Origin of the sequence: Pseudomonas sp. ICBG1301 (assembly GCF_016918385.1) — a bacterium.
GTDB classification, from domain to species: domain Bacteria; phylum Pseudomonadota; class Gammaproteobacteria; order Pseudomonadales; family Pseudomonadaceae; genus Aquipseudomonas; species Aquipseudomonas palleroniana.
This window is the reverse complement of sequence record NZ_JAEKGB010000009.1, coordinates 170691-223640: the sequence shown is the minus strand read 5'-3', so window position 1 is coordinate 223640 and position 52950 is coordinate 170691. Positions and strand designations below refer to the sequence as shown.

Below are 52950 nucleotides of genomic sequence, written 5' to 3'. Positions count from 1 at the left end.
CTTGCCCCGCGCTGGGTGGCGCAGCCGCCCCAACAAGGACGCCGTGGTGTTTCAGGAAGATCGCGGTGACTGGATTTGGGGCGGCTTTGCCACCCAGCGCGGGGCAAGCCCGCTCACTACAGATGATGTGTTCTACACCCACCATTTAACTGACTGGCATTAGGGCTTGCCCCCGACTGCTGACTGATCCACCGCTATCGGGAGCAAATCGAATCGTCGCACCGCCCCACATGTTTTTCCCTGTCCGCTCGTTGAATCAGCGGCGGCTGCTGACTTCGGCCGGTACGTCGTCACCGGCCATGCGCTTGCGGAACAGCGCGGTGCGGGCCAGTAACAGCGTGGTCACGGGCACCGTGATCGACAGCAGGATCGGGATCAACCAGCCATGCAGCACCGGCCCGGACTTGAGCACCGAAAAGTAGATAATCGATGCCAGCGCCACACACCACGCGCCCAGCGTCGAAGCCAGTGCCGGCGGGTGCATGCGTTGGAAAAAGTCCTTCAGCCGCAACAAGCCGACTGCACCGATCAACGCAAACAGACTGCTGAGCACCAGCAGCCCCGCGACAATCACTTCCACCCATAACGGCATCATTCAATCACCTCCCCACGCAGCAGGAATTTCGCCAGGGCAAACGAACCGACAAAGCCGAACAGCGCGATCAGCAGCGCGGCTTCAAAGTAGGTGTCGCTGGCATACCGAATACCCAGCACCAGCATCATCAGCATCGCCAGGATGTACAGGTAGTCCAGCGCCAGTACCCGGTCCTGGGCCGACGGGCCTTTGAACAGGCGGATCAGCGTCAGCACCATGGCCAGCGAGAACAGGAACAGGCTGAACAGGATCGCATTGGAGAGCAGGGCGCTCATTCGAAGATCTCCATCAGGGGCCGTTCGTAAGTGGTCTTGAAGTGCTCGATAAACGGCGCTTCATCCTCCAGGTCGAATACATGCAGCAGCAGGATGCTGCGGTCCAGCGCCAGTTCCGACCAGATCGTGCCGGGCACCACGGTGGTGATCATCGACAGCGCGGCCAGGCCGTTCGGGTCGCGCAGGTCCAGCGGGATCTTGATAAAGCGCGAACGTGGCGGGCGTGAGCCGCAGGTCAGCACGCCCCAGGCCACTTGCAGGTTGGAGATGACCACATCGCGGCCGACCAGGAAGAACAGGCGAATGATCACCCCGGGGCGGCGGATCCGCACCGGCAGCGGGCGCAACGGCGCCATCATCAGCGGCGCCAGGAAGCCCAGCAGTGCGCCCAGCAGCAGGTTGCCGGGGCTGACCGACAGGTTCAGCACCAGCCACAACAGCCACAGTGCCAGCGACAGCCACGGGGCGGGGAACAGGCGCTTCATGGTTGCACCTCCAGCGCGGCAGCCTTGGTTTCAGGGCTTGGCACCGGGCGTGTGGCCAGCACCGCCATCACGTAATGTTCCGGGTTGTTCAGGCTGACGGCCGTGTCCTGGGTGTAGTGCAGCAAGGGTTCGGCCTTGAATGTCAGCAGGATGCTCAAGCCGAGCAGCAGGAAGATCGGCACGCACTCGTAGCGACGCAGGAGCGGCGATGGGCGCTCTTCCGGGGTCCAGAAGCGTTGGATGCCCAGGCGTGCGAAGGCGATCAACGAAGCCAGGCCCGAGAGGATCAGCAGCGCTACAAGGCCCCAGGCCGCCGGGCGGGTCGGTTGGTCAACGCTGACGCCCAACCCGAGTGGATTGACCAGTGCACTGAGCAGGCTCAGCTTGCCGATAAACCCGGACAGTGGCGGCATGCCGATGATCAGCAGCGCACAGGCAATAAAGCTGAGGCCGAGGAACGCCATGGTCCAGGGAATCACCTGGCCGACCACCGCCTGTTGCTCATCGTCAAGGTTCACACCCGGACGCGGGTGCAAGGACTCCATGGGTTTGGGCAGCGCATCAATCTCTTCATCCAGCGGCAGGTCGTTGGCCGAACGCGAACGCTCGATCAATTCAGCCAGCAGGAACAGCGCGCTCAACGCCAGCGTCGAGCTGACCAGGTAGAACAGCGCACCCGCAATCAGGCTCGGCTGGGCAAAACCGACCGCCGACAGCAAAATCCCCGCCGACACCAGGATGCTCAAGCTCGCCATGCGCTCCAGCCGCTGCGCCGCCACCATCGCCAGTGCCGCGCCGATGATGGTCGCCATACCGCCGTACACCAGCCAATCTCCGCCAAACAAGGCCGAGGCACCGGCCTGCCCGGAAAACAGCAGCGTCCACAGGCGCAGCACGGTGTACACGCCGACCTTGGTCATGATCGCAAACATCGCCGCCACCGGCGCACTGGCCGAGGAGTAGGCGGGCGCCAGCCAGAAATTCAGCGGCCACATGCCGGCCTTGGCCAGGAACGCCGTGGCGAGGATCGCCGCACCGGCATGCAGCAGGCCGCGATCGGCTTCGGGCACCAGCGGGATTTTCAACGCCAGGTCGGCAAAATTCAGGGTGCCGGTGACGCCGTAGATCATCGCCGCGCCGATCAGGAACAGTGACGACGCCACCAGGTTGATCGAGATGTAATGCAGCCCCGCCGACACTCGCGCCCGGCCCGAGCCGTGCAGCATCAAGCCATAGGAGGCCGCCAGCAGCACCTCGAAAAACACGAACAGGTTAAACAGGTCGGCGGTGAGGAAGGCGCCGTAGAGGCCCATCATCTGGATCTGGAACAGCGCGTGGAAACTGGTGCCCGCGCGATCCCAACGCGCCATCGCGAACAACAGCGCACTGACGCCGATGATGCCGGTGAGCACCAGCATCAAGGCCGACAGTTGATCCACCACCAGCACGATACCGAACGGCACCTGCCAGTTGCCCGGCAGGTACACGCCAATCGAGCCGGGGCCGCCTTTTTGTGTCCAGTACAGCAGCAGGATCGCAATGCCCAGGCCGATCATGCTGGAGACCAGATTGATCCTGGCCTTCAGCGGGCGGCGTTTTTCACCGAGCATCAGCATCAGTGCGGCGGTCAGCAACGGCAGCAGGATCGGTGCGATGATCAGTTGGTTCATCCACATCATTGCTTGGGCTCCCGGCCGTCCACATGGTCGGTTCCGGTCAGGCCCCGGGACGCCAGCAACACCACCAGGAACAACGCCGTCATGGCGAAGCTGATCACGATTGCCGTCAGCACCAGGGCCTGGGGCAGGGGGTCGGTATAGTGGAGCAGGTCTTGCGGTACGCCGTCCTTGATGATCGGCTCCTTGCCGATAAACAGGCTGCCCATGCTGAAAATGAACAGGTTCACCCCGTACGACAACAGGCACAGGCCCATCACCACCTGGAACGTCCGTGGCCGCAGGATCAACCACACACCGGAGGCCGCCAGGACCCCAATGGCGATTGCGATGACTTCTTCCATCAGGCGGCTCCTTCTGTTGCGGCAACCACTTTGGCCTGGTTGCTCGGTTTATGCGCGCGTACCGACTGGTGGCCGAGGGCGGTGAGCATCAGCAGCGTGGAGCCAACGACCATGGCGTAAACGCCGACGTCGAAGAACAGCGCACTGGCTACGTGAATATCGCCCAGCAACGGCAGGCTGAAATGCCAGGTATGCGTGGTCAGGAACGGGTAACCGACCAACAGCGCACCGAGCCCGGTGAGTGTCGCCGAGAGCAGGCCGAAGCCCATCCAGCGCATCGGCCGCAGGCTCATCTGCGCCTCGACCCACTGGGTGCCGGCCACCATGTATTGCAGAATGAACGCCACCGACATCACCAGGCCGGCGACAAAACCACCGCCGGGCTGGTTGTGGCCGCGCATGAACAGGTAGAACGACACCACCAGCGCAATCGGCAGCAGCAGGCGTACCAGTACTGCGGGCACCATCATGAAGCCCAGGGCGGTATCGCTGGCTTGGCGCGGGTTGACCAGGTCGGTGGCCACGTCCGGTGCCAGTTGGCGCTGTTGCGGTGGCAACTCCATGCTTTCTTTCGACGGCCGGAAGCGGCGCAGCAGGGCATACACGGTCAATGCCACGGCGCCGAGCACAGTGATTTCACCGAGGGTGTCGAAGCCGCGGAAGTCGACGAGCATCACGTTCACCACATTGCTGCCGCCGCCTTCGGGCAAGGCACGACTGAGGTAGAACGAGGAAATATCGTTGGGCGTCTGGCGTGTCAGCATCGCATACGACAACAGCGCCATGCCGCCACCGACCACGCTGGACAACAGCAAGTCCCGCACGCGGCGGATGCGGGCCTTGCGCAACGAGCTGGGCAGTGGCGAGACCTCTTCGATCCGCCGTGGCAGCCAGCGCAGGCCCAGCAGGATCAGCACCGTAGTGACCACCTCGACCGCCAGTTGCGTCAGCGCCAGGTCCGGCGCCGAGAACCACACGAACGTGACGCAGGTGACCATGCCGCACACGCTGACCATGGTCAGGGCGGCCAGCCGGTGGTACTTGGCTTGCCAGGCGGCGCCCAGGGCGCAGGCGATCGCCAGCAACCACAGGGTGACGAACACGATGGAGCCCGGGATCTTCGGCCGGTCACCCCAGCTGAGGCCGCTGTTGAGCATCGGGATCATGCCGCCGATCACCGCCACCAGTACCAACAGGAACAGCTGGGTCTGCAGGCGCTTGGTGCTGATGCGTTTCTCGATCTTGCGCACGCCGCGCATCATCACCACCAGGCTGCGTTCGAACATGCGCTTGCCATTGAAGTAGCTGATGATCGGCGGGTACGCGAAGCGGCCGCGCTTGAGCTGTTTGCGCAGCAGCAGGTACAGCACCACGCCGCCGCTCATGGCCACCAGGCTCATGATCATCGGTGCGTTCCAGCCGTGCCAGATGGCCAGGCTGTATTGCGGCAGCACGCCGCCGACCACCGGCAAGGCGGCCGCGGCCAGGATCGAACCGACCACTTGAGCCGGGAAAATCCCCACCAGCAGGCAGGTAAACACCAGCAACTCCACCGGTGCACGCATCCAGCGCGGTGGCTCGTGGGGCGTGTGGGGCAGGTCCGTCGCGGGCGGGCCAAAGAACACATCGACGGTAAAACGCAGGGCGTAGGCCACGCTGAAGGTGCCGGCAATGGTCGCGATCGCTGGCAGGGCGATCTCCACCCATTGGGTCGCCGAGATAAACACCGTTTCGGCGAAGAACATCTCTTTGGACAGGAAGCCGTTAAGCAACGGTACGCCGGCCATGGAGGCGCTGGCCACCATGGCCAGGGTCGCGGTAAACGGGATCAGACGGACCAGGCCACTGAGCTTGCGAATGTCACGGGTGCCGCTTTCGTGGTCGATGATCCCCGCCGCCATGAACAACGAAGCCTTGAACGTCGCATGGTTGAGGATATGGAAGACCGCGGCGACCGCCGCCAACGGGCTGTTGAGGCCCAGCAGCAGGGTGATCAGCCCGAGGTGGCTGATGGTGGAGTAGGCCAGCAGGCCCTTGAGGTCATTCTGGAACATGGCGCAGTACGCGCCGAGGAGGAGGGTGAGAGCGCCGGCACCGCCGACGATCCAGAACCATTCTTCGCTGCCGGACAGCGACGGCCACAGGCGGGCCAGCAGGAACACGCCGGCCTTCACCATCGTCGCCGAGTGCAGGTAGGCCGATACCGGCGTGGGGGCCGCCATTGCGTGGGGCAGCCAGAAATGGAAGGGGAATTGCGCGCTTTTGCTCAGCGCGCCGACCAGCACCAGCGCCAGCATGACCGGGTAGAGCGAATGCGCACGGATCTGATCGCCCGCCGCCAATACCTGGTCCAGGTCATAGCTGCCGACGATATGCCCCAGCAGCATCACACCCGCCAACAGGCACAGGCCACCGGCGCCGGTGACCATCAAGGCCATATAGGCGCCACGGCGCGCATCCGCCCGATGGTGCCAGTAGCCGATCAGCAGGAACGAGAACAGGCTGGTCAGTTCCCAGAAGAACACGATCTGGATCAGGTTGCCGGAAATCACCAGCCCGAGCATGGCGCCCATGAACGCCAGGAAAAACGCGAAGAAGCGCGGTACCGGGTCATCCGGCGACATGTAATAGCGCGCATACAGCGACACCAGCGTGCCGATGCCCAGCACTAGCATCGAGAACAGCCAGGCAAATCCGTCCATGCGCAAGACGAAGTTCAGCCCGAGGCTGGGCAACCACATGAATTCTTCGTGAATCACGCCACCATGGGCGATCAGGGGGTAGAGCAGGGCTACTTGAACAGTGCCGACCAGCGCCACCAGGCCGGCCAGCAAGGATTCGGTGTTACGTGCATTGTGCGGCAGCAAGGCCGCCAGACAGCTGCCAAGGAACGGCAGAAGCAGTAGAACTATCAGGGACATAGGCTTCTAATCTGCGGGAGTTTGAGATGCATCATACGTGCCGCTTTCGTGATCACCAAACGGCAACATGTGGCAGGATCCTACAAGGTAGGCCGAAAACTCCCATTTGGCATTGTGTCGGACCCTAGCTCTGCTGCTCCTGTTCCCTTTCATCCGCCAGGTCGATGGCCTTTTGCCCCTTGGTCTTTAACTCACTGACGATCACCGCCACCACAATCAATGCCGCCCCCAACATGGCAATCGGCGGAAAGCGCTCCCCGGCGATGCGCCCGATCACGCCGGCCCACACCGGCTCACCGGCATAGATCAAGGTGGCGCGGGTTGGCGAAACACTCTGTTGCGCCCAGTTCATCGCCACCTGGATGATCGCACTGGTCAAGCCCAGGCCGACGGCACTGAACAGCAGCAGCCACGAGAACTCGGGCAGCGCTTCACCCATCGGCACCACCATCAGAAACGACAACAATGACGCCGTAGCCAGTTGCACGACGGTGACGCGACGCACATCCACCTGCCCGGCATAGGCGCCGATGAGGATGATTTCCGCCGCCACCGCAATTGCACAGATCAGCGTGGCGATCTCACCGGGGCTGAAGTTGAGCGAGGCGCCGCTGGGGCCTGTCAGCAGCATCAACCCGGTAAACGCCAGCATGATGCCGATGCTCGGCATCAGCCCTGGGCGCCGGCCGAGCACCAGCCACTGCAACAATGGCACGCAGGGCACATACAGCGCCGTGATAAAGGCCGACTGGCTGCTGGGGATTGTCTGCAAACCGATGGTCTGCATGCCATAGCCGAACATGATCGAGGTGCCGATGAAGGCGCCGGCCTTCAATTCAAACAGGGTCAGCTCGCTCAGCGTACGCAATGAGAAGAAACCGACCACGAGCGCCGCCGCCGCAAATCGCAACCCCACGAAAAACATCGGGCCGCTGACGGTCATGGCATGCTGCACCAGCAAAAAGGTGCCGCCCCAGATCATGGTGATCAGCACCAGGATGCATTCGGCTTTGCTGAAACGGTTGAAACGCGGGGAAACGTTCGAGGAGGTCATGGCGGCTCGGTCTTGCAAGGGAAAGGCACGGACCGCACAATGCGCCGCACGCTGGGCAGTATACTGCGCACACCTACCAATTGAGCAATATAGTGCACAAAGAAAATCCGCAACGGGCTTCGGTCCTGCAACACGTCAGCCAAAACGTTCGTCGCCTGCGCCACGCCGCCGACCTGAGCCAGACCGCGCTCGCGGAAAAGTCCGGGGTCAGCCGGCGCATGCTGGTGGCCATCGAGGCGGGGGAGAAGAATGTCAGCCTGTCGACCCTGGACCGTGTCGCCGAAGCGCTGGAGGTGGCGTTCAGCGACCTGATCCAGGCGCCGGATGCGGGCGACCACAGCCGCATCAACGAGTTGGCCTGGGCCGGCGATATCCCCGGCAGCAAGGCCGTGCTGCTGGCCAGGGCCAACGCCCGGCGCGAAGTCGAGTTGTGGGAGATGCGCCTGGAGCCCGGTGATCGCTACAGCCCCGAACCGGACCCGGAAGGCTGGAGCGTGCAATTGTTTGTGTATGAAGGGGCCCTGACCCTGATTCTGGATGACGAAGAAAAGCACGTTGCCGCAGGCGAGTTCTACATGTTCGCCAGCCGCCAGTTCCACCACTATCGCAATGAGGGTGATGTGGCCGTGTGCTTCGTTCGGACCGTGGTGATCTAACTGTTCGCCAGGCAACAGCGCCTGGGCACTTTGCTGGTTTGAAACACGCCCCACAGCGCTGACTTACCAGCAAGCCGCTGATTTTATTGACGATTAAATTCAGGCACGACTCCTGCAATTGCACAGGTCATCCCATCGGAGCCTGGAGTCGGCCCATGTCAGCCCACCCTCAACACCCTGCCCATATCATTCGTTCGGACGCCGAAGCCATTGAAGTGGCGACGCGCCTGGCCGCACGTTTTGCCGTTGATGCCAGCGCGCGCGACCGTGAGCGTCGCTTGCCGGTGGCCGAACTCGACGAGTTCTCTGCCAGCGGCCTGTGGGGCATCACCGTGCCTAAAGCCTACGGTGGGGCCGAAGTGTCCTATGTGACCGTGGCCGAGGTGATCAAGTTGATCTCCGCCGCCGACCCGTCACTGGGGCAGATCCCGCAGAACCACCTGGGCGTGGTGGATATCCTGGTGCAAACGGCGACAGAGGAGCAAAAGCGGCATTACTTCGGCAAGGTCCTGGCGGGCTACCGCTTCGGCAATGCTTTCTCCGAAGCCAAGAGCAAAAATGCCGGCACTTTCGATACCCAGATCCGTTTCCACGGCGACCGCGCGCAAATCAATGGCGAGAAGTTCTATTGCACCGGCGCACTGTTTGCGCACCTGGTGCCCACCGTCGGCAATGACGAAAACGGCCAGGCGTTTATTGCGCTTATCGAACGTGATGCACCGGGCCTGAGCGTCATCGACAATTGGGACGGCTTTGGCCAGCGCACCACCGCCAGCGGCGGCGTGACCCTCGATGGCGTGAGTGTGCCCTTGAGCGCGGTGATCCCCGCACACCGGGCGTTCGACCAACCCACCGCCAGCGGCCCGATCTCGCAGATCATCCAGGCCGCCGTCGACACCGGCATTGCCCTGGGCGCCCTTGAGCAAGCCAAAATCTACGCGCGCCAGGCGCGCCCATGGATCGACAGCCAGCAGGATCACGGCTGGCAAGACCCGTTCACCATCGCCGCCATCGGCGACCTGCAGTGGCGCGTGCATGGCACCGAAGCCATCCTCGCCAAGGCCGGTATCGCGGTCGACCTGGCCCTGGCCGAACCGAATGAAGACACCGTGGCCAATGCCTCGCTGGTGGTTGCCCAGGCCAAGGTCCTGTCCGCCGAAACCGCATTGCTCGCCAGCAGCAAACTTTTCGAACTGGCCGGCACCCGCTCGGTCACCGCCAAGTACAACCTCGACCGCTTCTGGCGCAATGCACGCACCCATACCCTGCACGACCCGGCCCGCTGGAAATACCACCTGATCGGCAATTTTGTGCTTAACGGCGTGAAGCCTGCCCGCCACGCCTGGAACTGAGGAGCCTACCCATGACTGCACCGAACCCCGTTCTGAATCAAGCGCGCCAATTGCTCGAAAGCACCCGACGCCATGTCGAGAAAAGCGATGACCCTTACGTGATCAGCCGTTTCGGTGATTTGCAGATCCGCGTCGATGTCGCCGCGGCCTTGCTTGAACGCGCCGAAACCCATCCCAGCCCGGTCGCGTTGACCGAAGCGCAAATCGCCGCCGCCGAAGCCCTGATTGCCGCTAGCAACGCCGAATTCGAACTGACCGGCCAGCGCACCGCCTTGCCGTCGACCCTGGATGACCCGCTGCGCTGGAAATATCAGGTGGTCGGCAATTTCCATCTCAACGGAGTGCATTGATGGCCCGGCAAATCCGCTTGAATGCCTTCGACATGAACTGCGTGGGTCACCAGTCCCCCGGCCTGTGGGCGCACCCTCGGGACCGCTCGTGGCAGTACAAGGACCTGGAGTACTGGACCGACCTTGCGAAAATCCTCGAGCGTGGCAAGTTCGACGGCCTGTTTATCGCCGACGTGCTGGGTATCTACGATGTTTACAACGGCAACGGCGACGCGGCGATCCGCCAGGCGGCGCAGGTGCCGGTCAACGACCCGTTGTCGCTGATCGCGCCGATGGCGCTGGTCACCGAACACCTGGGTTTTGGCCTGACCGCTTCGCTGTCGTTCGAGCACCCGTATCCGTTTGCTCGCCGGCTTTCGACCCTCGATCATCTGACCAAGGGCCGTATCGGCTGGAACATCGTCACCTCGTATCTGGAGAGCGGTGCCAAGAACCTCGGCCAGAACGCCCAGACCGAACACGATGCGCGCTACGACTACGCCGAAGAATACCTGCAGGTTTGCTACAAACTCTGGGAAGGCAGTTGGGAGGAGGGCGCCGTACTGCGTGACCGCGAGCGGCGGATTTTCAGCGACCCGAGCAAAATCCACGAGATCCGCCATGTCGGCAAGCACTTCCAGGTGCCCGGCATTCACCTGTGCGAACCCTCGCCACAGCGCACGCCTGTGCTCTACCAGGCCGGTGCATCCAGCCGTGGCAAGCAGTTCGCCGCCGAGCAGGCCGAATGCGTGTTCGTGGCCGCGCCGTCCAAGGTGCTGCTGAAAAAGACCGTCGCCGACATCCGCCGCCGCGCCGCCGAGGCCGGGCGTGACCCCAGGAAAATCCTGATTTTCAATCTGCAGACGGTGATCGTCGGTGAGACCGATGCGAAGGCCAAAGCCAAGTTCGATGAATACAAAACCTATGTCAGCTACGAAGGCGCGATGGCGCTGATCTCCGGTTGGACCGGTATCGATTTCAGCCAATTCAAACCGGATGAGCCGCTCAAGCATGTGCACACCAACGCCATTCAATCGGCGGTGGAAGCGTTCTCCACGGCCGATCCGAACAAGGTCTGGACCCCCCATGAACTGGCGGACTGGGTCGGCATCGGCGGTTTTGGCCCGCTGTTCGTCGGCGGCCCGCAAACCGTCGCCGACCTGCTGCAGGAATGGGTCGAAGAGACCGACGTAGACGGTTTCAACCTGGCCTATGCGCTGACCCACGAAACCTTTATCGACGCTGTCGACGTGCTCGTGCCGGAGTTGCAGAAGCGCGGCGTGTACAAGACCGAATATGCCCAGGGCACCTTGCGCGAGAAGTTGTTTGGCGAAGGCGCGCGGTTGGCGCCGAGCCATCCCGGCGCCGGCTACCGCGATCTCAAGGCGACTTCGGTTTGATGGTCGCACCCACGCAGCGCGTGGGTGCGAGCAACAGGCTAAGGGCGGATGTCCAAATGTCCGGCGCTGACTTCGACGGTTTCACGTTTTGTTCCATCGGCACCTTTGAAATGGAAGGTTGCCTTCATACCGCCTTTTGTTGTGCCAGGCGTCGGTATGGCGACGATATTTACCTCGCCTTCATAGCCCCAATACGGCACAAACCTGCCGTTCATGTCGAACAGTACAATTTCAACCTCCTGGCTTTGCGTGCTCACCTGATACGTGCCGGGGCGAAGATTGTCTGCAACGCGCAATGCCATGATGAATTCGCGTACGTCAGGTCGAGGCTGGTAATGACGTGACCAACCCAGAAAAGAAGCTGGGAATGTGCGGGATGCCGGTTGATGGGTGAGGCTGACCTCAGTGGATTTGTATTGGGTATTTATCGCACCCCTCACATCGGCTGTTACTGAGCCGATATCGTGACTATAGCCAGTGACTTTTAATTGGCCATGCGAGACTTCAACGGTGGTGTTGCCGTCGCCTGCAATGAATTCGAACTCCACACTGGTTTTTCGTGACTTTTCATCGATCGTAACCTTCGCGTGGCCGTGAGTGCTTATATATTGGAATAATTCGCCCCCTCGAAGTTTTTCCCAAATGATGGTCATTTCAGAGTCATTGTCAGGGCTTGTCACAAGTTTGTACTTCTTGTTTTTTACATTACCTGACAGTGGAATAAAGAATCTCAGGCCAGAGGTTATATGTGAGCCGGCAGCCTGTGCATAGATCATCCAGCGCCGATTTACCTCATCGCGCATGACTGTAAAAGTTGCTGCCTGAAAATCAGTGATGTCAGGGTCATTGATGATTTTGGCGCTACAGGTCCCCGTTGCATTACGTGGGCTCATCATTTCCAAAGTGTTCATTTGGTGCCTCCGCGTGCCTTGTTCGATGCCGTGGTGAGTAGGTGATTCAAAGTTAGTAACCGTTGGTGAAGGTGTCTACTGTCAGAATTAACAGGTTTGCCCGGTTTTTTTATATCCAATAAATACATTGCATTGAACCAGGGGAGTTTCTGGTTCTGTTGCTTGCGCAACAGTGGATAAACACTTTGTTCGTTCCAGTCTCTTTGAATCGTGGGGTTCTCTAATGAAAGGCCCGTTTTAGAGGGGGGCAGGTTCAGGCATGAGTTCTGCAATGCACTGAGGCATCCCCCCGACAGCCAGCGGACCACCGCACGCTTAACACTTCAATAGGAGAAAATCCCTATGAGCGTGCACGAACTCAAACGCCCGCTGGCCCTGGAATGGCCTGCCGAATGGCTCGGTCATTTGCCCCACGCCCTGGAACAACTGCAGCACTGGGCGCAGGTCAATCCGCTGCAAACCGCCCTGCGTCACAAGCGCCAGGGCCAGTGGTATGCCTGGCGCTGGATCGATGCCTTGCGCGATGTCGAGCGCCTGGCCGACGGCTTGCGCCAACAGGGTTTCGGTGAGCAGTCGCGACTGGCTCTCAGCGGTGCTTTTGAGCCCAACCTGTTGCTGCTGGCGTTGGCGGCCCAGTCTGTCGGCGCGTCGGTGCTGTCCATCGCCGATGACCTGGCTCCCGAGGTGTTGCAGCAACAACTGTGGCGCATCCGTCCTACCCATGCCTATGTGCACAGTCGTCGGCAGGCGCGACATTGGTCGTCCACCCAACGCTTGGATTTCGCCCAATTGCTCGGCCCGGTCGACCCGGCGCAACACGTGCAGCGCTGGTGGCAACCGACGAGTGAAACCGTGCTGTGGAGCGAGGAGGGCACCGACTGGCCAGGGGGGCTCGCCGTGGTGCTGGAACACTGGCTAAGCAGCGGCCATGGCCTGGCCTTCCCGGAGAGCCCGGCTTCGGCCCGCCGTGATCGCCGCGAAGTGGCGCCCACCGGCTTGCTGCTGTCGCCTGCGCGTTTGCAACACTTGGCCGAGGAGATCGAAAGCCGTCTGGCTCCCCTCGGCACCTGGCGTCGGCGCCTGTGCGAGTGGGCGATCGCGCACCCGCACAGCGGCCTGCGCCGTGTGTTGAAAAAACGCGTGCGCAGGCTACTTGGTTTTCAGCGCCTGGCCTATATCTGGCAACCCCTCAAAACCAGCGTCGAGCCGACATGGCTGGCTGAATTCAAGCGGGAGATTGCATGAGCCAGGCCATATTGCAGGTACGCGATGTCTCGCTGTCGTTCAAAGGCGTCAAGGCCATCAACGCCTTGTCCTTTGCTGTGCAACGCGGCGAGATCTGTGCGCTGATCGGGCCCAACGGTGCCGGTAAAAGCTCGCTGCTCAATGTGCTCAACGGCGTGTATCGCTTCGATGCCGGTGAGATCGTCTTTGAGCAACACGCCTTTCACCGTATCAATCCCCTGGATGCAGCCCGCCGGGGCATTGGTCGCACCTTCCAGAACAACGCGCTGTTCAAGAAGATGAGTGTGCTCGACAACCTGCTCACCGGCCTGTCGCGGCACATGCGCAGTACCTTTATCGAACAAGCCCTGGGCCTGCCCCGCGCACGACGCGAGGCCGAGGCGTTCCGGCTGCGCGCCCAGGGCATCCTCGACTTCCTGGACCTGCAAGCCCATCGCGAGGTGCTGGTGGGCAACCTCTCCTACGGCCTGCAAAAACGCGTGGAACTGGGCCGGGCGTTGATCGCCGGGCCTAGCCTGCTGCTGCTCGACGAACCCATGGCCGGCATGAACTCCGAGGAAAAACGCGAGATGGCGCGCTTCGTTGCCGATGTGAACCGCGACCTCGGCACCACCGTGGTGTTGATCGAACATGACATCGGTGTGGTCATGGGCCTGTCTGACCATGTGGTGGTGCTCGACTACGGCCGCAAGGTCGGCGACGGCACACCGGCCCAGGTGCAGGCGGACCCTGACGTGATCGCGGCCTACCTGGGAGTTGCACACTGATGACGTTCTTCTTCGAAACTCTGCTCGGCGGCCTGCTCGCCGGCACGATGTACTCGCTGGTCGCCATTGGCTTTGTGCTGATCTACAAGGCCAGCGGCGTGTTCAACTTCGCCCAGGGCGCGATGCTGCTGTTTGCCGCGCTGACCTTCGTCAGCCTGCACGACCAGGGCGTGCCGTTTGCCCTGGCACTCCTGTTGACGGTGCTGGTGATGGTCATCGGCGCCTGGCTGATCGAGCGCCTGGTGCTGCGACCGCTGGTGAACCGTTCGCAGATCACGCTGTTCATGGCCACCTTGGGCCTGTCGTTCATTATCGAGGGCCTGGCCCAGGGTTTGATGGGCTCGCAGGTGCGCGCGCTCGACCTGGGTATCGACGACGTGCCGCTGTTCGTCGGGCCGCTGATGCTCAGCCAGTTCGACCTGGTCGCGGCGGCCGCTGCCGTCGTGCTGGTGACGGTGCTGGCGCTGCTGTTCAACAAAACCCGCATGGGCGTGTCGCTGCGCGCGGTGGCGGATGACACCACGGCGGCGCTGTCCATCGGCATCAACCTCAACCGGATCTGGCAGATCGTCTGGGCGGTGGCGGGCATTGTCGGGCTGGTCGCCGGGTTGCTCTGGGGTGCCCGGCAGGGCGTGCAGTTTTCCTTGTCGCTGGTGGTGCTCAAGGCGCTGCCGGTACTGATCATCGGCGGCTTCACCTCGATCGGTGGGGCAATTGTCGGCGGGTTGATTGTCGGCGCGGCGGAGAACCTGGCCGAGGTGTACATCGGCCCCTGGATCGGTGGCGGTATCACGCCGTGGTTTGCCTACGTACTGGCCTTGGCCTTCCTGTATATCCGCCCCGCCGGCCTGTTCGGCGAGCGCGCCATCGAGCGAGTCTGAACCCATGTCGATACCCGTTGTTCAAGAAACCGCGCCGCTATTGCTGACTGAGCGGCGCCTCCCGTGGGGCTGGATCGGCCTGTGGGTACTGGCCTTTGTGGTGGTGCCGCTGTGGGGCAATGACTATTGGCTCAATGCGATCCTGATTCCCTTTCTGGTGCTGTCGCTGGCCGGGCTGGGCCTGAACCTGTTGACCGGCTACACCGGGCAAACCTCGGTCGGCGCAGCCGGGTTCATGGCCGTCGGTGCATTTGCCACCTACGGTTTTCTGCTGCGCCTGCCCGAGTTGGGCTTGCCGGTGGCACTGTTCGGCGGTGGGATTATCAGCGCGTTGGTCGGCCTGCTGTTCGGTCTGCCCAGCTCGCGAATCAAGGGCTTCTACCTGATGGTCACCACCTTGGCCGCGCAGTTTTTCCTGGAGTGGCTGTTCGTCAAATTCCCCTGGTTCTACAACTACGGCTCCTCCGGGACTATTTCCGCGCCCAGGCTGGCGCTGTTCGGCCACGACCTCAATACGCCGCTGGGCCGCTACCTGCTGACGCTGGTGACGGTGCTGCTGTTGACCTGGGCCGCCGTCAACCTGGTGCGTAGCCAAATTGGCCGCAACTGGATGGCGATCCGCGACATGGACACCGCCGCTGCCGTGGTCGGCATTGCGGTGGCGCGCTACAAGCGCCTGGCGTTCGCCGTCAGCTCGTTCTACCTGGGCATCGCCGGGGCATTGTGGGCCTTTGCCTACCTGGGCACGGCCAGTGCCGGCAGCTTCGATATCAACCGTTCGTTCCAGATCCTGTTCATCATCATTATCGGTGGCATGGGCAGCATCGCCGGCAATTTCGTCGGGGCGGCCTTTATCAGCCTGCTGCCGATTTTCCTCAGCCATGCCGGGCAGGCGCTGTTCGGTGGGGCGGTGGATGCGGGGCAGTTGCAGAACCTGCAGAAAATCATCTTTGGCGTGTTGATCATCGTGTTCCTGATCAAGGAACCCGAGGGCTTGATTCGCCTGCTGGGCAACCTGCGCGACCGGCTGCGTCAGTGGCCTTTACGTTTCTGAACCGATAAGAGAATCCCCATGCGTGCAACCTTCAAACGTTCCCTGGCCGGCGCTGCCTTTGCGCTTGCCACATTGACTGGCGCCATCCCCCAGGCCCTGGCCTCGGCGGACCAGCAATTCATTCCTCTGGCCACCTATCGCGTCGGTGCCTATGCCTCCAGCGGCGTGCAGGTATGGGCCGGGATGATCGATTACCTGCGCTATATCAACGAGGTCGAAGGCGGTATCAACGGGGTGAAACTGGTGTGGCAGGAGTGCGAGACCGAATGGACGGCGGAGAAGGGCATCGAGTGCTACGAGCGCTTCAAGCATGGCCTGGACGGTGCGCCGGTCGCGGTGTACCAGCCCAACGGCGCACCCGCGGCGTATGCCCTGAGCGAGCGCGCCGAGGTGGACAAGATCCCGCTGATCACCCTCGGCTACGGCCGCACCGAAGCCACTGACGGCACGGTGTTCCCCTACAACTTCCCGGTGATGCTGACCTTCTACAGTGAGGCGTCGACCCTGGTGAACTACATCGCCCAGCGCGAAGGCGGCTTCGACAAACTCAAGGGCAAGAAGATTGCCACGGTCTATCACGACTCGGCCTATGGGCGCGAAACCCTCGGCCCGTTGAAGCTGCTCGCCGACAAGTATGGCTTTGAAAACATCCAGATCCCGGTCGCCGACCCGGGCAATGAACAATCGGCGCAATGGCGCCAGGTGCGCCAGGCCAACCCGGACTGGGTGTTCCTGCGCACCTGGGGCGTGTCCACGCCGGTGGCGGTCAAGACGGCGGCGCGGTTCGGCTTTCCTGTCGACCATATCATCGGCGATATCTGGGCCAGTTCCAGCGAAGATGTGCTGCCCGCAGGCGCTGCCGCCAAGGGTTACCTGGCCCTCACGCCGTATCCGGCCGGGGCGGATTTCGACATCCACAAACGCCTCAAGCAGTTCATCCTCGACAAGGGCCACAGCGACCTCAAGGACCTGAACAACTTCGGCAGCGTCTACTACAACTCCGGCCTGGTGAACGCCGCCGTGGCCGTGGAAGCGATCCGCACCGCCCAGGCCAGGTTCGGCAAGCGCCCGCTCACTGGCGAAGAAGGCCGTTGGGGGCTGGAGCACCTGAACATCGACGATGCCCGCTTGAAAGACATGGGCTACCTGGGCCTGATGCAGAACCTCAAGCTGTCGTGCCGCGACCACGAAGGCGGCGGCTCGGCGCGGGTGCAGCAATGGGACGGCGCGCATTGGACGCTGATCAGCGACTGGATCGCCGCCGACCGTGCGTTGCTGCGCCCGCTGATCGATGAAAAATCCGCCGCGTTCGCCAAGGAAAAAGGCCTGACACCACGCACCTGCGCCGGGGATGAATAAACCATGAGCCAGCCCGCCGCTGCACCCGCGAGCCCGTCACTGTTAAGCGTCAAGGACATCGAGGTGATCTACGACGGCGCGATCCTGGCGGTGGCCGGGGTGTCGCTGCAGGTGCCCCGAGGCGCCATCGTGGCCTTGCTCGGTGCCAATGGCGCGGGCAAGAGCACCACGCTCAAGGCCATCTCCGGCCTGGTGCGGGCCGAGCGCGCCGAGGTCAGCCGTGGGGCCATCGAGTATGCCGGGCAGGACCTGGCCGGCATCGACCCCAGCCGGCGCGTGCGCCAGGGCATGGTGCATGTACTGGAAGGTCGCCATGTGTTCGGCCAACTGACGGTGGAAGACAACCTGCGCAGCGGCAGCTTCGTGCGGCGCTTGAGCCGGCGGGACCTGGAGCACGACCTGGAGCGCATCTACACCTGGTTCCCACGGCTCAAGACCAAGCGCTACACCCGCGCCGGCCTCACTTCGGGCGGCGAGCAGCAGATGGTCGCCATCGGCCGGGCGTTGATGACCCGTCCTACTTTGGTACTGCTTGACGAGCCGTCGATGGGTTTGGCGCCTATGATCGTACAAGAGATCTTCGAGATCATCGCGCAGCTCAATCGCGAGCAGCAGGTGAGTTTTTTGATCGCCGAGCAGAACATCAATGTCGCGCTCAACTATGCGTCCCAGGGTTACGTACTGGAGACTGGGCGGGTAGCCTTGAGTGGCAGCGCCGCCGAGTTGCTGGCGCGGGGTGATCTGCAGGCTATCTATCTGGGCAAACAATAAGGGCCTATGGGCATGAGTGAATCCTTGCGCGACGCCGATGTACTGATCGTCGGCGGCGGCTTGAGCGGTACGATGCTGGCGGTGCAACTGTTGCGCCTGCCTGGGCAGCGACAGATACGGGTGATCGAGCCGCGTGCCGAACTGGGCCGGGGTGAGGCCTACAGCGCGGTCGAGCTGGGCCATACCCTGAACGGCAACGCCGCACGCATGAGCGTCGACCCGGACAATCCCGATGACCTGACCGAGTGGCTCACCGACTATATCGGCGCCGGTGGCTGGCCGGAGTCGGCCGAGCAAGCGGTGCCGATCAGCGAGCTATTTCCGCCACGGGGTATTTTCGGCGTGTACGCGCAGCAGCGGTTGGCCGAAGCCAAGGCGCGCTCCGCGTCCACCGTGGAGCATGTGCGTGCCGAAGTGGTCGACCTGCAAGTCGATGACGCAGCGACGGTGGTCACCCTCGATAACGGCCGGCAACTGCGCGGTGCGTTCGCAGTCCTCGCCACCGGCATGTTCCCGGCGGCGCGCACGCCACAGACCGAGTCCAGCGGCTTGAACGCGGCGGCGGTCGACCCTTGGGATGTGCGGGCCATGAGCCACATCGATCCGCACGCACCGGTGCTGATCATCGGTTCCGGGCTGACCATGGTGGATGCGGTGGTGTCTTTGGAGCAGGCCGGCCATCGTGGGCCGATCGAGATTTTCTCGCGCCATGGGCTGCTACCCCATGTTCGCCGGCAGCCGCCGAGTTGGGTCGACTTCCTGGCGGCCGACCCCGGCCTGCGCAGCCCTCGGCAGTTGCTGCGCGAGGTGCGTCGCCAATGCCGGATCGCACTGCACGAGGGCATCGATTGGCAAGCCCCGTTGGACACGGTGCGAGCGCATATCGGTCGGTTGTGGAGCCAGGCCAGCGAGCGCGAGAAACGGCAGTTCGTGCGGCATGTGCGGCCTTGGTGGGAAAGCCATCACCACCGCTCGCCGCCATTGAGCGCGCAGTTGGTGGCGCGCTTGCAAGGCGAGGGGCGGTTGCGCATTCAGGCTGCGTCGTTCAAGGGCTTGGTGACTGTGGATGAGCGCGTGACCATTGCGGTACGCCGCCGGGGCGAGCAGGGGATCACCCAGGTCTCGGGCGCTGCGTTGATCAACTCCAGCGGCATCGAATACGACTGGCGCCGCGTGGCCCGGCCGCTGCCCCAGCAGTTGCTCAAGCGCGGATTGATTCGCCCCGGGCCGCTGGCCTTGGGGATTGCGGCGGATGCGTCGGGCGCGGTGCTGGATGCCCAGGGCCACGTCAGCCGGCGCTTGTTCGCCATGGGGCCACCGTTACGCGGCATGTGGTGGGAAAGCACGGCGGTGACGGATGTGGCGATTCAGGCTAAAGCCTTGGCTTATAAATTGGCACAGCTCTAAAAGTGTGGGAGGGGGCTTGCTCCCGATAACGGTGGTTCAGATTCAACTCTGTGACTGACACACCGCTATCGGGAGCAAGCCCCCTCCCACAGTAGATCCTCATTTATTTTGAGATCTTCACGAATCCAGGCTTGAGTCCGAACACCTCCACACCTTGCGGTGTCGATTGCCCCGTCTTCACCGTCACCCGCTCCACCGGCTTATCCATCGCCGCTCGATACGCCACCGTCATGTCCGGCTCGATCGCCTGGCTTGGAATTACCATCGCCTGGTCATTGTTGTAAGTCACGATGGTCAACCGCGCGCTCATCCCCAAGCGCACACGCTGCAGTTGCTGCGGCGTCAGCTTGGGAATCGACAAGGTCACCGGAAACTGCGCGCTGCCCTGGTTATCACTGGCAATCGCCAACCCGCTGACCACGCTGACGGACCCCGTCAACCGCTCGCCATCGAAGCCGTCTCCCATCACTTCCACCGCCTGGCCCTGGTGCAGTTGGTTGATGTCCAGCTCGGAGACCTTGGCGACGATTTTCAGTCGCTCGATATTGGCCAGGCCGAACAGCACCTGGCCCTGGCTGACCTTGCTGCCCGCCTGCACCGGGGTATTGTTGGTGTTGCCACCCTGGGGTGAACTGTTGTTGCCCGGCGCCGGCACCACGATGCCGGAGAACGGTGCCCTGACCTCCTGGCCGTCGAGCAACGTGTGCAGGGCCTCGTATTTCACCGTGGCGTTGGTCAACTCCATGTCCGCGATCTGGCGGTAGGCGCCTTTGCCCTGGTCCAGCGCTTGTTGCAATTCGCTGCGCGCGGCGACCAGGTCCAACTGCTGCTGTTGAGCCTGTTGCTTGAGGTCATCGAGCTCGTTGCGCGGGATGATGCCGCGCTTGAACAGGTTCTCGCTTTCCGTGAGTTTGCGCTGGGTGTTGCCGGCCGTCATTTCGGCGGTGCGCAGGCTGCGACGGGCACGGCTGACGGTGGGGCTGCTGTCCCAGTCCTGCATTTCCTGCACGGTGCGCCGCGCCTTGAGTTGGAGGGAGAGGGCATCGCGCAGTTGCACTTCGAGGGTGGCCGGGTCCATGCGCAGCAGCACCTGGCCCGCTTCGACGCGCTGGCCTTGCTCAACCAGGTTGGCCAGGACATTGCCGTCGAAGGGCGCTGTCAGGGTGATGGTGGTGTCAGGCTCGATCTTGCCCACCAGGCCGATCTGGTGCACCAACGGGTCCGGCTTTACCGCCAGCCACTGCTCGGTGGGCGCGGGCGAGTCGGCGCCCGGACTGCGCAGCGCCACCCCGGCACCGGCCAGGAGCAGCACCAACACGGCGCCGATCAGGTACTTCTTGTTAGTAGTCATTGAGGGCGATTTCCCAACTTTCCAGCGTCATGCCCAGGGTCAAGTCGAGCTGGGTCTGGGCGTTCAAATAAGCGATCAGGGCGTTGAGCTGCGCATTTTCGGCGTTGCGCAGGTCGGTCTCGAAACTCAGCACCTGGAAGTTGGTGGAGCGCCCGGCGCTGAGTTTTTCCCGCTCGATCTCGATCTTGCGTCGTGACAGTTCCACGGCGCGCTGGGAGATTTCATATTGGCGCCAGCGGGTACCGAGGTCGCGCACCACGTCGTTGACGCTGCGCTCCAGTTCCTGGCGGGCGTCGGCGATACGAATCTCCTGGTCTTCCACGTTCACCCGCGCCCGCACTTCGGCCTGGCGCGTGCTGATATCGCCGATAGGGATCTGCACCTGCACTCCGGCGTAGCTGTCCCAGGTACGCTGGTTGGTATTGCCGTTGTCACTATTATTGTAGGCGTCGCGTATCTGGTTGGCCCCGGCGACCAGGTCGACCTGCCAGCGCCCGGAGTCCTTGGCGATGACCAGGTTCAAGTCCGCCTGCTGGCTGCCCAGCAAGGCGGCGAGGTATTCCGGTTGCTGGGTTTGCGCCAGGTTGAACGCCTGGCGCCGGTCGATGCTCATCGGTTTGGCTTCCAGGGCTTCACTGGCACGGATCGGCGTGGACAGGTCCAGGGCCAGTAGGCGCAGCAAGGCGAGGCGGCTGGTGTCGAGCTGGTTTTGCGCCTCTTCCACGCCCAGTTGTTGGGTGGCGATATCGGCTTCGGTCTGCACGATTTCGAATTCGGCCATGCGCCCGGCGCTGATCAACGCCTTGTTCACCTCCAGCAGCGTGCCGGAACGCTTGAGCGCGTCCTGCACGATGCTCAATTGCTCCTGGGCGCGCAGCAGGTCGCGGTAAGTGGCGATGATCTGGCTGATGGTCTGCGCCACGGTGGCCTTGAGGTTCAGGCGGTTGGCCTGTTCCGCCAGGCGCGACAGGCGCAACGGTGCGGTGGTGGCGTCCCAGCCGGCGCCGCGCATCAGCGGCTGGATGATCGACAGGTCCAGGCCGTCACGGCGGTAGCGGCCGGCGCGATCGGCGTTGTTCAGTTGTTGGGTCCAGTTCATGCTCAACCGGGTGCCGTACTCACCGAGCAAGGTTGCATTGGGGGCCAGGTTGGCGTTGCGTGCGTTGTCCGCCGAACCCCGGGTGGCGCGGTAATAGCTGTTGAGCGTGAGCTTGGGGTTGAAGGTGTCTTCGGCCACGCGCAAGTCGAACTTCTGCGCCACCCGTTGCAGGTAGGCGCTGCGGATTGCCGGGTTATTGCGCAGGCCCAGGTACACGGCGTCGCCCAGGGTGATGTCGGTGACCTGGGCCTTGAGTGACACACCGCGATCGTAACCGCTGCGGGTGGTGCTGGGCGCCGAGGGGTTGATCACCACGTCGGCGGCCATGACCGGCAGGCTCACCAGTGCCAGTAGCCCCAGCCATTGACATAGCCATTTACTCATCGCGCAAGGCCTCCACTGGCTGCAGCCGTGAGGCCGAGACCGCCGGGTAGATGCCAAAGAACAACCCCACCAGCAAGGTGCTGCCGACCCCCAGGGGCAGGGCGGCGACCGCCAGGGAAAACGCCCAGCCTGACAGCCAGGCGTAGAGCCAGGCGGCAGTCATGCCCAGCACCGCACCGCAGAGTGCGCCGACGGCCGTCAGAGTCACGGCTTCCAGCAGGAACAGGTTGCGGATATCTCGCTGCCGTGCGCCCAAGGCCATGCGGATGCCGATCTCGCGGCGGCGCTCCGACACATTCATCAGCATCACGTTCATCACGCCCACGCCGCCGCCCACCAGGGAGATAGCCCCCAACGCCAGCAACAGATAAGCAAAGGTGCGGCTTTGCCGGGTCATGCCATCGATCATTTGCTGGGGCACCTGGATGTCGACGTCGTGGTCGACCAGTTGGCGTTGCAAGGCGGTGGCGGCGTCGTGCGCAATGCGCTCCATATCCTGGCCGGCGGCGGCGCGGATGATCACGCTGCCGATTTGCGGGGTGGCATAGATGCGGCGCATGCCTTCGGCGGGGATGAACAGCGATTCATTGGCCTGAACCGGGATCAGCATGGCGCGAGGCTGGCTGTGCAAAATGCCGACGATCAGGAACAGGTAGTCGTTTATGCGTACGCGGTCGCCCAGTTTCAACGGGCTGCCGGGTTGGCTGAGGGCCTGGGCCAACGAGTCGCCGATCACGGCGTAGGTTTCATTGGTGTCGAAACTCGACAGGAAGCGCCCGTCACGCACGGCCAGGCGCATGGCGTCCTGAATGTCGGGGGTAATGCCGACGAAGTTGGCGTTCACGGCGTGCCCCTGGAACACAAGCAGCCCGCTGAACAAGGTGAGCGCGCCGATATGGGCAATGCCTGGCACTGCCTGGCGCACCGCCTCGAGGTCGAGGCTGGCGCGCATGGCTGCGTTGCTGTTGCCTTTGGGCGGGAACTGGGCGACCAGGGTGTCGGTGCCCATGTCCTTGAAAATCATCGCCGCGTCGGTGGCGGCGTTATGGCCGATGTTGATCAGCGCCACCACCGACGAGCTGCCGATAACGATGCCCAGCAAGGCCAGGATCGAGCGTTTGCCCAAGGTGCGCAGGCTGACGAAGGCTTCATGCAGCAGTTGGCTCACGCTCTGTTCGACCCGCAGGCTCATAGGCGCCCGGCCTCATGCACCGTACCGTTGCGCACCAGGATCTTGCGCTCCAGGCGTTCGGCGATGTGGGCGTCGTGGGTGACGATGATCAGCGTCACTTGTTGTTGGCGGTTGAGCGCCAGGAGCAGGTCCATGATCTCCTGGGCCGTGGTGCTGTCGAGGTTGCCGGTGGGTTCGTCCGCAAGAATCACTGAGGGTTTGCCGACCAGCGCCCGCGCAATCGCCACCCGTTGGCGCTGGCCGCCGGAGAGGTCGGCGGGGCGATGGTGAGCGCGTTCGGCCAGGCCGACTTGTTCGAGCATGTGCACGGCGCGTTCCAGCGACTCATGACGTGATATGCCCCGGTAACTCAGGGGCAGGGCGACGTTGTCGACGGCGCTGAGGCGTGGCAGCAGGTTGAAGCTCTGGAACACGAAACCGATTTGCCGGTTGCGCAGGGCGGCCAGCTCATCGGGCGTGGCGCTGAAAATATCGTGGCCGGCAAAGTGGTATTGGCCGCCGTTGGGCAAGTCGAGCAGGCCCAGGATATTGAGCAGGGTGCTTTTGCCGGAGCCGGAAGCACCGAGGATGCCGCAGCTGTCACCGCTGGCGATGGACAGGCACACATCATTGAGAATGGACAGTTCCTGCCCGGCGAGCTGATAGCGTTTGCCGATGCCTTGCAGGGAAATCAAGCCTGGGTGCGCGGGGGTCTGTGTCATCATGACTACGCCTGCAGTCTCGACGGTGCCGCCATGCGCCCGTAAATCTTTGTAACAAGTTCGGGAGCTGTCTGGTACGCGTCACGGACTGGTTTTATTTCTTGTTTTTAAAATATTGTTTGAATAGTAACCGCCTTCCTGCGGCTCCGCCAGCCATGGATATAGAGCGGTTTAACGCTTTGAAATGACTTGTTGGTGGGCTGGTCCAGCCTTTTGAAAATACCTTGGACTCGCCCCGATAGCCCCATTTATACAGGCTTTTGATAGCATTACGCAGTGTCGCTGCTTGCATTCGATTGGCCGCCCCGGTATAAAAAATCAAATTATTTTTTAAAACAATATTTCCCCCGTGGAACTCTTATGGTCGCGAAGAAACTCAGCGCTCCAAACGTTACCAAGACTCGACTGCTGGATGCGACAGAGGCTCTCTTCATCAAATACGGTTATGACGCGGTCTTGTTGCGGCAGATTACCGAGCGTGCCCAGGTCAACCTGGCTGCCGTGAACTACCACTTCGGGGACAAGGATTCCCTGATGCAGACCCTGCTCAAGCAACGCCTGGAGCCGCTCAACGAGCAGCGCCTGGAATTGCTGGCGCGCTGTGAGGCTGAAGCCGACGGGCCGCTGGACTGCGACACCTTGCTCGGCGTGCTGTTCGCGCCGGCCATGGGCCTGGAGCGCAGCGATCCGGCCAGCGGGGAAGGGCGCTCGTTCATTCGTTTCCTGGGCCGGGTCTACAGCGATACTTCGCCGTTTATCCAGGAATACCTCAAGGTGCATTACCAGCCGGTGTTCCAGCGCTTCTTCGAAGCCTTTGCCCTGGCCTTGCCGGACCTGCCGCGCAACGAACTGGGCGTGCGCCTGCAATTTGCGCTCAAGGCGATTTCCGGGGTGATGGCCGGCACTGAACTGCGCCTGCTGATGAACTCCATGAGCCTGGGTCGCCCGGCCACGGATGCGGAAGTGATGGCTAAGTTGATCACGCTGGTGTCGGCGGCGATTCGGGTACCGCAGCAGAGCCCGGAAGCGGAAACCGCGCTGGCCAAGGTACTGGATACCCAGCGGGCCATCCGCGAACAAGCGGCAACCCCCGCCGCCAAGGCATCGGGCTAGGTCAAATCCGAGGCAAAAAAAGCCCGCTGGGGCGGCGGGCTTGATATGCAACATTTGTAACGGATGAGGCTTCACACTACGGGCCGAGATGTGAATAAAACGTGAAAAACATGTGAGGGAAAGCGTTAAAGTTCTGACCTGCATAAACTTGTCAACGGGCGCTTTCTTATATTCTCCAATCGCCCGCACTTTTTGCCAGGCGTTGGCGCATGGCGTCCACGTTGGTCGCCAGTTGCACGGTCAACAAACGGTAACCATCCAGAGCGCTGTAGACCGGTGCGTCCATAGTGGGTTCGCTGCCGCTGATATGGCTTGGCCGCTCCAACCGCTCCGTCACCCCGGATTTCAACGCCCGCGCCATCCCCACCAACTGCACGCGGATCTGCCGGTGTTCGGCCTTCAACATCATTTGCATCCGCGCCATCGCCTGTTCATCCCGTGGGTCCGGCCGCGTATTGCCCAAGATTTCCAAGGTGCTGATGCACATGCGCAGATGCCGCTGGATCGCGTCCAGCTCGGTCATGGAAATCCGCACTTCCTTGGACACCGACGGCATCAGCGAGCGCAGTTGCACCATCGCGGCGTTCAAGCGATTGAGCAGTTTGAGGTGTTCATCATCGGTGACCGATTGGCCATTGATGATCCGGCTGTAAATAGCCGCGCAGTCGCGCAACGCACTGGCCAGGTTGTAGCGCCAGGAATACACGGCATACAGCGGCAGGGCGAAGGAGAACGCCAGCGCCAATACAATCCCGATCAGGATATCCACGGTGCGCCACAAACCATCGGAGATCGGGTTGTCGCCGTGGCCGGCGACGATGAATACCGTGATCGCCGACAGCAGCGCGATATAACCACCCTTGCCGATGGCGTGATAGGAAAAGAACCCGCACACCACCGACATCAGCAGGTAGGTCAGCAGCGGCTGGCCCAGCCAAGCCTGTTGCACCACCAAGGCCAGGCCGACACTCGCGCCGATCAAGGTGCCATAGGCCCGCTCCACGGCTTTTTTGCCGATATTGCCGTGGTGCTGCAACCCGCCGATCACGATCAGCATGGTCACCGACGCCCACTCACCGTGGGGCAGGTTGATGCCCGTAGTAAGCAGGATGGTTGCCAGCAGGCCGATGGACACGCGCACGGCGTGGATCAGCTTGGCATGGCGATAGCGCCGATACGGGTCGAGCAACGGGCGCAGCAGGCGCCGGGCGAACAGGGGCAGGTTCATCGGTACTAAAGTGGCCTCAAAAGTCAGGGCGTACGCGGTTCAAGTGTGGGAGGGGGCTTGCCCCCTCCCACATTTAAATCAGCATGCTTCTTAGAAGATGTAGTCGGTTGTCAGGAAGCTTGAGTCACGATTACGCAAGATGTCACTGACCAGCGCCTTGTTGCTTTCCTGGAACTTGGTCGCCACCAGGGTACGGATCGAGAACACGCGTAACGCGTCATGCACCGACAGCGTGCCCTCGGCCGAGTTCTTGCGCCCGTTGAACGGGAAGGTGTCCGGCCCACGCTGGCATTGGGCATTGATGTTGATGCGTCCAACCTGGTTGGCGAAGGTGTCCACCAGCGTGCCAACGGCCTCGGGGTTGGTGCCGAAGAGGCTCAGTTGCTGGCCGAAATCCGAATCCAGCACATAGTCGATCACGGTTTCCAGATCACGGTAAGGCACGATCGGCACCACGGGGCCGAACTGTTCCTCGTGGTACACGCGCATCTGCGGGTTCACCGGGTAGAGCACTGCGGGGTAGAAGAACGAGCCGCGACTGACACCGCCGTTGGGGTTCACCACGTGGGCGCCGTGCGCTGCGGCATCGGCCACCAGGCCGTTGAGGTAATCCACCTTGCCCACTTCGGGCAAGGGTGTCAGCGCAACCCCGTCTTCCCAGGGCATGCCGGGCTTGAGGGTGGCGAGTTTCTGGTTGAATTTCTCGATAAAGCGCTCGACCACATCCTCATGCACAAACAGGATTTTCAGTGCGGTGCAGCGCTGGCCGTTGAACGACAGCGAACCGGTCACGGCTTCGCTCACCGCATTGTCCAGGTCGACCTCGGGCAACACGATACCGGGGTTTTTCGCATCCAGGCCCAGCGCTGCGCGCAGACGGTGGGGCTTGGGGTGCAGCTTTTTCAGGTCACTGGCGGCCTTGTTGGTGCCGATAAATGCAAAGATATCGATCTTGCCGCTGGCCATCAGCGCGCTGACGGTTTCGCGGCCACTGCCGTAGATCACGTTGATCACCCCGGCCGGGAAGCTGTCGCGGAAGGCTTCCAGCAATGGGCGGATCAACAGCACGCCGAGCTTGGCCGGCTTGAACACCACGGTGTTGCCCATGATCAACGCCGGGATCAGCGTGGTGAAGGTTTCGTTCAGCGGGTAGTTATACGGCCCCATGCACAGCGCTACGCCCAGCGGTACGCGGCGGATCTGGCCGAGGGTGTCCTGCTCCAGTTCGAAGCGGCTGGAGCGGCGGTCGAGTTCCTTGAGCGCATTGATGGTGTCGGTGATGTAGTCGCAGGTGCGGTCGAACTCTTTCTGCGAGTCCTTGAGGTTCTTGCCGATCTCCCACATCAGCAGCTTGACCACCGCGTCGCGCTGTTCGCGCATACGGCGTAAAAAGGCTTCGACGTGCCTGATGCGATCAACCACGCGCATCGTCGGCCATTCGCCCTGGCCACGGTCGTAGGCGCGCACGGCGGCGTCGAGGGCGGTGAGGGCGGTGTCGGCGTCGAGCAGCGGGGTGCTGCCGATATGCACGCGTTCTTCGCCGAACTGCACCGGGCTCTGCACCTTGGCGAGCGGGCCGTTCCACACGTGCAACCGGCCGTCTACCAGGTAGTCACGCTGTTCAATGGGCGCGCCCAGGCGGAAGGCTTCGGGAATCTCGGTGGCGGAGGCGGGAAACAGCTCGGCGAGCAGGTTGCTGGTGGTCATATCGCTACCCCTGGAAAAGTTACAAAACATGACTGGGACATGACTAGAGAGTCACCCAACAGAGGGCTCTATGGCAAGGCTTGCGCGCTTTCTTGTACGCATGGCAGTGCGCGGCGGTTAAACTGCGCGACTTTCTGGAAGGAGTTCACATGAGTCAGTACCAGCCGGGCATTCTTGCCGCACCGGTGCCATTGCAGGCACGCCATCTGTTTTTTGCCGTGGACTCCCTGGGCGGCGTACCGGCCGCGCTGGACGCACTGGTGCAATTGGCCGATTCGGCGGCGGTGGTCGGCTTGGGTGAACCGCTGGTCGCGGCATTGGGCACGCATATCGACGGGCTGCGTGCATTCCCCGCCGTCAGCGGCCCGGGCGCACACAACCCCTCGACTCAACAGGCGCTGTGGGTATGGTTGCATGGGGTGGATCGGGGGGAGTTGCTGTTACGCAGCCGCGCCTTCGAAAAAGCCCTGGCCCCAGCCTTTCGCCTGGTGCAGATGACCGAAGGGTTCCGCTACAAGACCGGCTTCGACCTCACCGATTATGAAGACGGCACCGAAAACCCCCACGATGATGCTGCGGTCGAAGCCGCACTGACCGACAGCGGCGCCAGCTTCGCCGCCCTCCAGCAATGGCAACATGACCTCGACGGCTTCGCCGCCTTGCCGGCCCTGGAGCGCGACCACATCATCGGTCGCCGGCATGGCGACAACGAAGAGCTGGACGATGCCCCCGCGTCCGCCCACACCAAGCGCACCGCGCAGGAAAGCTTCACCCCGGAAGCCTTCGTGGTACGCCGCTCGATGCCATGGGCCGAGAACGGCCAGGCCGGGTTGATGTTCCTCGCGTTTGGCCACTCCTTCGACGCGTTCGAGGCGCAACTGCGGCGCATGAGCGGCCTGGAAGATGGAATTGTCGATGGGCTGTACCGCATCAGCACGCCGTTGACCGGCGGTTACTACTGGTGCCCGCCGATCCAGGACGGACGTCTGGACCTGAGCGCGCTGGCACGCTGATCGACTGCGCGAACCGCTGCCTGAAAAGCGCCCTGACCCGAACGGTCAGGGCGCTTTTTTTTGTGGCTGTGTATCACGCTGTATCTGAGCACCCTCCTGATACACCGGCATGACGTTCTATCGCGTTCGCGACACAGAGCGGATACACGCCTGGCTTTAACTCTGTTCACCAGCTGGCGCAGGCGGTCATCGACCCCAAGGCGCCCTGGCCACACTCAGTCAAGCCAGGAGATTCACCCATGAAGCGTTCTTACGCAGCCCTTGCGGCAACCCTCGCCCTGTCCCTCAGTGCCTTCGCGGCCGTGGCCCATGCCGATGAGCCCAAGCCCCAGGAGAAATGCTTCGGCGTGGCCCTCGCGGGTGCCAACGATTGCGCCGCAGGCAAAGGCACCTCATGTGCCGGCACCGCCACCACCGACTACCAGGGCAACGCCTGGGTGTTGGTGGACAAAGGCACCTGCACCCAGATCAAGACCCCCAAAGGCTACGGCAGCCTCACGGAGCAACCATGAGCCGAGCGGCCCCGGCGGTGGTGATCCAGCGCCTGCTGCCCCAGGCCCTGCTGTTGCTGGTGGCCCGTGTGGGCATCGCGGCGGTGTTCTTCCTGTCGGGGCGTACCAAGGTCACCGGTGTGCTTGAACTCAAGCCGTCGACCTACACGCTGTTTCGCTCGGAATACGCCTTACCGCTGATCCCGCCGGACTGGGCCGCGCACCTGGCGACCTACGCCGAGCACCTGTTCCCGCTGTTGTTGGTGTTGGGCCTGCTGACCCGTCCGGCTGCTGCCGCACTGTTGGGCATGACCCTGGTGATCGAGGTGTTTGTGTACCCCGATGCCTGGCCGGTGCACCTGACCTGGGCGGGCCTGTTGCTGCCGCTGCTGGCGTATGGCGGTGGAGCCTGGTCGCTGGACCGCCTGCTGGCGGCTAGACGTGGCTGACTTTCTACAACCTGAATGGAGCTTTCCCATGCGTATGCTTTCTTCTCTGGCCATTGCCATGGCCTTGACCGTTCCCATGCTGGCCCAGGCGGCGCAGGCCCCACAGCCTCCACAGCCCGGCACCGGTAAGAACGTGGTGATCGTGCCCGGATCATTTGTTGACGGTTCCGGTTGGCGGGTGGTGCACGACATCCTGATTCATAAGGGCTACAAGGTCACGGTGGTGCATCAGGGCCACGAAAACCTCGCAGCCGATGTGGCCGAAGCCCGTGAAGTGCTGGAGCAACAGGTCGGCCCGGTGGTGCTGGTGGGCCACAGTTCCGGGGGTGGCGTGATCTCGATTGCCGGTGACCGCGACAAGGTCAAGGCACTGGTCTACGTCTCGGCTTTGCAGCCGGAGGTGGGCGAGAACATGGCCCAGTTGATCGGCTCCATGCCGGCGCCCAGCGATGACATCCAACAGAAGCGCGACGGTCATCTGTTCTTTGACCGCGCCAAGTTCAACGCGGACTTTGCCGCCGACCTGAGCACCAACCGCACTGATTTCATGGCCGCCTCCCAAGTGCCGGCCACCACCGCACTGTTTGGCGGCACGGTGTGGGCTGCGGCTTGGCACAAGAAGCCGACCTACGCGGTGGTGTCCACCGAAGACCGCGCCCTGAGCCCCGACCTGCAACGTTGGATGTACCAGCGCGCCGGTTCCAAGGTCACCGAAATCAAAGCCAGCCACGCGGTGTACATCTCCCAGCCCGAGGCTGTGGCGAAGGTCATCGAAGACGCTGCATCCGTTATCCAATAACCCACGACACCCTGGAGAAACACCCATGAACACTGCACTCAAATCCCGCTTGAGCCTGGCTGCCGCCGCCGCACTGATCGCCATGGCCTCGGCTTCATTCGCCACTGCCGCCAGCGCCGCCGACGCGCAGGAAAAGCCCGGCCGCTGCTACGGCGTCAACACCTGCAAGGGCACCAGCCTGTGCGCAACCGCCAAGAACGACTGCAAAGGCCTCAACAGCTGCAAAGGCGAAGGCGTGATCGTCAAGACGCCGTCTGAATGCCTCAAGGCCGGCGGCACCTTGACTGAACCGAAGTAATCCACCCGGCGAGCCCTGCGCGGGCTCGCCACTTTTTTTGCGGGGATCCGCCATGCCGACACCTAATCCTCACTTTTCCGGCTACGGCCTGGGGCTGCGCAAGGAGCATTACTGCGACTTTCTGGAAACCTCGGTCCCCGTGGACTTTGTCGAAGTGATCTCCGAAAACTTTATGGTCGCGGGCGGCCAGCCCCGGCACATTTTGCGCCAGGTTCGCGAGCGGCACCCGGTGGCGCTGCACGGGGTGTCGATGTCGATCGGCACCGCCGAGGGGCTCGACGCCCACTACCTGCGGCGCCTCAAGTCGCTGGTCGATGAGATCGAGCCGCTGTTTGTCTCCGACCATCTGAGCTGGTCACGCAGCGGTCACTTCAATGCCCACGATTTATTGCCGGTGCCCTACACCGAAGAGGCACTGGACCGGGTGTGCGCCAATATCGATCAGGCCCAGGAGGCGTTGGGTCGCACGCTGCTGTTCGAAAACCCGTCGAGTTACCTGGCCTTTGATGGCGCCGTCATGAGCGAGTGGGCATTTATCGACGCCATGACCAAGCGCACGGGCTGTGAGTTGCTGCTGGACATCAACAATGTGTTTGTCAGCGCCAGCAACCACGGCTTCGATGCCGACGCGTTCCTCGACGGCATCCCCGCCGAACGGGTACGCCAGGTGCACTTGGCCGGGCATAGCCAGGGCCGCGAATTGTTGATCGACAGCCATGACAGCCCGGTGTGTGACGAGGTGTGGGCGCTGTATGCCAAGGCCATGGCCAAACTGGGCCCGGTGGCGACCATGATCGAACGTGACGATGAGATTCCGCCATTGGCCGAGTTGCTGCGGGAGTTGTCGATGGCCCGCACGCTGGGAGCGCAGCCATGAACCTGGCCGAGTGGCAGCAAACCTTTCGGACCTGGCTGGTGAGCGCGTCGGATGAGTCCGCTCAACGGCTGGGCAATCACCACGCCGGTCTTGCGGTGTACCAGAACAACTACCGTGCCCAGTTGGTGGGGTGCCTGGAGCAGGCGTTTCCCAACCTGCGCCGTTGGCTGGGTGAGACGGCGTTCCTGGCGGCCAGCATGACTTACATCGACCAGCAGCCACCCCACGCCTGGACCCTGGATGCCTACCCCGAGGGCTTCTATCACAGCTTGAAAAGCACGTTTGCCCACAATCCCGATGTGCACGAACTGGCCTGGATCGAGTCGGCCCTGAGCGAAGCCTTTGTGGCCGCCGATGCTCAACCCGTGCCGTTGGAGGCGCTGGCCGGGGTGGACTGGGACACGGCCCACCTGCGGTTGACGCCGTCGCTGCGTTGCCATGCCTTGACCACCAATGCCGAGGCGATCTGGTCAGCCTTGTGGCAAGAGGCCGCGGCCCCCGAAGCGGTCATGCTTGATGTCCCGGGTGGTGTGCTGGTGTGGCGGCGGCAGTTCACCTCGCGCCTGCGCCAGGTGGATGCGCTGGAACTGCACGCATTGTTGCAGGTGCAGGGCGACGGCAGTTTTGCCGGGTTATGTGAGTGCCTGGTCGAGCGCCTGGGGGAAGAGGCCGGTGTGATGCAGGCCGGTGAGTACCTGGCCGGGTGGCTGGGCAGTGAGTTGATTGTGGAGGTGGGCCATGTTTGATCGTCGTGATTTTCTGCTGCTGGCGGCAGTCACCCTGTCCGCGCCGGCGTTTGCCGTGCAACAGGTCAGCACCGATGAGCAGGACATTCGCTATGAACAGGCCGGGCCGGAGGAGGGCCGTGCGATCATCCTGCTGGCAGCCGATACCAATGCCTTTGCCGCAGTGATACCCGCTCTGGCCGCCCAAGGGTTTCGGGTGATTGTGCCGTACTTGCGCGATGCGCGCGACGCAGCGCTTGGCCAGGATGTGCTGGAACTGATGAATGCACTGCATATCCCCGAGGCGGTACTGGCGGGTGTGGAATTGGGGGCACGGGTGGCTTCGCATGCTGCGCTATTGAAGCCGAGTCGCTGCGTCGGGCTGGTCACCTCGAACACCGCGCCCCAGCCCGGTTTTGCCGAGGCGGTGGGGCTGATGGCGAAGACCGGACACTGGCGAACATGAAAATATTGACAGCCAGGTGATCGGCCACTGAAAAAAATCCCCGCTGCCCGTAACCTAGAGGCCTTTGTCACCTGCGGGGAGTGTTCATGTCTTCTGTTGCCGATGGGTTGCCCGCCCATAAACGCTGGCCGGCGGTGATTGCCCTGTCGCTGGGGATCGGCATGGCGACCCTCGACACGGCCATCGTCAACACCGCGTTGCCGACGCTGGCCGAGGGGATCGGCACCGATTCGGCCTCGGTGATCTGGGTGGTCAACGCTTACCAGTTGGCGATCATCGCCACGGTGCTGCCCTTTGCATCATTGAGCGATGTGCTCGGGCACCGGCGGGTCTATCTGGGCGGCTTGTTGCTGTTCATTGTCTCGTCGCTGTTGTGTGGGCTGGCCGGTTCGCTATTGACCCTGACCGCCGCACGCGTGGCGCAAGGGCTCGGCGCGGCGGCACTGATGAGCGTGAATACCGCGTTGCTGCGGCATATCTACCCGTCAAAAATGCTTGGGCGCGGGCTGGGCTACAACTCGCTGGTGGTGGGGTTGGCATTTACCCTCGGGCCGACCGCTGCGTCGGCGATTCTGTCGGTGGCGACCTGGCATTGGCTGTACCTGATCAACGTACCCCTGGGGCTGTTGGCACTGGGCCTGGGGTTGCGCGCGCTGCCGGTACTGCCGTTGACCGGGCATGCCTTCGACCGTCTTGCCGCGCTGTTGTGTGCCGGTCTGTTCGCCTTGCTGGTGCTGGGGCTGGGCACCGCCGTGCACGGCGCCCAGGGCGCATTGACCCTGGGCCTGCTGGCCTTGGCGCTGGGTTGCGGTGCCTGGCTGCTGCGCCGCGAGGTCGGACACCCGGCTCCGATGCTGGCGGTGGACCTGTTCAAGCGCCCGGTGTTTGCCCTGTCGTCCCTCACGGCCATCTGTGCGTTCAGTGCCCAGGGGCTGGCCTTTGTGTCGCTGCCGTTCCTGTTGCAAGCGGTGCTGGGGCATAGCCAGGTGGAAACCGGGTTTTTGATGACGCCGTGGCCGGCGGTCGTCGCGGTGATGGCGCTGGTGGCGGGGCGCCTCGCGGATCGAGTGTCGCTGGCGCTGTTGTGCGGCATCGGGCTGTTGATGCTCAGTGTGGGCATGGCGACGTTGGCCACGCTGGGCAGCGGCGCATCGGCCTTTGAGATTGGCTGGCGCATGGCGTTGTGTGGTGCCGGGTTCGGCTTTTTCCAGTCGCCCAACCTCAAGGCGATCATGACCAGCGCCCCCTTGGCCCGCAGCGGCGGCGCCAGCGGCATCGTGGCGATCTCGCGCTTATTGGGGCAGACGCTGGGGGCGTCGCTGGTGGCGTTCTGTTTCCATCTGTCTGTGGGCAGTGGTCCTGAGTACGCGCTATGGCTGGGTTGCGCGTTTGCCTTGGTCGGCGCCGTGGCCAGTGGCTTGCGTCTGTTGCCCTATGACAAAAAGGTCGGATAAATCGTTGTAAAACGCCGGTCGGGAAGGCTACCGTGGCGACCTGAATATTTCGGAATGTTTCAGCATTATGTCGGTCCAGGCTCAACGCACTGCTGATGTGTCTTCCCGCCGCGCCGCGCTGACCCTCGCGTTATGCCTGCCCAGCGATGTACTGCTCTACCTGCTGCTGCCTATGGAGTCCCAGGCCTTTGGCATCACCCTGGCCCAGGCCGGCGTGCTGCTGGCGGCTAACCGGCTGGTGCGGATTTTCGGCTATCGCCATGTGCTGAACTTCTACGCGCGCCATGGCGACCGGTTGACCTGCATGATCGCGGCGGGGGCGGCGACCGTCTGCGCCGTGGGCAACTCGATGCTCTCAGGGTTCGCTGCGTTGCTGGGGTTGCGGCTGATCTGGGGCCTGTGCTTTGCCGCGTTGAACCTCTCCACCCAGGTGCTGGCGACTTCGGAGCCTGCCGGCGCGGCACGCCGGGCCGGGCGCTCGCGGGCGATGATTGCGCTCGGGCCAATGCTGGCCTTGCCCCTGGGCGGCTGGCTGACCTTATGGGCCGGGCCACGGCCGATCTTTCTGATTCTGGCCGGCAGCTGCTTGTTGGGGGTGTGGGCGGCGCACGGCCTGCCCAGGGTCGGCCATGACTTGCACAGTGCGGGGCGCCGTTTCAAATGGCCCGACAGCGTGGCGACCTGGTCATTTATCGAAGGCGTGGCGCTGGACGGACTCTTTATCTTTGGCCTGTCGATCCAGGCGCAGAAGCTGCTGGGGGGCGATGCAGTGCTGATCGCCGGTGGCCTGATGGCCCTGCGGTATGCCTCGGAGATGCTCCTCAGCCCGCTCGGCGGTCGTGCGGCGCAACGCTTCGGGGCCACTTCGATGTTGCTGCTGTTTTCGTTCCTGAGCGCCTTGGCCCTGGCGGCGTTCGGCAGTTACTGGGTGGTCATCGGCGCGGCGGCGGTGCTGGTGCTGCGCGCACTGCAACTGCCATTGGTGACCACCCTGGTCGCGGAGCGCAACCCGGGCTCGATGCGCGTGTCGGCACTGGCTTCCAACGCGGTATGGCGGGATATCGGCGCGGGCCTGGGGCCGTTGCTGGCGGGCCTGTTGCTGCCGGTAGCTGCGGCGCCCTGGGTGTTCGGCCTGGCCGGCGCGGCGATTGCGCTGAGCGCGGTGTTCTGCTGGCGGGCAAAAAGTTGAACGATGGCGCACGGCGGTTTCTCTAACCCTGTGTAGACCCTTTGAGGTGAACCATCATGCCCGAATACAAACAGCCGCCGCCCGGCACCCCGAACCCTGACCGCACACCCGGTGAAGAGGAGCGCGACAACGATGCGTTGCGTCCCAACGACCCGGCGGAGCGTCAGGACAACGATGTGGAACGGGTCGAGCACGACCTCGACAACCTCCACGACAAAGCCCGCCCGCTCTGAGCAAGGAGATTGCCGTGAATGACACGCCCAAAGGCCCGCGTTCGAGCGAGCACGCCAGCGGCAAGGATGAGTTGGGGTTTGACCCGGATTCGCCGGACGTGGCGGACCCGCAGGTGGACCCTGTCGGTCCGGCTATCGCCCCGTTGGATAAGGACAAGAAAGACCAGGATGAAAACAAGCCGCTCTATGACCCGTTGGGCGACCTGAAGCCTTGAACAGGAAGTTGAGCGCGGTTCTCACAGCGAGGCGTTAAGTTCATCGATCAGTGTCTCGCGGTACTTCAACGCCGAGATCGACCGATCGCCGAGCTTGCTTGCCACCGCGCTCAACAAGCCCTGGGCGAGCAACATGAAGGCGCACATGCTGTTACTGAAAAACAGGCTGTGATTGGGCACATAGAAGCTGTGCAGCGCCACTTTGGCCAGTGGCGAGCTGGAGGAGTCGGTCAACGCAATGACTTTGATCCCATGGCGCGCTGCAATCTCGGCGGTGGCCAGCACACTGGGGGTGTAGGGGAAGCAACTGGCAACCACCAACACGTCCCCCATGTCCAGCTGTGCCAGCGCATCCGCCACGCCTTGTCGGCTGGAGTCGAGGGCCGACACATCCGGGCGCAGCATGCCCAGGCCATACGACATGAACAGCGCCAGTGAATTGAACTGCCGCATGCCATGAATCCGCACTCGGCGCGCCTCGGCCAGCAGTTCTACGGTCTGTACGAACACCTCGGGATCGACCTGTTCGATCATGCTGGCGATGTTGGCGCTTTCCTGGCGGCCCAGGCGGGTCAGTTGGTTGAGGATGTCCTTGTCTTCATGATTGACCACCAGCCGTGAGGCCTGGTCGCTGTAGAAGTGCTTGCCCTCGGTAATTTCCCGCCGAAACACATCCTGCAACTTGCTGAAGCCGCCGTAGCCCAGGCGTTGCGCCAGCCTCGAGAGTGTCGAGGCATTGACGTCCAGTTGCTCCGCCAGCTCACTGATCGAGGACACCGCCGTGCGTTGCGGTGACTCGATCAGCGCCATCAACACCCGCCTGGAACTGCTGCCCAGCGCGATATCGACGTCGCGCCGTTCGATAGCCGCGAGCAATTGCTTGAGGCCGTCCAGCGTGTCGGGAAGGGCTGTCAGGGCTTTATTCATCACAGGGTCCATGTCAATGAGTGGCTACGCACCCAGGTGAACCACGCCTTCGGCAGCGGCTTGGTCGGTGTCAGGCTGCGTATAAATGCGCCACTCTACAGTGTTGGCGCTGATCCGAAAAACGCCGGTTGCCAAGGTGTTCTCATCGTCCGGATCATCCGCCGCACTGCGGTACACCGGCAGATGCCCACCGGAGGTGTCACGCAGCAGCGTCAGCGCAACCTCCGCGTGCAATGCGCCAGGCCATTGCAGCAGGTGCATATTGATACAGCGTTGCCTGGCGCCGGAGCTGTCGGTAATGCGCTGTGCCACCTGGCTCAATGCTGGCGCAACCAGATGGTTGGAATGCCCGACCGGCGCCTGGACTTCACGCACGTGGCTCGCGCCTGCGCACGCTTCCACACTGACCACCCGCAGGCTCCCCGCCTGGCCGAACGTGTGGTGAAACGCGCCGGCGCGGTCGGTGCGTGTCACGATCGAGATCGCCTCATCAAGGGTACTCGCGTCCAGCGTCGCGCGCCCCAGGATCTGGCGTGGGATGCCGGAGGGGATATGCAAGGGCCGGATATTGTTGACGGTCGCCACCAGCCCGCGCTCATTCACCGCCAGTGTATGCCCGGGCAGTGAGCCGGGGTAAACAAAGCTGGTGAACGCCAGGCCGGCATCCGGCGTGGCATGCAGCAGTGCGCAATGGCCTCTGAGTTGCGGGAAGCCGTCTTCGTTATGGGCGATCAGCGTACCGCCTTGGGTGGGGCCGAATACGGTCGTGCAGCCATCCACGCTGTGGGGGTGCACGTAGTCGCCTCGGCAATTCCACATGAACACCTCATCCACCGGCAACTGCAAGCCGTCGGCCAGCCCTTCGAGTTCCTGCCAGTAACGCGGGAACTCGTCTTGCACCCGCTGGCGCATCTGCCAGGCCGCCGGGGTGTGTGCCTGCGCCGCCAGGTATTGCCAGAGAGCAAGGGGACGCAAGTGCGTAGCCACCGCGTCGCGGCCGAAAACCCCCAGCCCGCGGCCGATCGAATAGGCACTTCCATCAAGATGAATAGAGGGCAGTGTCATTGCATCTCCTCACGATACATGTTGCAGAAACTCGCGCAGGCGCGGGCTTGGCGGGTTGGCGATGAGTTCGGCGGGCGGGCCGTCCTCTGCGATGCGGCCCTTGTCGATGAAGATCAGGCGCGTGGCAACCTTGCGTGCGAAATCCACTTCGTGGGTGACGATCACCATGGTCATGCCTTCATCGGCCAGCGATTTCATCACGGTCAGCACTTCGTGGCGCAATTCCGGATCCAGCGCGGATGTCGGTTCGTCAAACAGCATGAGCTTGGGCTTGACCGCCAATGCCCGTGCGATGGCGACGCGTTGCTGCTGGCCGCCGGACAGCTCGGAGGGGAAGTGATTGGCACGTTCGGCCAAACCGACTTTTGCCAGCAGCTCGGCGGCCAGTTGCTCGGCCTCAGTACGGCTGGCGCCGCGTACCCGTACCGGGCCGAAGGCGACGTTCTGCAGCGCCGTCATCTGAGGGAACAGATGAAACTGCTGGAACACCATGCCCGCTTCCTGGCGGATCAGACGCTCATCGACCTTGGGATCGTTGACCTCCAGGCCATCGACGATCAGTTGGCCGTCGGTGATCTCTTCGAGTTTGTTGATGCAGCGCAGCAGGGTGGATTTACCCGAGCCCGACGGTCCGATGATGACGACCACTTCACCGCTGGCGATCTTGAGGTTGATGTCGTGCAGCACCTGAGTGCTGCCGAAGTGCTTGGACACACCTTTGAACTCGATCATAGGATTTTCAGCCTCGATTCCATACGTCGCAGTACATAGCTCAGCACCAACGTAATGATCAGATAGATAACGGCGACCGCAGACCAGATTTCCATCGCGCGGAAATTGCCGGCGATCACTTCCTGGCCCTGGCGGGTCAATTCGGCGACACCGATCACGATGAACAGCGACGTGTCCTTGATGCTGACGATCCATTGGTTGCCCAGCGCCGGGATCATCCGGCGGAACGCCAGCGGGGCGATCACATAGCGCAGCGTATCGCGCCTGGACAGGCCCAGCGCCAACCCGGCTTCGCGGAAACCTCGGTTGATCGACAACACCGCGCCGCGGGTGATCTCGGCGATGTAGGCGCCGGAGTTGAACATGATGGTCACGACGGCAGCCGAGAATGGATCGATGCGCACCGGAATCATCATCGGTAGCGCAAAGTAGATGAACATGACCTGCACCATGATCGGTGTGCCACGGATCAGTTCGATGAAAACAAGCGCAACACGGCTGCTGATAAAACCACCGTAGGCACGGGCAAAACCCGCACCTACGCCGATGACGGCACCACCGATCAGACCCAGGATCGAAATCCACAAGGTCAGCTTGGCGCCGTCGAGCAGGACCGGCAGCGCATCCCAAATGGCGCTCCATTGGAAATGCATGCTGAATTCTCTATTGAGGAAGGACGGGAGTTATTGCGGATCGGTGCCGAACCACTTGCGATAGATCTGCGCGTAGGTGCCGTTCTCGCGAATCTTCTTCAGCGCCGCGTTGACCGGCTCGCGCAATTCGCTACCTTTGGGGAAACCGATGCCGTACTGCTGCGCGAGCATCTGTTGGCCGACGGCCTTCACCTGGCCTTCGCCTGCCGTCTTGATGTAGTACAGGACGTTAGGCGTGTCGTGCATGGCGGCATCGACGCGGCCGGTGCGCAGTTCCAGGTAGGCGTTATCGATATTGGGGAACTGGCGCAGTTCGCTGGCTTTCAGGTTGGCCTTGGCGTAGTCCGCTGCCGAGGTACCGCTTTTTACCGCCAGGGTCTTGCCGGCGATATCCGCTTCACCTTTGATGGTGTTGTTGTCGCTTTTGACCATCAACAGGAAACCGCTGTTGTAGTAACCATCGGAGAAGTCGATGGCTTGCTTACGCTCTTCCTTGATCGTGATCCCGGCGAGCGCCACGTCGACATTATGGGTTTGCAGGGCAGGGATGATGCCGTTGAAGTCCATGGGCTTGAGCTGGTAGCTGACGCCCATTTCTTTGGCAATGGCGGCCCACAGGTCGATGTCGAAGCCCACGTATTCGTTGCCTTGCTTGAACTCGAACGGTACGAACGCGGTGTCGGTCGCGACCAGCAGTTCCTTGCTCGCAGCGAAGCTGCTTGAGGTGGTGACCAGTGCCAGTGCCGCCAGTGAGACCTTCAGAAAGTGCTTCATGGGTATTTTCTCTTCAGGGGGAAACAAGCCCGAGGCTAGCCTGGGGCGATGGGGATAGCGGCAGTCAATTTTTTGAGTGATCCACAGGAATTCACTCCACTTTTTTGTTATAGGCCCGGCTAGCCACCCAAAAGAGGAGGCGCACGACACATTTGCTTTTTAGCAAAATATACATGCATTTATTTTGCGTGCAACTATATTTTGCGTGGCTGGCGCGCCACGAAAAATGGTTTTAAGCCATAAAAGTCTGGGTTTTACGGGTTTATTTGAGCGGTAAGGCACTGAATGGTTATGCAAAAAATAATTGCATTTAAAAAATCTGCATCTATTATTTGCAAAAAACCGGAGCGGCATCCATGAGCCACGTCTTTCATCGCAGCCTTACACAAAGCTACCCCATTGCAGTCAAGGGCGAAGGGCCTTACCTGATCGACGCCAATCAACGTCGTTACCTGGACGCCAGTGGTGGCGCTGCGGTGTCGTGCCTGGGCCACAGCGACCCGGACGTGATCGAGGCGGTGCGTCGGCAGGTGGGGCAGTTGGCTTATGCCCACACCTCCTTCTTTACCACGCAGGTGATGGAGGAACTGGCTGATTTCCTGGTGGCACGAGCCCCGGCGGGCATCGATTCGGTGTACTTCGTTTCAGGCGGTTCGGAAGCGATAGAGGCGGCGCTGAAACTCGCTCGCCAATACTTCATCGAGATCGGCCAGCCCCAGCGCAAGCACCTGATCGCACGGCGCCAGAGCTATCACGGCAATACCCTGGGTGCGCTGGCGACCGGTGGTAATGAATGGCGGCGCAGGCAGTTTGAACCGCTGCTGATTGACGTCAGTCATGTCAGCCCATGCTATGCCTATCGCCAGCAACAGGACGGTGAATCCGCCGAAGCGCTGGGCGTGCGCCTGGCTGGCGAACTGGAAGCGGAAATCCTGCGTCTGGGGGCTGAAAACGTCATGGCGTTTGTCGCCGAGCCTGTGGTCGGCGCGACGCTGGGCGCGGTGACTGCGGTGCCGGGCTATTTCAAACGTATCCGAGACGTGTGTGACCGCCATGGCGTCTTGTTGATTCTGGATGAAGTCATGTGCGGCATGGGCCGTACCGGCAGTTTGTTTGCTGCAGAGCAGGAAGGCATCACGGCGGATCTGATCACCATCGCCAAAGGGCTGGGCGCCGGTTACCAGCCCATCGGCGCAACGCTGGTGAGCCGGAAAATCCGCGATGCGATCGCCTCGGGCTCTGGGTTCTTTCAGCACGGCCATACCTATATCGGCCACGCCACCGCCTGCGCCGCCGCGCTGGCGGTACAGAAAGCCATCGAGTCGCGTGGGTTGCTCGCCCAAGTCAACCGCTTGGGGGAGGGCCTGCGTGAGCGTTTGCTGGATCGTTTCGCCGAGCATCCGCACATTGGTGATATCCGCGGCCGTGGGCTGTTCCAGGGCATCGAACTGGTCGCCGACCGCAACAGCAAGGCGCCTTTCGACCCGGCTCTCAAGCTGCACGCCAAACTCAAGCAGGCGGCCATGGCTGAAGGCTTGATGTGCTACCCCATGGGCGGAACCATCGACGGGCAGCGGGGCGATCATATCCTTCTGGCACCGCCGTTCATTCTTGAGGATCATCACCTTGATGAGATCGCCGACAAACTGCTGGTTGCGGTGACGACCACGTTGAAGAACCGCTGAGGGGAGCGCGCAATGGCTATTCAATCGCGTCTAAGCGAGTTGACCGAAGCGTCGATGAGCGATGCCCAGCGCGCTGTGCTCAAGGAGATCCTGGCAGGGCCGCGTGGCAATCTGGATGGGCCTTTCCTGGCCTGGATCCACAGCCCGCAACTGGCGAACCATGCACAGCGGCTGGGGGCCTTTTGTCGTTATGGCACGCAACTGGAACTGCGCCTTACCGAGTTGGCGATCCTGTTTACGGCAGCCTGGTGGCAGTCCCAGGCCGAGTGGCAGATTCATGAGCCCATTGCGCGCTCAGCTGGTGTCAGTGATGCGGTCATCGAAGCTTTACAGCAGCAGGCAGCGCCGCCCTTTACCCGTGAGGACGAGGCGTTGGTCTATCGCCTCGGCAAGACGCTTTATGAAACCCGGCGTATCGATGACGCGCTCTATGCACAGGCGATAGCGGCTTTCGGAGAGCCGGCCGTGGTTGAGCTTGTCGGTGTTTTTGGCTACTACGCGCTGGTGGCGATGACGCTGAATGTGTTCGCGGTGCGCCGTGATACGGATGCACCACTGCCATTTGTCGAGCGCTGAACAGTCTGTCCTGTGTCTGATCTATAAAAAAGCCCCACCTTTATGGTGGGGCTTGTTCTTTCACTTGGGGGCTGTCCACGTTACCTCGGTAATCCCGAATTTTTCCGCCTTGGGCCGGGTGGTTTTCTTCACCTGTTCATGCCCCACGCGCCCCACGCGGCTGACGTGCGCAACGTCGGCATCAACCGCTGCCCAGTGCCATGCCTCAGCGTTGTTCATCACTTCGGCACGCACTACAAACGACTTCGGTTGACCGTGCAGTTGATAGTGAATGGTATAAATCTTCGCGGTACTCATGTTGCCTCCCTGTCTTGTTATAGATGGATAGGTTGGCGCCGAGAAAGGTTCATTCAAAATGACAAGCCGTTGGCTGGCGCGGCATAGTGATGCCTTCGCCACGCGCTCAAGGATCGCGCCATGTCCCACCCCACTGACAGCCGCCTGACTCACAGCCAGCTTTATCTGCAACGCCTGGGCTACGCTTCGCCCCCACCGCCGACCCTTGAAACCCTGCAAGCGCTGCAATTGCGCCACGTGTGCACCTTTGCCTTCGAGAGCTTGTCGACCTTGTTGCACAGGCCGGTACCCATCGACTTGCCCAGTGTCGAGCAAAAAATCCTGTTGGATGGGCGCGGCGGGTATTGCTATGAGCTGAACCAGATGTTCCTGGCGCTGTTGCAGGAACTCGGCTTCGACGCACGGGGCATCACCGGCCGCGTGGTGCTGGGTGGTCCGGCGGATGCGCACACGGCGCGCACCCACCGCTTGAGCCTGGTGACCCTGGAGAGCGTGCGCTATATCACGGATGTCGGCTTTGGCGGCATGGTGCCCAGCAGCCCGTTGCAACTGGACACCCAAGCGCAGCAGGCCACGGCCCACGAACCTTATCGGCTGACCTTCGACGGGCAGGGCAGTTACACCCTGTGGGTGCTGGTCGCCGGGGAGTGGCGCGGTTTGTATGTGTTCGACCTGCAAGTGCAGGCCGCCATCGACTACGAAATCGGCAACTGGTACGTCTCTACACACCCTGACTCGGTGTTCCTCGGCCAGTTGAAAGCGGCACGGTTGGCGCCGGGTAAGCGTTATACCTTGGCCAATGCCCACTATGCGGTGCACAGCCTGGATGGGCCCAGCGAAAAGTGCGTGATCGACAGTGCGGATGAACTGCTGGCACTGCTGCAAGAGACCTTTGGTATTCACCTGCCAACCGATCCCAAGCTTCGCGAAGCGCTCAGTGGCTTAATAATGGCCAACACTGCAGAGCCTTGAGCTAGAGCCATCGCTGAACCGTTTTACCTCCAAAACGATGCAAATTAATTCGAACCTTTGCCAACGGCCGAGGTTCGAAGCGGTTCCTGAATAATTTGCTCACTCACAAGGAGATGTAAAACGATGTCCAAGCTATTCGGAAAAATCTTCAAGGGTTCCTCCCTGCTGGCGCTGGTCGCTGCACCTGCCGTGGTGTTCGCGGCACCGCCTACCGGCCCTATTTCCACCTTCGGTATCCTGGGTAGCTATAACGATTTCAAATTCGAAGGCGGCAGCGCAAGCGACAAGAGCCACATGCCTGAAGCCGGGCTGTTCTACAACTTCGGCAACAAGCTGACTGCCGAATCCGGCTTCATCTATCAAGCCGGTATCGAAGCCAAGTACGGCGAAAAAAGCGACGACAAGCTCAAGGAAGGTCAGGCTGACCTGGACCTCGGCTGGCGCGCCGCGCTGGATGCGCGCAACTTCGTCGACGTGATTGTGGGCGGTGGCTACACCTGGACCCGCTATGAGCCCGACACCAACGGCTATGACGTCAAGCTCACCAATAAATCGCCATTCGCCAAGCTGGCACTGGGCTACAACCACCAGTTCGATGACATGACCCTGCGCGTTGAAGCCGGTGCCCGTCAGACCATCGACGGCCGCGCCAAACTCAAAGTGGATGGCGTGGGCAGTGACACTGTAGACCTCAAGGATCGCACCAACCCCTACGCCGAAGTCAGCCTGCTGATGAACCAAAATGGCAATCTGCCGGTGATGGCGGGCTTGTACTACACCCGCACCGAATACAAGCTCGACGAAGACTCCTTTACCGCCGACAACACCAAGCTCAAGCGTGATGAGTACGGTTTCAAGGTGGGTATCGCGTTTTAAGGCTGCGATTGAGCCAGACACGTCGACGTGAATGAAAAACGCCCCGAAGTGATTCGGGGCGTTTTTTTTGCGCCGTTTATCTGTGTGGAGCGTTTTGTGGTGATGGGGGAGGGTGGAGACGTTAAGGGTATGGGTTCAACCCAGCGCTGCGAGTTTGCATTTCTGGCGAGCACGTTTGTCGTGGCGAGGGAGCTTGCTCCCGTTGGGCTGCGTAGCGGCCCTGAAACCTGACACTGAGATTTCTCTGGGGTAACGCGGTGTCTGTGCTGGGGTCGCTTCGCGCCCCAACGGGAGCAAGCTCCCTCGCCACAGGAAATGTAATCAATGGCAAGAATGCAAAACGGCGCCCGAAGGCGCCGTTCTGTTGGCTGCATGTGCCTAAGCGATCAAACGCCCAACACCGCGTGCTGCACCAGGGTGAGCAACGGTTGTGGGTACACGCCCAGGAAGAACGCGAGCAGGGCGATGGCCAGCAGCATTACGCCACCGGCTTTCTGTTCCCAGTGCAGCTCGGCATCCACACGACGCAGGTTTGGCTCGATCAGGTACAGGGTGACCATCACGCGCAGGTAGTAGAACACGCCAATGGCGCTACCCAGCACCAGGGATGCCACCAGCCACCATTCGTGCGCCTCGACACCGGTCGCCACGATGTAGAACTTGCCGATGAAACCGGCCGTCAGCGGGATACCCGCCAGGGACAGCATCATCACGGTCAGTACGGCGGTCAGGTACGGACGGCGCCAGAACAGGCCGCGGTATTCGTACAGGGCATCAGCGTCACGGCCTTTGAACGGCGAGGACATCAGGGTGATCACACCGAACGCGCCGAGGCTGGTGATCACGTAGGTGACCAGATACACACCCATGGCTTCCACGGCCAGGCCTTTGCTCGCCACCAGGGCGATCAGCAGGTAGCCGAAGTGCGCGATGGACGAGTAACCCAGCAGACGCTTGAGGTTGTTCTGGGTCAGGGCCAGCAGGTTACCGAACAGGATCGACGCGATGGCGATCACGGTCAGCACGGTGCTCAACACGCCGGTGTTGGCGGCAGGCGAGATCTGGAACAGACGCACCATCACCGCGAATACGGCCACCTTCGACGCCGTGGCCAGGAACGCAGCCACCGGCGCCGGGGCGCCTTCGTACACGTCCGGGGTCCACAGGTGGAAGGGCACCAACGACAGCTTGAACGCCAGGCCGATCAGCATCATCGCCAGGCCCAGTTGGGCAATCGGCGCAGGCATGCTGGTGGTGGCCAGGGCGTGGCCGATGCCGGTGAAGCTCAGGTTGCCGGCTTCGGCGTAGAGCAGGGCCATACCGAACAACAGGAACGCGGAACCGGCGGCCGACAGCACCATGTACTTGATGCCGGCTTCCAGGGAGCGCTTGTTGAAGAAGGCGTAGGCCACCAGGCCGTAGGTCGGGATCGACAGCAGTTCCAGGCCGATGAACAAGCCGGCCAGGTGCTGTGCGCTGACCAGCACGATGCCACCGGCCGCAGCCAGCAGGATCAGCAGGTACAGCTCTTCCTTGTTGCCCGGGTAGCCGGTGCCGCCTTCGCCCATGTAGGCATGGGCGAGGGTGACGCACGCCAGGGTGGCTACGAGGATCAACGCGATGTACAGCAGCGCGAAGTCATCGACCATCATCAGCGGGGTCACCGCCAGTGGCGCGACCTTGAGGGCCGGAATGATCGACAGCAAGGCCAGGTTCAGGCCGGCACAGGACAGCAGGAACGTTTGCGAGTGATTGCGGCGCCAGGCGATCGCCAGCATCACCACCACGATGGTGAGGCTGGTGATCAGCAGCGGCGCAAGCGCGATAAAGTGTTGGATCGTGAATTCCATAGCGCTCTTACCGGGCCGAAGCGAGTTGAGAGAAGGCGGTGCCGAACCACTGCTGCACGCCATGCATCGTTGCGGCAGAAGTGTCCAGGAACGGTTGCGGGTACACGCCGATGTAGATCAGCAGTACCGCAAGGCCGAGCACCATGATCAGTTCGCGAGCATCCATCCCTTGCAGGACGGTGTCGGACTTGGCCGGGCCGAAATAGGCGCGGTGGATCATGATCAGCGAGTAGACCGAACCGAATACCAGGCCGGATGTAGCGATGGCGCTGATCCACGGTGTCTGTACGAACGAGCCCATCAGGATCAGGAATTCGCCGATGAAGTTACCGGTGCCCGGCAGGCCCAGGGACGCCGCGGCAAAGAACAGGCTGATCGCCGGCAGGTAGGCGATGCGCGACCACACGCCACCCATCTCACGCATGTCACGGGTGTGCAGGCGTTCGTACAACTGGCCACTCAGGATAAAGAGGGCAGCGGCCGAGACACCGTGGGCCAGCATCTGGATCACTGCGCCTTGCAACGCCAGCTGGCTGCCGGAGTAGATGCCGATCAGTACGAAACCCATGTGCGAAACGGACGAGAACGCGATCAGACGCTTGATGTCGGTTTGCGCGAAGGCCAGGAACGCGCCGTAGAAGATCCCGATCAGACCCAGGGTCATGGCGATCGGCGCGAACTCGGCCGAGGCATTCGGGAACAGCGGCAGGGCGAAACGCAGCAGACCATACGCCGCAGTCTTCAACAGGATACCGGCCAGGTCGACCGAACCTGCTGTTGGCGCCTGGGCGTGAGCGTCAGGCAGCCAGGAGTGGAACGGCACCACCGGCAGCTTCACCGCGAATGCGATGAAGAAGCCCAGCATCAGGATGTACTCGGTGGTCAGGGACATCTTGGTTTTCAACAGGTCGGCGTAGTTGAAGGTAATCACGCCGGTGTTGTTGAAGTTGACCAGTACCAGGCCCAGGATCGCCACCAACATGATCAGGCCGGAAGCCTGGGTGAAGATGAAGAACTTGGTCGCCGCGTAGATCCGGGTTTTCTTGCCGTCCGAAGAACTGTGACCCCAGAGCGCGATGAGGAAGTACATCGGCACCAGCATCATTTCCCAGAAGAAGAAGAACATGAACAGGTCGAGGGCGAGGAACACGCCGACGACGCCGCCCAGGATCCACATCAGGTTCAGGTGGAAGAAGCCCACGTGACGTTGGATTTCTTTCCAGGAGCAGAGTACCGAGAGGATACCCAGCAGGCCGGTCAGCAGGATCATCAACAGCGACAGGCCGTCGAGGGCCAGGTGCACGTTGATGCCGAAGCGCTGGATCCACACGTGCTTGAATTCAAGCGCGAAGGTTGGATCGACACCCGGTGCCGGAGCGAATGAATAGTCACCATGGGCCCACAGCCAGAGGCCGAGTGCGAGTTCCAGGGACATGGTCAGCAACGCAATCCAGCGGGGGAGGGTGGCGCCGAAGCGTTCACCCATCCAGCAGAGCAGGCCGCCGATAAAGGGGATCAGGATTAGCCAGGGCAGAATCATGACGGGCTCGTTTCCTTTCGCAAGTTCGCAAAGTTCATATCAGACCGCTACCACTACGATGGCGCCGATCACTAGCACGGCACCGGCCGCCATGGAAGCTGCATACCAGCGCAGTTGGCCAGTCTCGCTGCGGCTCAGGGCGGTGTGACCGGCCTTGGCGGCACGCGGGATCAAACCGATGGTCTGGTCGAGCGGGTCTTTACGCAGTACATGGCTGATGGCCAGGTATGGCTTGACGAACAGTTTGTCGTAGATCCAATCGAAGCCCCAGGCAGCGAACCACCAGGCCGAAAGGAGGCGGCCAATGCCACTGTTGGCAACGGCGGTCACGAAGCGACGCTTGCCGAGGAACAGCAGGGCCGCCAGCAGGATACCGGCAATGGCGATGGCGCCCGAGACGATTTCCAGGCTGTGCTGGGCTTCGCCGCCGGCATGGCCGACGCTTTGTGGCAATACGCCGTGCAGTGGCGGCGTGATCATTGCACCGACGAAAGTCGACAGCACGATCAGTACCGACAATGGCAGCCAGTGCGAGATGCCGTGGCCTGCGTGTGCTTCGGTCTTGGCTTCACCGTGGAAGGTGATGAAGATCAGGCGGAAGGTGTACAGCGAGGTCATGAACGCACCCACCAGGCCTGCGTACAGCAGGTTCTGGTTACCGCTGGCAAAGGCTTCCCAGAGGATCTCGTCCTTGGAGTAGAAACCAGCGGTCACCAACGGCAGGGCAGCCAGGGCGGCACCACCGACGATGAAGCTGGCGTAGGCCAACGGCAGTTTTTTCCACAGGCCACCCATCTTGAAGATGTTCTGCTCGTGGTGGCAGGCAACGATCACCGCACCGGAAGCAAGGAACAGCAGGGCCTTGAAGAAGGCGTGGGTCATCAGGTGGAAGATCGCCGCGTCCCAGGCACCGACGCCCAGGGCCAGGAACATGTAGCCGATCTGGCTCATGGTCGAGTAGGCGAGGATGCGCTTGATGTCGGTCTGTACCAGCGCGGCGAAGCCGGCCAGCACCAGGGTCACGCCGCCGACCAGGCCGACCAGGTGCAGGATTTCCGGCGCCAGGGTGAACAGGCCATGGGTACGTGCAATCAGGTAGACACCAGCGGTTACCATGGTTGCGGCGTGGATCAGTGCCGAAACCGGGGTAGGACCGGCCATCGCATCCGCCAGCCAGGTTTGCAGCGGCAGTTGCGCGGATTTACCCACGGCACCGCCCAGCAGCATCAGGGTGGCCAGGGTGATCCAGAAGTCGCCGACCTGGAATTTCTGCGGTGCCAGTACCAGCAGTTCCTGGATGTTCAGCGTGCCCACCTGTTGGAACAGGATGAACAGGCCGATTGCCATGAACACGTCGCCGATACGGGTGACGATAAAGGCCTTGAGTGCCGCGTTACCGTTGTTGCGGTTGCTGTAGTAGAAACCGATCAGCAGGTACGAGCACAGGCCCACGCCTTCCCAGCCGAAGTACAGGAACAACAGGTTATCGCCCAGTACCAGGAACAGCATGCTGGCGATAAACAGGTTGGTGTACGAGAAGAAGCGCGAGTAACCGGCTTCACCGCGCATGTACCAGGACGCGAACAGGTGGATCAGGAAACCCACGCCCACCACCACGCCGAGCATCGTGATCGACAGGCCGTCGATGTAGAGGGCGAAGTTGGGCTTGAAGCCCTCCACCGACATCCACTGCCACAGCACCAGGGTGTAGTGGCCGCCTTCCGGCGGGGCCACGTTGAATTGCCAGATGACGTAGGCGGCAACGATCGCCGACAGGCCAATCGAGCCCACGCCCACCAGGGCCGAGAGGTTTTCCGACCAGCGTCCACGGGAGAACGACAGCAGCAGGAAACCGATCAGGGGAAATACGAAAGTCAGAAAGATCATGTTCATCCGCGCATCTCACTGGCAGCGTCGATATCAAGCGTATGGAAGCGACGATACAGTTGCAGCAGGATCGCCAGGCCGATACTGGCCTCGGCGGCTGCCAGGCTGATCACCAGGATGAACATGACTTGTCCATCCGGCTGGCCCCAACGTGCACCCGCGACGATGAAGGCCAGTGCTGCGGCGTTCATCATGATTTCCAGGCTCATCAACACGAACAGAATGTTACGGCGGACCATCAGGCCGACCAGGCCAAGGCAGAACAGGATGCCGGCGACCGCCAGACCATGCTCCAAGGGGATAGCAGGCATCGTCATTGCTCCTTGGCTTCGTTGCGGCCCAAGTGGAAGGCGGTGACGGCTGCGGCGAGCAGCAGCATCGACGCCAGTTCGACCACCAGCAGGTACGGGCCGAACAGGCTGACGCCCACGGCTTTCGCATCCACGGTGGTGTGGCCGATGGCCTGGCCGCTCTGGTGAGCGAACAGCACATACAGCAGTTCACCCAGCAGCAGGGCGGCGAGGACAACCGGGCCGAGCCAGATGCCGGGTTTGAGCCAGACGCGCTCCTGGGCGACCGAAGCCGGCCCCAGGTTGAGCATCATCACCACAAACACGAACAGCACCATGATGGCACCGGCGTAGGCGATCACTTCCAGGACACCGGCGAACGGTGCGCCGAGGCTGAAGAAGGTCATGGCCACGGCGATCAGCGAAATGATCAGGTAGAGCAGGGCGTGCACGGGGTTGGTGTTGGTGATCACGCGAAGCGTGGACACAACCGCGATACCCGATGCGAAATAGAAAGCGAATTCCATCTTTCTTCCTTAAGGCAGCAAGCTCTTCACGTTGATCGGCTCGGCTTCGTTTTGTGCGGCGCCTTTTGGCTTACCGGCAACGGCCATACCTGCAACACGATAGAAGTTGTAATCAGGGTTTTTACCGGGACCAGAGATCAGCAGATCTTCTTTCTCGTACACCAGGTCCTGACGTTTGAACTCGGCCATCTCGAAATCCGGTGTCAGCTGGATCGCGGTGGTCGGGCAAGCTTCCTCGCAGAGGCCGCAGAAAATGCAGCGCGAGAAGTTGATGCGGAAGAAGTCCGGGTACCAGCGACCGTCTTCGGTTTCAGCTTTCTGCAGGGAGATGCAACCCACTGGGCACGCCACGGCGCACAGGTTGCAGGCTACGCAACGCTCTTCACCATCGGGGTCGCGGGTCAGCACGATGCGGCCGCGATAGCGCGGCGGCAGGTACACCGCTTCTTCCGGGTATTGCAGGGTGTCGCGTTTGCGGAAGCCGTGACCGAACACCATCACCAGGCTTCGCAACTGGGTACCGGTACCCTTAACGATGTCGCCAATATATTTGAACATGGGTCAAATCCTCACTGAACCGCGCCGGCTGGCGTGTTCAACAACACAACGGCAGCCGTCACCAGCAAATTGATCAGGGTCAGCGGCAGGCAGAAGCGCCAGCTGAAATCCATCACCTGGTCATAGCGTGGGCGCGGAATGGAAGCGCGCAGCAGGATGAACAACATGATGAAGAACGCGGTCTTCAGGAAGAACCAGAAGAACGCCAACTGCGGCAGGATGCCGAACGGACCGTGCCAGCCGCCGAAGAACAGCGTGACCAGCAGGGCCGAGATCAAGATGATGCCGATGTACTCGCCAACGAAGAACATGCCCCATTTCATGCCGGCGTATTCAATGTGGTAACCGTCGGCCAGTTCCTGTTCCGCTTCAGGCTGGTCGAACGGGTGACGGTGAGTCACGGCGACGCCGGCGATGAAGAAGGTGCAGAAGCCAAAGAACTGCGGAATGATGAACCACAGGTTCTGTGCCTGGTACTCGACGATGTCGCGCATGTTGAACGAGCCGACCTGCACCACGATGCCCATCAGCGCCAGGCCCATGAACACTTCGTAGGACACGGTCTGGGCCGAAGCCCGCAAGCTGCCCAGCAGGGCGAACTTGTTGTTGCTCGACCAACCGGCGAACAGCACCGCATACACCGACAAGCCGGCCATGGCGAAGAAGAACAGCAAGCCGATGTTCAGGTCCGCCACGCCCCAGGTCGGGGTGATCGGGATGATCGCGAAGGCGATCAGCAAGGCACTCATGGCCACGACCGGTGCCAGGGTGAAGATCACCTTGTCGGCAAACGGTGGGGTCCAGTCTTCCTTGAAGAACATTTTCAGCATGTCGGCGGCGATCTGGAACATGCCGAACGGGCCAACGCGGTTCGGACCGTAACGGTCCTGCCACCAGCCCAGCAGGCGACGCTCGACGAAGCTGAGCAGGGCGCCCGCGACGACCACGGCCAACAGGATCACAACAGCCTTGAGGACCGCAATGATCACGTCGATCACTTCAGGGGTGAACCAGGTCATTGCGCTGCCTCCTGCAGACCGTCAACGGTTTTGCCAAAGATCGCCGGCGGAATACCGGCGAGGCCTTTAGGCAGTGCAACCAGGCCGGCACCCAACTCATCGTTGATGCGCAGCGGCAGACGCAGGGTCTGGCCGGCCACATTCAGGCTGAGCAGGGCACCGTCGTTGACGCCCAGGCGATCGGCTTCGGACTTGGCGACCGACACGTAGGCGGCCGGGATACGTTCCTGAACCGGCGCGGCCTTGGAAGAGTTCT

56 protein-coding genes (1 of these 56 cut by a window edge) are annotated in these 52950 nt (G+C 62.0%); 28 read left to right on the top strand and 28 right to left on the bottom strand.

The annotated features are described in order from the left end of the window. Positions 1-256: 256 nt before the first annotated feature. The 7 genes from JBE38_RS22000 to JBE38_RS21970 form a co-directional block, all read right to left on the bottom strand. The gene (locus JBE38_RS22000) at positions 257-595 is read right to left on the bottom strand and encodes a Na+/H+ antiporter subunit G (RefSeq protein WP_060756704.1); all 339 of its coding nucleotides are present in this window, start codon (positions 593-595) and stop codon (positions 257-259) included. Beyond that, positions 592-870, bottom strand: a complete 279-nt coding sequence (locus JBE38_RS21995; RefSeq protein ID WP_005789171.1) for a K+/H+ antiporter subunit F — start codon at positions 868-870, stop codon at positions 592-594. Before JBE38_RS21995 ends, JBE38_RS22000 begins: the two co-directional genes overlap by 4 nt. After that, positions 867-1355, bottom strand: coding sequence for a Na+/H+ antiporter subunit E (locus JBE38_RS21990; RefSeq protein ID WP_060756703.1), 489 nt, complete (start codon positions 1353-1355; stop codon positions 867-869). Before JBE38_RS21990 ends, JBE38_RS21995 begins: the two co-directional genes overlap by 4 nt. After that, entirely contained in the window at positions 1352-3034 is a 1683-nt protein-coding gene (locus JBE38_RS21985; protein WP_205345119.1) for a monovalent cation/H+ antiporter subunit D, read from the bottom strand. The genes JBE38_RS21990 and JBE38_RS21985 overlap by 4 nt, the downstream gene beginning before the upstream one ends. Continuing rightward, on the bottom strand, positions 3031-3375 hold the full coding sequence (locus JBE38_RS21980) for a Na+/H+ antiporter subunit C (protein WP_060756701.1): 345 nt from the start codon (positions 3373-3375) through the stop codon (positions 3031-3033). Before JBE38_RS21980 ends, JBE38_RS21985 begins: the two co-directional genes overlap by 4 nt. Next, positions 3375-6296, bottom strand: coding sequence for a monovalent cation/H+ antiporter subunit A (locus JBE38_RS21975; protein WP_090370184.1), 2922 nt, complete (start codon positions 6294-6296; stop codon positions 3375-3377). Before JBE38_RS21975 ends, JBE38_RS21980 begins: the two co-directional genes overlap by 1 nt. Before the next feature lie 124 nt (positions 6297-6420). Then, positions 6421-7350, bottom strand: coding sequence for a DMT family transporter (locus JBE38_RS21970; protein WP_104994165.1), 930 nt, complete (start codon positions 7348-7350; stop codon positions 6421-6423). Between the two features lie 92 nt (positions 7351-7442). On the opposite strand from JBE38_RS21970, the gene JBE38_RS21965 reads away from it, so the two are divergent. From JBE38_RS21965 to JBE38_RS21950, 4 genes are all read left to right on the top strand, one after another. Next, entirely contained in the window at positions 7443-8006 is a 564-nt protein-coding gene (locus JBE38_RS21965) for a helix-turn-helix domain-containing protein (protein ID WP_090370188.1), read from the top strand. Between the two features lie 155 nt (positions 8007-8161). Next, positions 8162-9358, top strand: a complete 1197-nt coding sequence (locus JBE38_RS21960) for an SfnB family sulfur acquisition oxidoreductase (RefSeq protein WP_205345118.1) — start codon at positions 8162-8164, stop codon at positions 9356-9358. Between the two features lie 11 nt (positions 9359-9369). Continuing rightward, a complete protein-coding gene (locus JBE38_RS21955) occupies positions 9370-9708 on the top strand; it encodes an acyl-CoA dehydrogenase (protein ID WP_090370192.1) in 339 nt (112 codons plus the stop codon). Continuing rightward, positions 9708-11087 (top strand): LLM class flavin-dependent oxidoreductase, encoded by a 1380-nt coding sequence (locus JBE38_RS21950; RefSeq protein WP_205345117.1) that lies wholly within the window; start codon positions 9708-9710, stop codon positions 11085-11087. Before JBE38_RS21955 ends, JBE38_RS21950 begins: the two co-directional genes overlap by 1 nt. Positions 11088-11125: 38 nt before the next feature. On the opposite strand, the gene JBE38_RS21945 is transcribed toward JBE38_RS21950, so the two are convergent. Further along, the gene (locus JBE38_RS21945; RefSeq protein ID WP_090370197.1) at positions 11126-11998 is read right to left on the bottom strand and encodes a hypothetical protein; all 873 of its coding nucleotides are present in this window, start codon (positions 11996-11998) and stop codon (positions 11126-11128) included. Between the two features lie 342 nt (positions 11999-12340). On the opposite strand from JBE38_RS21945, the gene JBE38_RS21940 reads away from it, so the two are divergent. The 7 genes from JBE38_RS21940 to JBE38_RS21910 are packed head-to-tail and all read left to right on the top strand — an operon-like array spanning position 12341 to position 19482. Continuing rightward, positions 12341-13243 carry an AMP-binding protein gene (locus JBE38_RS21940; RefSeq protein ID WP_205345116.1) on the top strand — a complete coding sequence of 301 codons (903 nt, stop codon included), beginning with the start codon at positions 12341-12343 and terminating at the stop codon, positions 13241-13243. Next, complete coding sequence (locus tag JBE38_RS21935; protein WP_126870649.1) at positions 13240-14010, top strand: ABC transporter ATP-binding protein; 771 nt, start codon at positions 13240-13242, stop codon at positions 14008-14010. The genes JBE38_RS21940 and JBE38_RS21935 overlap by 4 nt, the downstream gene beginning before the upstream one ends. Continuing rightward, a complete protein-coding gene (locus JBE38_RS21930; protein ID WP_090370204.1) occupies positions 14010-14891 on the top strand; it encodes a branched-chain amino acid ABC transporter permease in 882 nt (293 codons plus the stop codon). Before JBE38_RS21935 ends, JBE38_RS21930 begins: the two co-directional genes overlap by 1 nt. A gap of 4 nt (positions 14892-14895) precedes the next feature. Continuing rightward, positions 14896-15945: a branched-chain amino acid ABC transporter permease gene (locus JBE38_RS21925; RefSeq protein WP_060756691.1), complete on the top strand. Its 1050-nt coding sequence runs from the start codon at positions 14896-14898 to the stop codon at positions 15943-15945. A gap of 18 nt (positions 15946-15963) precedes the next feature. After that, a complete protein-coding gene (locus tag JBE38_RS21920; protein ID WP_205345115.1) occupies positions 15964-17304 on the top strand; it encodes an ABC transporter substrate-binding protein in 1341 nt (446 codons plus the stop codon). A 3-nt stretch (positions 17305-17307) separates the two neighbouring features. Beyond that, positions 17308-18075 carry an ABC transporter ATP-binding protein gene (locus JBE38_RS21915; RefSeq protein ID WP_205345114.1) on the top strand — a complete coding sequence of 256 codons (768 nt, stop codon included), beginning with the start codon at positions 17308-17310 and terminating at the stop codon, positions 18073-18075. Positions 18076-18087: 12 nt separating this feature from the next. Beyond that, entirely contained in the window at positions 18088-19482 is a 1395-nt protein-coding gene (locus JBE38_RS21910; RefSeq protein WP_205345113.1) for an FAD/NAD(P)-binding protein, read from the top strand. 103 nt (positions 19483-19585) lie between these two features. Here the strand turns inward: JBE38_RS21910 and JBE38_RS21905 are convergent, their stop codons facing one another. The 4 genes from JBE38_RS21905 to JBE38_RS21890 are packed head-to-tail and all read right to left on the bottom strand — an operon-like array spanning position 19586 to position 24212. Continuing rightward, a complete protein-coding gene (locus JBE38_RS21905) occupies positions 19586-20833 on the bottom strand; it encodes an efflux RND transporter periplasmic adaptor subunit (protein ID WP_205345112.1) in 1248 nt (415 codons plus the stop codon). Then, positions 20823-22316 (bottom strand): TolC family protein, encoded by a 1494-nt coding sequence (locus JBE38_RS21900; protein WP_198762339.1) that lies wholly within the window; start codon positions 22314-22316, stop codon positions 20823-20825. Before JBE38_RS21900 ends, JBE38_RS21905 begins: the two co-directional genes overlap by 11 nt. Beyond that, on the bottom strand, positions 22309-23508 hold the full coding sequence (locus JBE38_RS21895) for an ABC transporter permease (RefSeq protein ID WP_205345111.1): 1200 nt from the start codon (positions 23506-23508) through the stop codon (positions 22309-22311). The genes JBE38_RS21900 and JBE38_RS21895 overlap by 8 nt, the downstream gene beginning before the upstream one ends. Then, the gene (locus JBE38_RS21890; protein WP_205345110.1) at positions 23505-24212 is read right to left on the bottom strand and encodes an ABC transporter ATP-binding protein; all 708 of its coding nucleotides are present in this window, start codon (positions 24210-24212) and stop codon (positions 23505-23507) included. Before JBE38_RS21890 ends, JBE38_RS21895 begins: the two co-directional genes overlap by 4 nt. A 357-nt stretch (positions 24213-24569) precedes the next feature. Here JBE38_RS21890 and JBE38_RS21885 point away from each other — a divergent pair, with 357 nt between their 5' ends. Continuing rightward, positions 24570-25322 (top strand): TetR/AcrR family transcriptional regulator, encoded by a 753-nt coding sequence (locus tag JBE38_RS21885; protein ID WP_104994154.1) that lies wholly within the window; start codon positions 24570-24572, stop codon positions 25320-25322. A 166-nt stretch (positions 25323-25488) separates the two neighbouring features. On the opposite strand, the gene JBE38_RS21880 is transcribed toward JBE38_RS21885, so the two are convergent. Both JBE38_RS21880 and JBE38_RS21875 read right to left on the bottom strand, forming a co-directional pair. Next, entirely contained in the window at positions 25489-26550 is a 1062-nt protein-coding gene (locus JBE38_RS21880) for an FUSC family protein (RefSeq protein ID WP_090370220.1), read from the bottom strand. Between the two features lie 90 nt (positions 26551-26640). Continuing rightward, positions 26641-28257 carry an NADP-dependent glyceraldehyde-3-phosphate dehydrogenase gene (locus JBE38_RS21875; RefSeq protein WP_205345109.1) on the bottom strand — a complete coding sequence of 539 codons (1617 nt, stop codon included), beginning with the start codon at positions 28255-28257 and terminating at the stop codon, positions 26641-26643. 149 nt (positions 28258-28406) lie between these two features. Here JBE38_RS21875 and JBE38_RS21870 point away from each other — a divergent pair, with 149 nt between their 5' ends. From JBE38_RS21870 to JBE38_RS21815, 12 genes are all read left to right on the top strand, one after another. Next, on the top strand, positions 28407-29270 hold the full coding sequence (locus tag JBE38_RS21870) for a Dyp-type peroxidase (RefSeq protein ID WP_205345108.1): 864 nt from the start codon (positions 28407-28409) through the stop codon (positions 29268-29270). Between the two features lie 239 nt (positions 29271-29509). Continuing rightward, on the top strand, positions 29510-29782 hold the full coding sequence (locus JBE38_RS21865; protein ID WP_060755693.1) for a BufA1 family periplasmic bufferin-type metallophore: 273 nt from the start codon (positions 29510-29512) through the stop codon (positions 29780-29782). Next, a complete protein-coding gene (locus JBE38_RS21860; protein ID WP_060755692.1) occupies positions 29779-30210 on the top strand; it encodes a DoxX family protein in 432 nt (143 codons plus the stop codon). The genes JBE38_RS21865 and JBE38_RS21860 overlap by 4 nt, the downstream gene beginning before the upstream one ends. 28 nt (positions 30211-30238) lie before the next feature. Continuing rightward, positions 30239-31009 carry an alpha/beta fold hydrolase gene (locus tag JBE38_RS21855; protein ID WP_205345107.1) on the top strand — a complete coding sequence of 257 codons (771 nt, stop codon included), beginning with the start codon at positions 30239-30241 and terminating at the stop codon, positions 31007-31009. A 25-nt stretch (positions 31010-31034) separates the two neighbouring features. Continuing rightward, the gene (gene bufA2 / locus JBE38_RS21850) at positions 31035-31307 is read left to right on the top strand and encodes a BufA2 family periplasmic bufferin-type metallophore (RefSeq protein ID WP_060755690.1); all 273 of its coding nucleotides are present in this window, start codon (positions 31035-31037) and stop codon (positions 31305-31307) included. Between the two features lie 52 nt (positions 31308-31359). Further along, entirely contained in the window at positions 31360-32184 is an 825-nt protein-coding gene (bufB, locus tag JBE38_RS21845; RefSeq protein WP_205345106.1) for an MNIO family bufferin maturase, read from the top strand. After that, on the top strand, positions 32181-32930 hold the full coding sequence (locus JBE38_RS21840) for an HvfC/BufC N-terminal domain-containing protein (RefSeq protein WP_060755688.1): 750 nt from the start codon (positions 32181-32183) through the stop codon (positions 32928-32930). The genes bufB and JBE38_RS21840 overlap by 4 nt, the downstream gene beginning before the upstream one ends. Further along, complete coding sequence (locus JBE38_RS21835; RefSeq protein ID WP_205345105.1) at positions 32923-33375, top strand: alpha/beta fold hydrolase; 453 nt, start codon at positions 32923-32925, stop codon at positions 33373-33375. Before JBE38_RS21840 ends, JBE38_RS21835 begins: the two co-directional genes overlap by 8 nt. Positions 33376-33461: 86 nt before the next feature. Continuing rightward, entirely contained in the window at positions 33462-34829 is a 1368-nt protein-coding gene (locus JBE38_RS21830) for an MFS transporter (protein WP_205345104.1), read from the top strand. A gap of 67 nt (positions 34830-34896) precedes the next feature. After that, on the top strand, positions 34897-36018 hold the full coding sequence (locus tag JBE38_RS21825; protein WP_090370235.1) for an MFS transporter: 1122 nt from the start codon (positions 34897-34899) through the stop codon (positions 36016-36018). A 56-nt stretch (positions 36019-36074) separates the two neighbouring features. Next, positions 36075-36251 carry a hypothetical protein gene (locus tag JBE38_RS21820; protein WP_162843525.1) on the top strand — a complete coding sequence of 59 codons (177 nt, stop codon included), beginning with the start codon at positions 36075-36077 and terminating at the stop codon, positions 36249-36251. 14 nt (positions 36252-36265) lie between these two features. Continuing rightward, positions 36266-36466, top strand: a complete 201-nt coding sequence (locus JBE38_RS21815) for a DUF6021 family protein (protein ID WP_205345103.1) — start codon at positions 36266-36268, stop codon at positions 36464-36466. 21 nt (positions 36467-36487) lie between these two features. On the opposite strand, the gene JBE38_RS21810 is transcribed toward JBE38_RS21815, so the two are convergent. Genes JBE38_RS21810 through glnH form a run of 5 tightly spaced genes read right to left on the bottom strand, consistent with a single transcriptional unit; the run spans position 36488 to position 40617 of the window. Then, the gene (locus JBE38_RS21810) at positions 36488-37393 is read right to left on the bottom strand and encodes a MurR/RpiR family transcriptional regulator (protein WP_090370240.1); all 906 of its coding nucleotides are present in this window, start codon (positions 37391-37393) and stop codon (positions 36488-36490) included. Positions 37394-37417: 24 nt separating this feature from the next. After that, positions 37418-38458: a C45 family autoproteolytic acyltransferase/hydolase gene (locus tag JBE38_RS21805; protein ID WP_090370242.1), complete on the bottom strand. Its 1041-nt coding sequence runs from the start codon at positions 38456-38458 to the stop codon at positions 37418-37420. Between the two features lie 9 nt (positions 38459-38467). Next, complete coding sequence (gene glnQ / locus JBE38_RS21800; protein ID WP_060755681.1) at positions 38468-39190, bottom strand: glutamine ABC transporter ATP-binding protein GlnQ; 723 nt, start codon at positions 39188-39190, stop codon at positions 38468-38470. Then, the gene (gene glnP / locus JBE38_RS21795) at positions 39187-39843 is read right to left on the bottom strand and encodes a glutamine ABC transporter permease GlnP (RefSeq protein WP_060755680.1); all 657 of its coding nucleotides are present in this window, start codon (positions 39841-39843) and stop codon (positions 39187-39189) included. The genes glnQ and glnP overlap by 4 nt, the downstream gene beginning before the upstream one ends. Before the next feature lie 30 nt (positions 39844-39873). Further along, positions 39874-40617: a glutamine ABC transporter substrate-binding protein GlnH gene (glnH, locus tag JBE38_RS21790; protein ID WP_060755679.1), complete on the bottom strand. Its 744-nt coding sequence runs from the start codon at positions 40615-40617 to the stop codon at positions 39874-39876. 356 nt (positions 40618-40973) lie between these two features. Here glnH and JBE38_RS21785 point away from each other — a divergent pair, with 356 nt between their 5' ends. Continuing rightward, on the top strand, positions 40974-42302 hold the full coding sequence (locus JBE38_RS21785; RefSeq protein ID WP_060755678.1) for an aspartate aminotransferase family protein: 1329 nt from the start codon (positions 40974-40976) through the stop codon (positions 42300-42302). Positions 42303-42314: 12 nt separating this feature from the next. Then, positions 42315-42878 carry a carboxymuconolactone decarboxylase family protein gene (locus JBE38_RS21780; RefSeq protein WP_090370248.1) on the top strand — a complete coding sequence of 188 codons (564 nt, stop codon included), beginning with the start codon at positions 42315-42317 and terminating at the stop codon, positions 42876-42878. Between the two features lie 60 nt (positions 42879-42938). Here the strand turns inward: JBE38_RS21780 and JBE38_RS21775 are convergent, their stop codons facing one another. After that, positions 42939-43175 (bottom strand): DUF6555 family protein, encoded by a 237-nt coding sequence (locus JBE38_RS21775; RefSeq protein ID WP_060755676.1) that lies wholly within the window; start codon positions 43173-43175, stop codon positions 42939-42941. 120 nt (positions 43176-43295) lie between these two features. On the opposite strand from JBE38_RS21775, the gene JBE38_RS21770 reads away from it, so the two are divergent. Continuing rightward, entirely contained in the window at positions 43296-44147 is an 852-nt protein-coding gene (locus JBE38_RS21770; RefSeq protein WP_205345102.1) for an arylamine N-acetyltransferase family protein, read from the top strand. A 123-nt stretch (positions 44148-44270) separates the two neighbouring features. Then, the gene (locus tag JBE38_RS21765) at positions 44271-45023 is read left to right on the top strand and encodes an outer membrane beta-barrel protein (RefSeq protein WP_060755674.1); all 753 of its coding nucleotides are present in this window, start codon (positions 44271-44273) and stop codon (positions 45021-45023) included. 386 nt (positions 45024-45409) lie between these two features. On the opposite strand, the gene nuoN is transcribed toward JBE38_RS21765, so the two are convergent. The 8 genes in view from nuoN to nuoG are tightly spaced (at most 39 nt apart) and all read right to left on the bottom strand, a layout consistent with a single transcriptional unit that may run on beyond the window. After that, entirely contained in the window at positions 45410-46873 is a 1464-nt protein-coding gene (gene nuoN, locus JBE38_RS21760; RefSeq protein WP_060755672.1) for an NADH-quinone oxidoreductase subunit NuoN, read from the bottom strand. A gap of 7 nt (positions 46874-46880) precedes the next feature. Continuing rightward, entirely contained in the window at positions 46881-48413 is a 1533-nt protein-coding gene (gene nuoM / locus JBE38_RS21755; RefSeq protein ID WP_016974046.1) for an NADH-quinone oxidoreductase subunit M, read from the bottom strand. A 39-nt stretch (positions 48414-48452) separates the two neighbouring features. Beyond that, on the bottom strand, positions 48453-50306 hold the full coding sequence (nuoL, locus tag JBE38_RS21750) for an NADH-quinone oxidoreductase subunit L (protein WP_205345101.1): 1854 nt from the start codon (positions 50304-50306) through the stop codon (positions 48453-48455). Continuing rightward, the gene (gene nuoK / locus JBE38_RS21745; RefSeq protein ID WP_003174727.1) at positions 50303-50611 is read right to left on the bottom strand and encodes an NADH-quinone oxidoreductase subunit NuoK; all 309 of its coding nucleotides are present in this window, start codon (positions 50609-50611) and stop codon (positions 50303-50305) included. The genes nuoL and nuoK overlap by 4 nt, the downstream gene beginning before the upstream one ends. A gap of 2 nt (positions 50612-50613) precedes the next feature. After that, positions 50614-51117 (bottom strand): NADH-quinone oxidoreductase subunit J, encoded by a 504-nt coding sequence (gene nuoJ, locus JBE38_RS21740; RefSeq protein ID WP_060755670.1) that lies wholly within the window; start codon positions 51115-51117, stop codon positions 50614-50616. Positions 51118-51126: 9 nt separating this feature from the next. Then, complete coding sequence (gene nuoI / locus JBE38_RS21735) at positions 51127-51675, bottom strand: NADH-quinone oxidoreductase subunit NuoI (protein ID WP_003174725.1); 549 nt, start codon at positions 51673-51675, stop codon at positions 51127-51129. Between the two features lie 11 nt (positions 51676-51686). After that, positions 51687-52694, bottom strand: coding sequence for an NADH-quinone oxidoreductase subunit NuoH (gene nuoH / locus JBE38_RS21730; RefSeq protein ID WP_060755669.1), 1008 nt, complete (start codon positions 52692-52694; stop codon positions 51687-51689). Further along, on the bottom strand, positions 52691-52950 hold the 3' end of the coding sequence (gene nuoG, locus JBE38_RS21725; protein WP_205345100.1) for an NADH-quinone oxidoreductase subunit NuoG. 2455 nt of this gene lie beyond the right edge of the window; only the last 260 of its 2715 coding nucleotides appear in the window; its start codon lies beyond the right edge, outside the window — the gene reads right to left on this strand; it ends in the stop codon at positions 52691-52693. Before nuoG ends, nuoH begins: the two co-directional genes overlap by 4 nt.

Coding starts and splice junctions, on each gene's coding strand:
- JBE38_RS21905 (WP_205345112.1), bottom strand. CDS start 20,833: ATGACTACTAACAAGAAGTACCTGATCGGCGCCGTGTTGGTGCTGCTC.
- JBE38_RS21770 (WP_205345102.1), top strand. CDS start 43,296: ATGTCCCACCCCACTGACAGCCGCCTGACTCACAGCCAGCTTTATCTG.
- glnP (WP_060755680.1), bottom strand. CDS start 39,843: ATGCATTTCCAATGGAGCGCCATTTGGGATGCGCTGCCGGTCCTGCTC.
- JBE38_RS21825 (WP_090370235.1), top strand. CDS start 34,897: ATGTCGGTCCAGGCTCAACGCACTGCTGATGTGTCTTCCCGCCGCGCC.
- nuoK (WP_003174727.1), bottom strand. CDS start 50,611: ATGCCTGCTATCCCCTTGGAGCATGGTCTGGCGGTCGCCGGCATCCTG.
- JBE38_RS21765 (WP_060755674.1), top strand. CDS start 44,271: ATGTCCAAGCTATTCGGAAAAATCTTCAAGGGTTCCTCCCTGCTGGCG.
- JBE38_RS21995 (WP_005789171.1), bottom strand. CDS start 870: ATGAGCGCCCTGCTCTCCAATGCGATCCTGTTCAGCCTGTTCCTGTTC.
- bufA2 (WP_060755690.1), top strand. CDS start 31,035: ATGAACACTGCACTCAAATCCCGCTTGAGCCTGGCTGCCGCCGCCGCA.
- JBE38_RS21945 (WP_090370197.1), bottom strand. CDS start 11,998: ATGAACACTTTGGAAATGATGAGCCCACGTAATGCAACGGGGACCTGT.
- JBE38_RS22000 (WP_060756704.1), bottom strand. CDS start 595: ATGATGCCGTTATGGGTGGAAGTGATTGTCGCGGGGCTGCTGGTGCTC.
- JBE38_RS21915 (WP_205345114.1), top strand. CDS start 17,308: ATGAGCCAGCCCGCCGCTGCACCCGCGAGCCCGTCACTGTTAAGCGTC.
- nuoM (WP_016974046.1), bottom strand. CDS start 48,413: ATGATTCTGCCCTGGCTAATCCTGATCCCCTTTATCGGCGGCCTGCTC.
- JBE38_RS21875 (WP_205345109.1), bottom strand. CDS start 28,257: ATGACCACCAGCAACCTGCTCGCCGAGCTGTTTCCCGCCTCCGCCACC.
- JBE38_RS21885 (WP_104994154.1), top strand. CDS start 24,570: ATGGTCGCGAAGAAACTCAGCGCTCCAAACGTTACCAAGACTCGACTG.
- JBE38_RS21985 (WP_205345119.1), bottom strand. CDS start 3,034: ATGATGTGGATGAACCAACTGATCATCGCACCGATCCTGCTGCCGTTG.
- JBE38_RS21930 (WP_090370204.1), top strand. CDS start 14,010: ATGACGTTCTTCTTCGAAACTCTGCTCGGCGGCCTGCTCGCCGGCACG.
- JBE38_RS21910 (WP_205345113.1), top strand. CDS start 18,088: ATGAGTGAATCCTTGCGCGACGCCGATGTACTGATCGTCGGCGGCGGC.
- JBE38_RS21920 (WP_205345115.1), top strand. CDS start 15,964: ATGCGTGCAACCTTCAAACGTTCCCTGGCCGGCGCTGCCTTTGCGCTT.
- JBE38_RS21810 (WP_090370240.1), bottom strand. CDS start 37,393: ATGAATAAAGCCCTGACAGCCCTTCCCGACACGCTGGACGGCCTCAAG.
- nuoJ (WP_060755670.1), bottom strand. CDS start 51,117: ATGGAATTCGCTTTCTATTTCGCATCGGGTATCGCGGTTGTGTCCACG.
- nuoN (WP_060755672.1), bottom strand. CDS start 46,873: ATGGAATTCACGATCCAACACTTTATCGCGCTTGCGCCGCTGCTGATC.
- JBE38_RS21865 (WP_060755693.1), top strand. CDS start 29,510: ATGAAGCGTTCTTACGCAGCCCTTGCGGCAACCCTCGCCCTGTCCCTC.
- nuoH (WP_060755669.1), bottom strand. CDS start 52,694: ATGACCTGGTTCACCCCTGAAGTGATCGACGTGATCATTGCGGTCCTC.
- JBE38_RS21950 (WP_205345117.1), top strand. CDS start 9,708: ATGGCCCGGCAAATCCGCTTGAATGCCTTCGACATGAACTGCGTGGGT.
- glnH (WP_060755679.1), bottom strand. CDS start 40,617: ATGAAGCACTTTCTGAAGGTCTCACTGGCGGCACTGGCACTGGTCACC.
- JBE38_RS21855 (WP_205345107.1), top strand. CDS start 30,239: ATGCGTATGCTTTCTTCTCTGGCCATTGCCATGGCCTTGACCGTTCCC.
- JBE38_RS21870 (WP_205345108.1), top strand. CDS start 28,407: ATGAGTCAGTACCAGCCGGGCATTCTTGCCGCACCGGTGCCATTGCAG.
- JBE38_RS21955 (WP_090370192.1), top strand. CDS start 9,370: ATGACTGCACCGAACCCCGTTCTGAATCAAGCGCGCCAATTGCTCGAA.
- nuoI (WP_003174725.1), bottom strand. CDS start 51,675: ATGTTCAAATATATTGGCGACATCGTTAAGGGTACCGGTACCCAGTTG.
- JBE38_RS21925 (WP_060756691.1), top strand. CDS start 14,896: ATGTCGATACCCGTTGTTCAAGAAACCGCGCCGCTATTGCTGACTGAG.
- JBE38_RS21960 (WP_205345118.1), top strand. CDS start 8,162: ATGTCAGCCCACCCTCAACACCCTGCCCATATCATTCGTTCGGACGCC.
- JBE38_RS21980 (WP_060756701.1), bottom strand. CDS start 3,375: ATGGAAGAAGTCATCGCAATCGCCATTGGGGTCCTGGCGGCCTCCGGT.
- JBE38_RS21830 (WP_205345104.1), top strand. CDS start 33,462: ATGTCTTCTGTTGCCGATGGGTTGCCCGCCCATAAACGCTGGCCGGCG.
- JBE38_RS21785 (WP_060755678.1), top strand. CDS start 40,974: ATGAGCCACGTCTTTCATCGCAGCCTTACACAAAGCTACCCCATTGCA.
- JBE38_RS21860 (WP_060755692.1), top strand. CDS start 29,779: ATGAGCCGAGCGGCCCCGGCGGTGGTGATCCAGCGCCTGCTGCCCCAG.
- JBE38_RS21835 (WP_205345105.1), top strand. CDS start 32,923: ATGTTTGATCGTCGTGATTTTCTGCTGCTGGCGGCAGTCACCCTGTCC.
- JBE38_RS21970 (WP_104994165.1), bottom strand. CDS start 7,350: ATGACCTCCTCGAACGTTTCCCCGCGTTTCAACCGTTTCAGCAAAGCC.
- JBE38_RS21840 (WP_060755688.1), top strand. CDS start 32,181: ATGAACCTGGCCGAGTGGCAGCAAACCTTTCGGACCTGGCTGGTGAGC.
- JBE38_RS21890 (WP_205345110.1), bottom strand. CDS start 24,212: ATGATGACACAGACCCCCGCGCACCCAGGCTTGATTTCCCTGCAAGGC.
- bufB (WP_205345106.1), top strand. CDS start 31,360: ATGCCGACACCTAATCCTCACTTTTCCGGCTACGGCCTGGGGCTGCGC.
- JBE38_RS21895 (WP_205345111.1), bottom strand. CDS start 23,508: ATGAGCCTGCGGGTCGAACAGAGCGTGAGCCAACTGCTGCATGAAGCC.
- JBE38_RS21900 (WP_198762339.1), bottom strand. CDS start 22,316: ATGAGTAAATGGCTATGTCAATGGCTGGGGCTACTGGCACTGGTGAGC.
- glnQ (WP_060755681.1), bottom strand. CDS start 39,190: ATGATCGAGTTCAAAGGTGTGTCCAAGCACTTCGGCAGCACTCAGGTG.
- JBE38_RS21990 (WP_060756703.1), bottom strand. CDS start 1,355: ATGAAGCGCCTGTTCCCCGCCCCGTGGCTGTCGCTGGCACTGTGGCTG.
- JBE38_RS21820 (WP_162843525.1), top strand. CDS start 36,075: ATGCCCGAATACAAACAGCCGCCGCCCGGCACCCCGAACCCTGACCGC.
- JBE38_RS21775 (WP_060755676.1), bottom strand. CDS start 43,175: ATGAGTACCGCGAAGATTTATACCATTCACTATCAACTGCACGGTCAA.
- JBE38_RS21805 (WP_090370242.1), bottom strand. CDS start 38,458: ATGACACTGCCCTCTATTCATCTTGATGGAAGTGCCTATTCGATCGGC.
- nuoL (WP_205345101.1), bottom strand. CDS start 50,306: ATGAACATGATCTTTCTGACTTTCGTATTTCCCCTGATCGGTTTCCTG.
- JBE38_RS21880 (WP_090370220.1), bottom strand. CDS start 26,550: ATGAACCTGCCCCTGTTCGCCCGGCGCCTGCTGCGCCCGTTGCTCGAC.
- JBE38_RS21975 (WP_090370184.1), bottom strand. CDS start 6,296: ATGTCCCTGATAGTTCTACTGCTTCTGCCGTTCCTTGGCAGCTGTCTG.
- JBE38_RS21780 (WP_090370248.1), top strand. CDS start 42,315: ATGGCTATTCAATCGCGTCTAAGCGAGTTGACCGAAGCGTCGATGAGC.
- JBE38_RS21935 (WP_126870649.1), top strand. CDS start 13,240: ATGAGCCAGGCCATATTGCAGGTACGCGATGTCTCGCTGTCGTTCAAA.
- JBE38_RS21940 (WP_205345116.1), top strand. CDS start 12,341: ATGAGCGTGCACGAACTCAAACGCCCGCTGGCCCTGGAATGGCCTGCC.